Source organism: Enterobacter cloacae complex sp. Mu1197 (assembly GCF_040059225.1).
Classification (GTDB): Bacteria; Pseudomonadota; Gammaproteobacteria; order Enterobacterales; family Enterobacteriaceae; genus Enterobacter; species Enterobacter quasiroggenkampii.
Genome location: NZ_CP157375.1, coordinates 1,033,039 through 1,089,740 on the forward strand (window position 1 = coordinate 1,033,039; position 56,702 = coordinate 1,089,740).

The 56,702-nt window shown below is 55.2% G+C and carries 54 protein-coding genes, 1 other RNA gene and 1 pseudogene (2 of these 56 only partly in view); 31 read left to right on the top strand and 25 right to left on the bottom strand.

What is annotated here, in order from left to right; all coding sequences use genetic code 11:
* On the top strand, nt 1-408 hold the final stretch of the coding sequence (gene thiI, locus ABFV38_RS04820) for a tRNA uracil 4-sulfurtransferase ThiI (protein ID WP_348958659.1). The gene continues 1,041 nt to the left of window position 1, outside the view; the window shows 408 of its 1,449 coding nt (coding positions 1,042-1,449); its start codon lies off the left edge, out of view; it ends in the stop codon at nt 406-408.
* 94 nt (nt 409-502) lie between these two features.
* On the opposite strand, the gene yajL is transcribed toward thiI, so the two are convergent.
* Both yajL and panE read right to left on the bottom strand, forming a co-directional pair.
* Entirely contained in the window at nt 503-1,096 is a 594-nt protein-coding gene (gene yajL, locus ABFV38_RS04825) for a protein deglycase YajL (protein WP_348958661.1), read from the bottom strand.
* Nucleotides 1,059-1,970 (bottom strand): 2-dehydropantoate 2-reductase, encoded by a 912-nt coding sequence (gene panE, locus ABFV38_RS04830; RefSeq protein ID WP_023616113.1) that lies wholly within the window; start codon nt 1,968-1,970, stop codon nt 1,059-1,061. The genes yajL and panE overlap by 38 nt, the downstream gene beginning before the upstream one ends.
* A 121-nt stretch (nt 1,971-2,091) precedes the next feature.
* Between panE and ABFV38_RS04835 the strand changes: the two genes are divergently transcribed.
* Nucleotides 2,092-2,583 (top strand): YajQ family cyclic di-GMP-binding protein, encoded by a 492-nt coding sequence (locus tag ABFV38_RS04835; protein ID WP_023293165.1) that lies wholly within the window; start codon nt 2,092-2,094, stop codon nt 2,581-2,583.
* Between the two features lie 72 nt (nt 2,584-2,655).
* Nucleotides 2,656-4,019 (top strand): IS3 family transposase gene (locus ABFV38_RS04840; protein ID WP_348958663.1). Its coding sequence is split into 2 segments (ribosomal slippage): nt 2,656-3,133 and nt 3,133-4,019, totalling 1,365 coding nucleotides; the frame shifts between segments, so codons are not numbered across the junction.
* 48 nt (nt 4,020-4,067) lie between these two features.
* Here the strand turns inward: ABFV38_RS04840 and ABFV38_RS04845 are convergent.
* The 8 genes from ABFV38_RS04845 to ABFV38_RS04880 form a co-directional block, all read right to left on the bottom strand.
* On the bottom strand, nt 4,068-5,429 hold the full coding sequence (locus ABFV38_RS04845) for an MFS transporter (RefSeq protein WP_348958665.1): 1,362 nt from the start codon (nt 5,427-5,429) through the stop codon (nt 4,068-4,070).
* A 150-nt stretch (nt 5,430-5,579) separates the two neighbouring features.
* Nucleotides 5,580-6,467: a heme o synthase gene (cyoE, locus tag ABFV38_RS04850; protein ID WP_013095848.1), complete on the bottom strand. Its 888-nt coding sequence runs from the start codon at nt 6,465-6,467 to the stop codon at nt 5,580-5,582.
* An 11-nt stretch (nt 6,468-6,478) separates the two neighbouring features.
* On the bottom strand, nt 6,479-6,805 hold the full coding sequence (locus ABFV38_RS04855) for a cytochrome o ubiquinol oxidase subunit IV (RefSeq protein ID WP_006176899.1): 327 nt from the start codon (nt 6,803-6,805) through the stop codon (nt 6,479-6,481).
* Nucleotides 6,805-7,419 (bottom strand): cytochrome o ubiquinol oxidase subunit III, encoded by a 615-nt coding sequence (locus tag ABFV38_RS04860; protein ID WP_008503324.1) that lies wholly within the window; start codon nt 7,417-7,419, stop codon nt 6,805-6,807. Before ABFV38_RS04860 ends, ABFV38_RS04855 begins: the two co-directional genes overlap by 1 nt.
* Entirely contained in the window at nt 7,409-9,400 is a 1,992-nt protein-coding gene (gene cyoB / locus ABFV38_RS04865) for a cytochrome o ubiquinol oxidase subunit I (protein ID WP_014168864.1), read from the bottom strand. The genes ABFV38_RS04860 and cyoB overlap by 11 nt, the downstream gene beginning before the upstream one ends.
* A 16-nt stretch (nt 9,401-9,416) precedes the next feature.
* The gene (gene cyoA, locus ABFV38_RS04870) at nt 9,417-10,364 is read right to left on the bottom strand and encodes a cytochrome o ubiquinol oxidase subunit II (protein WP_008503322.1); all 948 of its coding nucleotides are present in this window, start codon (nt 10,362-10,364) and stop codon (nt 9,417-9,419) included.
* A gap of 479 nt (nt 10,365-10,843) precedes the next feature.
* Nucleotides 10,844-12,319, bottom strand: coding sequence for a muropeptide MFS transporter AmpG (ampG, locus tag ABFV38_RS04875; protein ID WP_348958667.1), 1,476 nt, complete (start codon nt 12,317-12,319; stop codon nt 10,844-10,846).
* Between the two features lie 46 nt (nt 12,320-12,365).
* On the bottom strand, nt 12,366-12,944 hold the full coding sequence (locus ABFV38_RS04880) for a lipoprotein (RefSeq protein ID WP_028017643.1): 579 nt from the start codon (nt 12,942-12,944) through the stop codon (nt 12,366-12,368).
* 305 nt (nt 12,945-13,249) lie between these two features.
* On the opposite strand from ABFV38_RS04880, the gene bolA reads away from it, so the two are divergent.
* From bolA to ABFV38_RS04935, 11 genes are all read left to right on the top strand, one after another.
* Nucleotides 13,250-13,567 (top strand): transcriptional regulator BolA, encoded by a 318-nt coding sequence (gene bolA / locus ABFV38_RS04885; protein ID WP_021241655.1) that lies wholly within the window; start codon nt 13,250-13,252, stop codon nt 13,565-13,567.
* Between the two features lie 330 nt (nt 13,568-13,897).
* Nucleotides 13,898-15,196 (top strand): trigger factor, encoded by a 1,299-nt coding sequence (gene tig / locus ABFV38_RS04890; RefSeq protein WP_008503318.1) that lies wholly within the window; start codon nt 13,898-13,900, stop codon nt 15,194-15,196.
* A 260-nt stretch (nt 15,197-15,456) separates the two neighbouring features.
* Nucleotides 15,457-16,080: an ATP-dependent Clp endopeptidase proteolytic subunit ClpP gene (clpP, locus tag ABFV38_RS04895; RefSeq protein WP_348958668.1), complete on the top strand. Its 624-nt coding sequence runs from the start codon at nt 15,457-15,459 to the stop codon at nt 16,078-16,080.
* 126 nt (nt 16,081-16,206) lie between these two features.
* Nucleotides 16,207-17,481 (top strand): ATP-dependent protease ATP-binding subunit ClpX, encoded by a 1,275-nt coding sequence (clpX, locus tag ABFV38_RS04900; RefSeq protein WP_045909778.1) that lies wholly within the window; start codon nt 16,207-16,209, stop codon nt 17,479-17,481.
* Nucleotides 17,482-17,663: 182 nt separating this feature from the next.
* The gene (lon, locus tag ABFV38_RS04905) at nt 17,664-20,018 is read left to right on the top strand and encodes an endopeptidase La (RefSeq protein ID WP_023334706.1); all 2,355 of its coding nucleotides are present in this window, start codon (nt 17,664-17,666) and stop codon (nt 20,016-20,018) included.
* Nucleotides 20,019-20,228: 210 nt separating this feature from the next.
* On the top strand, nt 20,229-20,501 hold the full coding sequence (hupB, locus tag ABFV38_RS04910) for a nucleoid-associated protein HU-beta (RefSeq protein ID WP_002444653.1): 273 nt from the start codon (nt 20,229-20,231) through the stop codon (nt 20,499-20,501).
* Nucleotides 20,502-20,713: 212 nt separating this feature from the next.
* A complete protein-coding gene (gene ppiD, locus ABFV38_RS04915) occupies nt 20,714-22,585 on the top strand; it encodes a peptidylprolyl isomerase (RefSeq protein ID WP_348958671.1) in 1,872 nt (623 codons plus the stop codon).
* Nucleotides 22,586-22,733: 148 nt separating this feature from the next.
* A complete protein-coding gene (locus ABFV38_RS04920; RefSeq protein ID WP_348958672.1) occupies nt 22,734-23,114 on the top strand; it encodes a helix-hairpin-helix domain-containing protein in 381 nt (126 codons plus the stop codon).
* Nucleotides 23,115-23,213: 99 nt separating this feature from the next.
* Nucleotides 23,214-23,612, top strand: coding sequence for a YbgC/FadM family acyl-CoA thioesterase (locus ABFV38_RS04925; RefSeq protein WP_024906822.1), 399 nt, complete (start codon nt 23,214-23,216; stop codon nt 23,610-23,612).
* Nucleotides 23,613-23,659: 47 nt separating this feature from the next.
* The gene (locus ABFV38_RS04930) at nt 23,660-24,013 is read left to right on the top strand and encodes a type II toxin-antitoxin system RelE/ParE family toxin (protein ID WP_348958674.1); all 354 of its coding nucleotides are present in this window, start codon (nt 23,660-23,662) and stop codon (nt 24,011-24,013) included.
* On the top strand, nt 24,000-24,329 hold the full coding sequence (locus ABFV38_RS04935; RefSeq protein WP_028012165.1) for an addiction module antidote protein: 330 nt from the start codon (nt 24,000-24,002) through the stop codon (nt 24,327-24,329). The genes ABFV38_RS04930 and ABFV38_RS04935 overlap by 14 nt, the downstream gene beginning before the upstream one ends.
* A 2-nt stretch (nt 24,330-24,331) precedes the next feature.
* Here ABFV38_RS04935 and queC read toward each other — a convergent pair whose 3' ends face one another.
* The gene (gene queC, locus ABFV38_RS04940) at nt 24,332-25,027 is read right to left on the bottom strand and encodes a 7-cyano-7-deazaguanine synthase QueC (RefSeq protein WP_008503311.1); all 696 of its coding nucleotides are present in this window, start codon (nt 25,025-25,027) and stop codon (nt 24,332-24,334) included.
* 66 nt (nt 25,028-25,093) lie between these two features.
* A complete protein-coding gene (locus ABFV38_RS04945) occupies nt 25,094-26,794 on the bottom strand; it encodes an SgrR family transcriptional regulator (RefSeq protein ID WP_235401587.1) in 1,701 nt (566 codons plus the stop codon).
* 101 nt (nt 26,795-26,895) lie between these two features.
* Here ABFV38_RS04945 and cof point away from each other — a divergent pair, with 101 nt between their 5' ends.
* Nucleotides 26,896-27,714, top strand: a complete 819-nt coding sequence (cof, locus tag ABFV38_RS04950) for an HMP-PP phosphatase (RefSeq protein WP_348958677.1) — start codon at nt 26,896-26,898, stop codon at nt 27,712-27,714.
* A gap of 41 nt (nt 27,715-27,755) precedes the next feature.
* Here the strand turns inward: cof and ABFV38_RS04955 are convergent, their stop codons facing one another.
* Nucleotides 27,756-28,802, bottom strand: coding sequence for a PLP-dependent cysteine synthase family protein (locus ABFV38_RS04955; RefSeq protein WP_047074524.1), 1,047 nt, complete (start codon nt 28,800-28,802; stop codon nt 27,756-27,758).
* A 115-nt stretch (nt 28,803-28,917) separates the two neighbouring features.
* Between ABFV38_RS04955 and ABFV38_RS04960 the strand changes: the two genes are divergently transcribed.
* From ABFV38_RS04960 to amtB, 5 genes are all read left to right on the top strand, one after another.
* The gene (locus ABFV38_RS04960; RefSeq protein WP_008503307.1) at nt 28,918-29,376 is read left to right on the top strand and encodes an Lrp/AsnC family transcriptional regulator; all 459 of its coding nucleotides are present in this window, start codon (nt 28,918-28,920) and stop codon (nt 29,374-29,376) included.
* Nucleotides 29,377-29,406: 30 nt separating this feature from the next.
* A complete protein-coding gene (locus tag ABFV38_RS04965; protein WP_111967297.1) occupies nt 29,407-31,179 on the top strand; it encodes a SmdA family multidrug ABC transporter permease/ATP-binding protein in 1,773 nt (590 codons plus the stop codon).
* Nucleotides 31,172-32,953, top strand: coding sequence for a SmdB family multidrug efflux ABC transporter permease/ATP-binding protein (locus ABFV38_RS04970; RefSeq protein WP_048030098.1), 1,782 nt, complete (start codon nt 31,172-31,174; stop codon nt 32,951-32,953). Before ABFV38_RS04965 ends, ABFV38_RS04970 begins: the two co-directional genes overlap by 8 nt.
* A gap of 220 nt (nt 32,954-33,173) precedes the next feature.
* On the top strand, nt 33,174-33,512 hold the full coding sequence (glnK, locus tag ABFV38_RS04975; RefSeq protein WP_008503304.1) for a P-II family nitrogen regulator: 339 nt from the start codon (nt 33,174-33,176) through the stop codon (nt 33,510-33,512).
* Nucleotides 33,513-33,547: 35 nt separating this feature from the next.
* A complete protein-coding gene (gene amtB, locus ABFV38_RS04980; RefSeq protein ID WP_045909767.1) occupies nt 33,548-34,837 on the top strand; it encodes an ammonium transporter AmtB in 1,290 nt (429 codons plus the stop codon).
* A 95-nt stretch (nt 34,838-34,932) separates the two neighbouring features.
* Here amtB and tesB read toward each other — a convergent pair whose 3' ends face one another.
* Nucleotides 34,933-35,793 (bottom strand): acyl-CoA thioesterase II, encoded by an 861-nt coding sequence (gene tesB / locus ABFV38_RS04985; RefSeq protein ID WP_023293157.1) that lies wholly within the window; start codon nt 35,791-35,793, stop codon nt 34,933-34,935.
* 203 nt (nt 35,794-35,996) lie between these two features.
* Between tesB and ABFV38_RS04990 the strand changes: the two genes are divergently transcribed.
* Nucleotides 35,997-36,524, top strand: coding sequence for a YbaY family lipoprotein (locus ABFV38_RS04990; RefSeq protein ID WP_024906833.1), 528 nt, complete (start codon nt 35,997-35,999; stop codon nt 36,522-36,524).
* 33 nt (nt 36,525-36,557) lie between these two features.
* On the opposite strand, the pseudogene ABFV38_RS04995 reads toward ABFV38_RS04990, so the two are convergent.
* Nucleotides 36,558-36,955, bottom strand: a pseudogene (locus ABFV38_RS04995) (MGMT family protein).
* Between the two features lie 84 nt (nt 36,956-37,039).
* Between ABFV38_RS04995 and ffs the strand changes: the two are divergent.
* From ffs to ABFV38_RS05010, 3 genes are all read left to right on the top strand, one after another.
* Nucleotides 37,040-37,136, top strand: an RNA gene (gene ffs / locus ABFV38_RS05000) — signal recognition particle sRNA small type.
* Nucleotides 37,137-37,398: 262 nt separating this feature from the next.
* Nucleotides 37,399-37,650, top strand: coding sequence for a hypothetical protein (locus ABFV38_RS05005; protein ID WP_023310587.1), 252 nt, complete (start codon nt 37,399-37,401; stop codon nt 37,648-37,650).
* Complete coding sequence (locus tag ABFV38_RS05010) at nt 37,647-37,862, top strand: hypothetical protein (RefSeq protein ID WP_008503298.1); 216 nt, start codon at nt 37,647-37,649, stop codon at nt 37,860-37,862. The genes ABFV38_RS05005 and ABFV38_RS05010 overlap by 4 nt, the downstream gene beginning before the upstream one ends.
* A gap of 82 nt (nt 37,863-37,944) precedes the next feature.
* Here ABFV38_RS05010 and ABFV38_RS05015 read toward each other — a convergent pair whose 3' ends face one another.
* Entirely contained in the window at nt 37,945-39,366 is a 1,422-nt protein-coding gene (locus ABFV38_RS05015) for a PLP-dependent aminotransferase family protein (protein ID WP_348958681.1), read from the bottom strand.
* A gap of 86 nt (nt 39,367-39,452) precedes the next feature.
* On the opposite strand from ABFV38_RS05015, the gene ABFV38_RS05020 reads away from it, so the two are divergent.
* The 3 genes from ABFV38_RS05020 to ABFV38_RS05030 all read left to right on the top strand — a co-directional run bounded on the left by ABFV38_RS05020 (nt 39,453) and on the right by ABFV38_RS05030 (nt 44,405).
* Entirely contained in the window at nt 39,453-40,064 is a 612-nt protein-coding gene (locus ABFV38_RS05020; protein ID WP_032656565.1) for a membrane protein, read from the top strand.
* Between the two features lie 78 nt (nt 40,065-40,142).
* Nucleotides 40,143-41,213, top strand: coding sequence for a LacI family DNA-binding transcriptional regulator (locus ABFV38_RS05025; RefSeq protein WP_348958684.1), 1,071 nt, complete (start codon nt 40,143-40,145; stop codon nt 41,211-41,213).
* Between the two features lie 102 nt (nt 41,214-41,315).
* Nucleotides 41,316-44,405, top strand: coding sequence for a beta-galactosidase (locus tag ABFV38_RS05030; RefSeq protein WP_348958686.1), 3,090 nt, complete (start codon nt 41,316-41,318; stop codon nt 44,403-44,405).
* Nucleotides 44,406-44,444: 39 nt separating this feature from the next.
* On the opposite strand, the gene ABFV38_RS05035 is transcribed toward ABFV38_RS05030, so the two are convergent.
* Nucleotides 44,445-45,266, bottom strand: coding sequence for a nickel/cobalt efflux protein RcnA (locus ABFV38_RS05035; protein WP_334755520.1), 822 nt, complete (start codon nt 45,264-45,266; stop codon nt 44,445-44,447).
* 133 nt (nt 45,267-45,399) lie between these two features.
* Between ABFV38_RS05035 and ABFV38_RS05040 the strand changes: the two genes are divergently transcribed.
* Complete coding sequence (locus ABFV38_RS05040) at nt 45,400-45,672, top strand: metal/formaldehyde-sensitive transcriptional repressor (protein WP_024906840.1); 273 nt, start codon at nt 45,400-45,402, stop codon at nt 45,670-45,672.
* On the opposite strand, the gene ABFV38_RS05045 is transcribed toward ABFV38_RS05040, so the two are convergent.
* Nucleotides 45,665-47,230, bottom strand: coding sequence for an EAL domain-containing protein (locus ABFV38_RS05045; protein ID WP_348958688.1), 1,566 nt, complete (start codon nt 47,228-47,230; stop codon nt 45,665-45,667). The genes ABFV38_RS05040 and ABFV38_RS05045 overlap by 8 nt on opposite strands.
* A 219-nt stretch (nt 47,231-47,449) precedes the next feature.
* On the opposite strand from ABFV38_RS05045, the gene ABFV38_RS05050 reads away from it, so the two are divergent.
* Both ABFV38_RS05050 and ykgO read left to right on the top strand, forming a co-directional pair.
* Entirely contained in the window at nt 47,450-47,710 is a 261-nt protein-coding gene (locus ABFV38_RS05050; RefSeq protein ID WP_006176933.1) for a type B 50S ribosomal protein L31, read from the top strand.
* 2 nt (nt 47,711-47,712) lie between these two features.
* Nucleotides 47,713-47,853, top strand: a complete 141-nt coding sequence (gene ykgO, locus ABFV38_RS05055; protein WP_003859006.1) for a type B 50S ribosomal protein L36 — start codon at nt 47,713-47,715, stop codon at nt 47,851-47,853.
* On the opposite strand, the gene ABFV38_RS05060 is transcribed toward ykgO, so the two are convergent.
* Nucleotides 47,850-48,560, bottom strand: coding sequence for a GNAT family protein (locus ABFV38_RS05060; protein ID WP_069720245.1), 711 nt, complete (start codon nt 48,558-48,560; stop codon nt 47,850-47,852). The two genes, ykgO and ABFV38_RS05060, sit on opposite strands and share 4 nt — an antisense overlap.
* Nucleotides 48,561-48,661: 101 nt before the next feature.
* On the opposite strand from ABFV38_RS05060, the gene ABFV38_RS05065 reads away from it, so the two are divergent.
* Nucleotides 48,662-50,122, top strand: a complete 1,461-nt coding sequence (locus ABFV38_RS05065) for a PLP-dependent aminotransferase family protein (protein ID WP_325819307.1) — start codon at nt 48,662-48,664, stop codon at nt 50,120-50,122.
* Here ABFV38_RS05065 and ABFV38_RS05070 read toward each other — a convergent pair.
* The 6 genes from ABFV38_RS05070 to acrA all read right to left on the bottom strand — a co-directional run.
* Complete coding sequence (locus ABFV38_RS05070; protein ID WP_045909756.1) at nt 50,094-50,561, bottom strand: YlaC family protein; 468 nt, start codon at nt 50,559-50,561, stop codon at nt 50,094-50,096. The genes ABFV38_RS05065 and ABFV38_RS05070 overlap by 29 nt on opposite strands.
* A 117-nt stretch (nt 50,562-50,678) precedes the next feature.
* Complete coding sequence (gene maa / locus ABFV38_RS05075) at nt 50,679-51,230, bottom strand: maltose O-acetyltransferase (protein ID WP_196345879.1); 552 nt, start codon at nt 51,228-51,230, stop codon at nt 50,679-50,681.
* Between the two features lie 208 nt (nt 51,231-51,438).
* The gene (locus ABFV38_RS05080) at nt 51,439-51,657 is read right to left on the bottom strand and encodes an HHA domain-containing protein (RefSeq protein ID WP_008499287.1); all 219 of its coding nucleotides are present in this window, start codon (nt 51,655-51,657) and stop codon (nt 51,439-51,441) included.
* Between the two features lie 27 nt (nt 51,658-51,684).
* Nucleotides 51,685-52,059, bottom strand: coding sequence for an Hha toxicity modulator TomB (gene tomB / locus ABFV38_RS05085; protein WP_008499288.1), 375 nt, complete (start codon nt 52,057-52,059; stop codon nt 51,685-51,687).
* A gap of 508 nt (nt 52,060-52,567) precedes the next feature.
* Complete coding sequence (gene acrB / locus ABFV38_RS05090) at nt 52,568-55,714, bottom strand: multidrug efflux RND transporter permease subunit AcrB (protein WP_348958692.1); 3,147 nt, start codon at nt 55,712-55,714, stop codon at nt 52,568-52,570.
* Between the two features lie 22 nt (nt 55,715-55,736).
* A protein-coding gene (gene acrA, locus ABFV38_RS05095) for a multidrug efflux RND transporter periplasmic adaptor subunit AcrA (RefSeq protein WP_045909753.1) crosses the window boundary here: on the bottom strand, nt 55,737-56,702 show its 3' portion. Its footprint extends 228 nt past the window's final position; 966 of the gene's 1,194 nt are visible here — the last part of the coding sequence; its start codon lies beyond the right edge, outside the window; the stop codon is at nt 55,737-55,739.

A 56,702-nucleotide genomic window follows, 5' to 3' on the forward strand; every position in this document is an offset into this window, starting at 1 on the left:
TCAAAAAGCCCGACCGTTAAAGCGGTGAAGGCGAAGATTGAAGCGGAAGAAGAGAACTTCGATTTTGCCATCCTGGACAAAGTGGTGGAGGAAGCCTCCAACATTGATATCCGTGAGATTGCCCAGCAGACCGAGCAGGACGTGGTTGAAGTGGAGACCGTGAGCGGTTTCGGCGCGAACGACGCGATTCTGGATATCCGTTCTATTGACGAGCAGGATGACAAACCGCTGCAGGTGGATGGCGTGGAGGTGGTTTCTCTGCCGTTCTATAAGCTGAGCACGAAGTTTGGCGACCTCGACCAGAGCAAAACGTACCTGCTGTGGTGTGAGCGTGGGGTGATGAGCCGCCTGCAGGCGCTGTATCTGCGCGAGCAGGGCTTTGCGAATGTGAAGGTGTATCGTCCGTAGTTTCTCGCCCGGTGGCGCTTCGCTTACCGGGCCTACGGTACCGTGCATTTGTAGGCCGGGTAAGGCGTAGCCGCCACCCGGCTTTTTTTATGCACTACTCTTCATAGTAATTATAAATCCCCGCTGGCATCACCAGCGATGACGCCACTTCGTACGCCTTCTCGCGCCCGACCAGCAGGTCGATAATCTTTAAGCCAAAATCAATCGCGGTGCCCGGGCCCTGGCTGGTCAGCAGGTTGACGCGCGGATCCCAGACGACGCGTTTGTCCACCCACTGATCTTCCGGAATGGTGTCTTTCAGCCCCGGGAAGCCGGTCATATTGCCGATGGGGAAGATGTCATGGGGAACCAGCACCGTGCCAGCGGCGGCACAAATGGCGGCGACAATGCGCCCGGATAAATGAAACTGACGCACGGTCTCAACCAGCAGCGGGCTGTCGCGAAAATACTCCGCGCCCTTCAGGCCACCGGGCAGGACGATGATGTCGTAATCCCTGTCGGCCACCTGCACGAGCGGAGCATCGGCCAGCAGCTTCACGCCGCGCGAGCAGGTAATCGCCAGGCTGCCGTCGCTGGCGACGCTGGCGGTTGTCACGTTAATACCGCCGCGCACCATCAGATCGATGGTGGTGACCGCTTCCATCTCTTCGCTACCAGGGGCGAGGCAGATCAGTGCCGACGCGCTCATATTCACTCTCCTTACGTTTAACCAGGTCATACAGACGGGCGTTTTCCGGCACCGCGATGCCGTGCGCGCGGGCGCGTTTTAGCAGATATCCGGTGATATAGTCGATCTCCGTGTGGCGTAATGCCCGAACATCCTGCAGCATCGAGGAGATGTTCTCAGCCGTACTCTCAATAACCTGCTCGACATAACAGCGCAAATCGTCTGCCGAGGTATGCAGGCCTTCCCGCTCAACGACCGCCGCGACTTCTGCACAGAGCAGTGCAACCTCCTGAGGATGATTTTTCAGCTCTCCGTTCGGACAGTTCCACAGCGCCGTCAGCGGATTGATCACGCAGTTTACGGCCAGCTTGCGCCAGAGTTGTGGACGAATATGGTTATGCCAGGCCACGTCTGGCAGCACCTTCTGCAACACATCGGCAAGATAGCTGTAGTCCCCATCCTGCGTTCTGGCAGGCCCGATGTGGGTCACGCCGCTGGCGACATGCACGATGATGTTGCCGTCGCGACGGGCAGCGTGCGTGGTTGTCGCCATCAGCAGAGGCTGCGGAACGCTTTTCAGCTCGTCAAGGGTCCCCATGCCGTTATGCAGCAGCAGGATGGGCGAAGTGGGGGGGAGCTGGGCGGCCAGTGTCTTGACCGCGTCTGAAACCTGCCACGCTTTGAGCGTCACCAGTAAAAGGTCGCTTTGCGCCAGGAAATCAGGATCGTTCGCGGTGAGGGATTCGTTAAAGATGCTTCCGTCTTCACCAATCAGGTTTACACTGCAATAGGGCTGGGGCACGCGCAGCCAGCCCTGAACCTCATGTCCGTGCTTGCACAGCGCGGTCAGCCATAGCTGACCAAGGGCTCCACATCCGAGCACTGTAATTTTCATTGTTCCTCCTCACCTGCAACTGCGCCAGGTGTTACAGCTTAATTATACAGCTAAGCTTCTGTTGAGTTATGCCTCGTAGCGGGTATTATGCAACGCAACAAAAGTGAAGGGAGAAGAAAAGATGCCATCTTTCGATATTGTTTCCGAAGTTGATATCCAGGAAGTTCGCAACGGCGTTGAGAACGCAACCCGCGAAGTAGAGTCACGTTTCGATTTTCGTGGCGTTGAGGCGTCGTTTGAGCTGAACGACGCAAATAAGACCATTAAGGTGCTGAGCGAGTCTGATTTCCAGGTAAATCAGCTGCTCGACATTCTGCGCGCCAAGCTGTTAAAGCGCGGCATCGAAGGGACGTCTCTGGATGTGCCGGACGAGTTTGTGCACAGCGGTAAAAACTGGTTTGTGGAAGCCAAGTTGAAGCAGGGCATCGAGAGCGCGGTGCAGAAGAAGATTGTGAAGCTCATCAAAGACAGCAAGCTGAAGGTGCAGGCGCAGATCCAGGGCGAAGAGATTCGCGTGACCGGTAAGTCCCGCGATGACCTCCAGTCGGTGATGGCGCTGGTGCGCGGCGGCGATCTGGGTCAGCCGTTCCAGTTTAAAAACTTCCGCGATTAATATATTAAGCCCGGTTTAATGGACTGCACCCCAAAAGTTTTGGACACCCAACTGAGTAAGGTGCAGTTTTTTATGGCAAAGCCAAAATATTCCCTCGAAACCAGATTAGCTGTAGTTAATCACTACCTTGCCGGAAAAGATGGAACACATCGTACAGCTGAACGCTTTGGTGTTGAGAGAACATCAGTGCGACGCTGGGTAAGAGCCTGGCAACTCCACGGTATTGATGGCATAACCTGGAAAAATGACCGCCATTCTCCGGCGCTCCGGATGACTGTTGTCCAGACTGTTCTCAACGAAGAACTTTCGATGCGTGAAGCTGCCGCACGGTTTAATATCTCAAATGAAACCGTTGTCCGGCACTGGGTGAATGTTTACAAAGTCGCTGGTGAGAAAGGACTTCTGAGCATAAAACCCGGCCGGAGCAAGAACATGACAACCCCCAAAAAAACACCTCCACTTACCGATGCTGCACTGGAAAAGTTATCTCCCGAAGAACTGCGGGCTGAACTCCGCTACCTGCGCGCAGAGAATGCCTATCTAAAAAAGCTGAAGGCCTTAGTTCAAAGCGAGAAAAACGGCAGAAAGCCGCAATAATCAGTGAACTAAGGCTGAACTATGCGCTCGGTGATCTTCTGCGTGCAGCGGGTATGTCCCGCAGTACGTGGTATCACAATATGAATGCGCTGAAGCGAGTGGACAGACATGCCGGGCTGAAAGACAAAATCAGAGAGATTTACCACTATCACAAAGGGCGTTATGGCTACCGCAGGATCACGCTCTCACTGAGAAAACAGGGGTTGCTGGTAAACCATAAAACAGTGCAGCGGCTGATGGCGGAGCTGTCACTCCGCTCACTGATAAGGGTGAAGAAATATCGCGCCTGGAAAGGGGACGTGGGCAAGGCTGCACCCAATATCCTGAGCCGGAACTTCGGTGCATCGAAAGCCAACGAAAAATGGGTCACGGATGTTACAGAATTCTCGGTGCAGGGTAAAAAGCTGTACCTGTCGCCAGTTCTCGATCTGTTCAACCGGGAGATTATCTCTTACAGCCTGTCGGAAAAGCCGGTAATGGAGATGGTTAATACGATGCTGCACGATGCGTTCTCAGTGCTCGGACCGGAGGATGCGCTGTTGCTGCACACGGATCAGGGCTGGCAATATCGAATGGCAGGGTATCAGGCCAAGTTAAAGGCGAAGGGGATAACACAAAGCATGTCGCGCAAGGGAAATTGCCTGGATAACGCGGTGATAGAGAACTTCTTTGGCACACTGAAATCAGAGTGTTTTTACCTGAACAGGTTCAGCAATCTGAGTGAACTAAGGAAGGCGATAGAGGACTATATCCACTACTATAACAACGAGCGAATCAGCCTGAAATTAAAAGGCCTGAGTCCGGTAGAATACCGAACCCAGGCCCTGATAGCCGCTTAACATGAACTGTCCAACTTTATGGGGTCAGTCCATTAACCGGGCTTTTTTTCACGCCTTGAGCGCCTGCTCGACCTCGAAGCGGTTGGTCACCTTGCTGTCAATTTTGACGTAAGCGCTGCGCTCTTCGGGAACAATCAGCACCTCTGTGACCCCGTCTTTAGCTTCCAGACGCTGTTTCAGCGCATCGCTAATCTCCAGATCATCCGGAATTTCTACGCGCAGGCTGCTCACGTAGCGCGGCTCTTTCATGGTACCGGCGACCAGCAGCCAGACTGTCGCCAGCAGCGCCCCCGCGAGAAACACGGTTTGTGAATCAAACAGGCCGTCCAACCAGCCGCCAAGCGAGCCGCCGATCGCCACGCCGAGGAACTGGCTGGTGGAATAAATGCCCATTGCCGTGCCTTTGTAACCGGCGGGGGACTCTTTGCTGATCAGCGACGGGAGCAGGGCTTCCATCAGGTTAAATGCCAGGAAGAACAGCTGCACGCCAGCAATCAGCTCCCAGAAGTGCGGGCCGGCACCCCAGAGCACGATCTCGGCAATCAGCAGGACCGCCACGCAGCCCACGAAGACGCGCTTCATTTTGCGCTTCACTTCGGCGTAGATGATGAACGGCACGACGGAGACAAACGAAATCAGCATCGTAACCAGATAGATTTTCCAGTGCTCAGCCGCCGGGAAACCCGCTGCGGCAAGCTGGCCGGGCAGGGCAACAAAGGTCGACATCAGCAGAATGTGCAGACACATAATGCCAAAATTCAGCTTAAGCAGGCGCGGCTCGACAATCACTTTGCTGAAGCAGCCTTTTACCATCCCCGACTCACGGTTGAGGACGTGGTTTTTGCTGTCCGGAACCACCCACAGGGTTAAGGCTATACCGATGGTCGCCAGCACGGCAATCATCCAGAACAGGGCGTGCAGACCCAACGTGTGCGTAATGATGGGGCCCAGCACCATCGCAATCGCAAACGTCACGCCAAAGCTCACGCCGATGAACGCCATCGCTTTGGTACGATTTTGCTCGCGGGTTAAGTCTGACAGCAGCGCCATCACCGCGGCGGCAATCGCACCGGAGCCCTGCAGAGCGCGGCCAAGAATAATGCCCCAGATGGAGTGGGAGAGGGCGGCAATGACGCTTCCGAGCACAAAGACCAGCAGCCCGCCGACAATCAGCGGTTTGCGGCCCACCCGGTCAGAGAGCAGACCAAACGGGATTTGGAACACCGCCTGCGCCAGACCATAAATGCCAATGGCGAGGCCAATCAGCGCCTCGCTGGCCCCCTGCAGCGCCATACCGTACGTGGTCAGAACAGGCAGGACCATAAACATGCCAAGCATCCGTAGCGAGAAGACAGTCCCTAAGCCCCAGGTCGCGCGTAGCTCGCCTGGCGTCATTTTATAATCGTTCATTACCACCTCAGTTCAAAAGCAGGCCATAGTGTAGTGCGGGGAAGGGGCGGGGTAAATAAAGGGTTATTTAACAAATATTACATGCGTTATTAATAGATTCAGTGAATAAAAAAGGGGTGCCGAAGCACCCCTTTATTCACCTGTTGTGGCTTACCAGACGTAAGTCAGCAGGTTATGTGAATCCGGCACCATGAAGTCCACGGACATCATCACGGACAGTGAAGTAATGGCCACAATCGAGAACACAAACAGCTTGCGCGCCCAGACTTTGTCATCTTCCACTTTGTAACCGCGCAGCGCCATGCCGAGCCACCAGACGCTCACCGCAGCCGCTACCGCCAGATATTTGTATCCAGCGTAACCACCCAGAGAGAGCATCAGCGTTGCCACGGCAAAGGCGATGATGTACAGCGTGATGTGGTTCTTGGCAACGGAGATGCCTTTCACGACCGGCAGAACCGGGATGTTCGCTGCCTGATAATCCTTAAAGCGGAAAATCGCGATGGCATAGGAGTGCGGCATCTGCCACAGGCTAAAGATAGCCAGCAGGATCAGCGCACCGCTGTCGAACTCATTCGTGACCGCGCAGTAGCCAATCACCGGCGGCGCAGCGCCGGAGAGAGAACCAATCAGCGTGCCGTAGACGGAGTGACGCTTCATATACAGGCTGTAGACGCCCACATACACCACGAACCCCATAACCCCCAGCCAGCAGGCCAGCGGGTTAGCACCAAACCACAGCAGCATAAAGCCAGCAATACCCAGCAAGGTGGCGTACACCAGCGAGACGGAAGGGGCGATCAGGCCTTTCACCAGCACCCGATTTTTGGTCCTTTCCATCTTCTTGTCGATATCCATGTCGATGTAGTTGTTAAATACACAACCGGACGCAACAACCAGTGACACACCGACCAGCGTGTAGATAAAGAGGGTGTAATCAATGCTGCCTTTGGAGGCCAGCAGGAACCCTCCGATCACGGAGATCAGGTTGCCAAAGATGATGCCTGGTTTCGTTACTTGCAGGTATTGCTTAAACATACTCGCCGCTCTTAGTGAACCATCATGTTGTAGTTGAGGTTCCACATAATCCAGATGGAACCGACTACCAGGATAGCGATGATAATCACGGTAAAGATAAAGGCGGTCATGTTCCAGCCTTCATCGGACTTGGTGTTCATGTGCAGGAAGCAAACCAGATGCACCAGAATCTGAATCACCGCGGTCACCAGGATTGCACCCAGGATAACCGGCTTAGACGCAGAACCGCTCATCACCATCCAGAACGGGATCACCGTCAGGATGATCGACAGGATGAAACCTGTCATGTAGGTTTTTACGCTGCCGTGGGAAGCGCCATGATCGTTAGAATGACTCATTACATCGCCCCCATCAGATAGACTACAGAGAACACACAGATCCACACCACGTCCAGGAAGTGCCAGAACAGGCTCAGGCACAGGATACGGGTACGGTTAGTACTGGTCAGGCCGCGACGGGAGATCTGGAACATCAGTACTGCCATCCAGATCAGACCGGAGGTCACGTGCAGACCGTGGGTGCCGACCAGCGCGAAGAACGCGGACAGGAAGCCACTGCGATCCGGGCCGAAGCCTTCCATGATCAGGTGATGGAATTCATAGATTTCCATCCCGATAAATCCAGCACCAAACAGCCAGGTCAACGCCAGCCAGGACACAACCTGGCTCTTGTTGTTTTTGTACATGGCGATAGCCGCCATGCCGTAGGTGATGGAGCTGAATAACAGCAGTGCGGTTTCAACCAGAACGAACGGCAGTTCAAAGATGTCCTTGCCGGTCGGGCCGCCCGCTGTGCCGTTCACCAGAACGGCATAGGTCGCGAACAGACAGCAGAACAGAATGCAGTCGCTCATCAGGTAGATCCAGAAACCGAAGACTTTGGTCGGTCCTGTATCGTGGTGCGCATGCTCATGCGCGTGGGCAGTTGAGTGCGCCAGAGTATCAGTTGCCATTTTTCAGCCCCGCTTTAGAAATCTCGTCGAAATGCTGATTTTCCAGCTTCTCAACTTCACGGACTGGTACGTAGTAGTCCACGTCCTCGTCAAAGCTCTTCACAATCCAGCTGATTACGATGCCAGCGAAGCCAACAATCGCCATCCACCAGATGTGCCAGATCATTGCGAAACCAAATACCGTCGCGAAAGCGGCAATCACGATGCCCGCACCGCTGTTTTTCGGCATGTGGATCTCTTCGTAATGAGCAGGTTGCTTGTACGCTTCACCTTTTTCTTTCATTTCCCAGAATGCGTCGCGTTCATGAACCTGCGGCACGATGGCAAAGTTATAGAAAGGCGGTGGAGAAGAGGTCGCCCACTCCAGCGTACGGCCACCCCATGGGTCACCGGTCAGGTCACGGTTCTGGTCGCGGTCGCGAATAGACACGTAGAACTGAATCAGCTGAGATGCGATACCACAGGCAATCAGCACGGCACCGCCCGCTGCAACCATCAGCATTGGGTGGAACTGCGGATCGATCTGCTGGCTCAGACGACGGGTCATACCCATGAAGCCCAGCACGTACAGCGGCATAAATGCCACGAAGAAACCGATGATCCAGAACCAGAACGCGCGTTTACCCCATTTCTCGTTCAGCGTGAAGCCGAACGCTTTTGGCCACCAGTAGGTTACGCCAGCGAAGCAGCCGAAGACCACGCCACCGATGATAACGTTATGGAAGTGCGCAATCAGGAACAGACTGTTGTGCAGAACGAAGTCAGCACCTGGTACCGCCAGCAGTACGCCGGTCATCCCACCTACGGAGAAGGTCACGATGAAGCCGATGGTCCACAGCATTGCTGAGTGGAACACGATACGGCCCTGGTACATGGTGAACAGCCAGTTGAAGATCTTCACCCCGGTTGGGATGGCGATAATCATGGTGGTAATACCGAAGAAGGCGTTTACGTTCGCGCCCGCACCCATGGTGAAGAAGTGGTGCAGCCAAACGATGAACGACAGAACGGTAATACATACGGTTGCCCACACCAGAGAGGTGTAACCAAACAGACGTTTACGCGAGAAGGTTGCTGCGATTTCGGAGAACACACCGAACACAGGCAGAACCAGGATGTACACTTCCGGGTGACCCCAGGCCCAAATCAGGTTGATGTACATCATCATGTTGCCACCCATATCATTCGTGAAGAAATGGGTGCCCAGGTAGCGGTCCAGGGTCAGCAGCGCGATGGTGACGGTCAGGATTGGGAAGGAGGCAATAATCAGGATGTTGGCGCACAGAGATGCCCAGGTAAATACCGGCATCTTGAACATGGTCATGCCAGGGGCACGCATCTTGATAATAGTCACGAAGAAGTTGATACCGGTCAGGGTTGTACCGACACCGGAGAGCTGAAGCGCCCAAATCCAGTAGTCGACGCCAACGCCCGGACTGTACTCAATTCCTGACAGCGGTGGGTAAGCCAGCCAGCCGGTCTGCGCGAATTCGCCCACACCCAGTGACAGGTTAACCAGGATAACGCCGACAACCGTGAACCAGAAGCTCAGGTTGTTCAGGAACGGGAACGCCACGTCGCGCGCGCCGATTTGCAGCGGAACGACCACGTTCATCAGACCGATAACCAGCGGCATCGCCACGAAGAAGATCATGATAACGCCGTGGGCGGTAAAGATCTGATCGTAGTGGTGCGGTGGCAGGAAGCCGGCTTCACCCGCAGAGGCGAGTGCCTGCTGGCTACGCATCATGATTGCATCCGCAAAGCCACGAATTAACATGACGATACCGACGATGCAGTACATGATACCGAGTTTTTTGTGGTCAACCGAAGTCAGCCACTCGTTCCACAGGTAGCTCCACTTACCGAAGTAAGTGATTAAGGCCAGTAAGGCCGCGCCACCAATGATAATTGCAGCCACCGTAACCACGATAATCGGTTCATGGTAGGGCACTGCATCCAGTGTCAATTTTCCGAACATTTTCTTCCTCGGCCCCTTAGTGAGCGGTTTCCGCGTGGCTCATGTCCATGCCTTCCATACCTTCGTGCGCGCTGTGCTCGCCTTCAGGCTGGGTCATGTCCATGCTCTTGCCGTGATCCATAAATTTGCCAATCACATCTTTGAACAAATCGGGTTTCACGTTAGAGAAGTACTCCACCTTGTTGTATTCGCTAGGTGCAGCCACTTTTTCGAACGCCGCCATGTCAGACATGGTGTTTGGAGACTGCTTCGCTTTTTCAACCCACTGGTCGAAAGCGGCACGGTCTGGCGTTGCAATAGCTTTGAACTTCATACCTGAGAAGCCCGGGCCGCTATAGCTGGCGGAGATACCATCATAGGTGCCTGCTTCATTCGCGATCAGGTGCAGGTTAGTCTGCATACCGGCCATCGCGTAAATCTGGCTACCCAGACGCGGGATGAAGAAGGAGTTCATTACGGAGTTGGAGGTCACTTTGAACTGAACCGGAGTGTTCGCCGGGAAGGCGATTTCATTCACGGTAGCAATACCCTGCTCTGGATAGATGAAGAACCATTTCCAGTCCATGGAGACCACTTCGATGGTAATAGGTTTTTCATCGTGAACCAGCGGCTTGCTCGGCTCAAGTGCGTGAGTGGTTTTCCAGGTCAGTACGGCAAGGAACAGGATGATCAGGATAGGTACCGTCCAGACCACAGCTTCCACTTTATTGGAGTGTGACCAGTTCGGGCTATACTTCGCATCTTTATTGCTCGCACGATACTTCCAGGCGAAACCAACAGCCATCAAAATGGCTGGAATAACCACAATCAACATCAGGCCAAAAGCCGTCAATATCAGTGAACGTTGTTCCAGTCCAATCTGTCCTTTGGGGTCTAGTAGTGCAGAATCACAGCCACTGAGTAATACAGTGCCTGCGAATAATGACAACCATCCCAAACTTTTATTGTATTTCCTGAGTCTCATTTAACGACCTCAATTCCACGGGAGTCTGGTGGCGTTTAAAGTGTGCGGGCATTTTACGGGAAGGTTACATTACTGTAAACATCATTAGGCCTGTGTCAGGAAGGTGTTACCGGGTTCTGCCGCACGTGTCACAAGTGTTGCAAATTATGTCGGTTTTTATGACCGAAGCCGCATGAGATGGGCTTTATAACGAAAGGACCCCCAAGCATACCCTAAAAGGGGCAATTGGTATAACCATTGTTAAAAATAAACAAAAAATTAACAATTAATTATCAATAAAAAGACATCTAAAAAACGAAAAATCAAACTATCACATGCTGAATCGTTTAATGAAAAATAGCGTTTTGGAACCGGAGCCAATAATTTCCAAATCCTATCCCGCACAAAACAACAAATATTTTTTTTCGTCGCTGGTGGCTATTTCACCGTTATAATTTCGGTTAGTGATTACAACGGGAAATAACCTTTCGTATTTTTCTTCAGGTCAGCTGCGTTTTACGCAACGCCATGAAATCGAGTAGACCCCCGGTCAGGATCCCAACAATGGCCAGCAGGGCACCGGCGTCCAGCAGAAGGGCCCCGAAGGGGAGTGCCAGAGACGTGCTGGCATTAATAATGAGCACCACAAGCCAGAGTGCCAGCGCAATGCAGCCCACCATTAACAGTCGTAACGCAAAACGGTAGGCGCGGTGATATTCGGTGCGCGGCATAAAGTGTTCGGTCCGCTGGGTATATTCCAGCGTCTGGCGACACACCAGCAGCAATAAAATCCCCGGCACGGCAGCCACGACCGAGAAGAGATAAAATGTTGGCCAACCGTGGGCTTCCACGAACCAGCCGGCAATTGGGCCTACATAAACGCGGCCTACGGCAGAGAGCGCAGAGAGCAGTGCGAACTGCGTAGCGGAAAATGACTTGTTGCACAGGGTCATCAGCAGGGCGACAAAGGCCGCTGTCCCCATACCGCCACAGAGATTTTCAAAAAATACCGCCGCAGCCATGCTGATTGTATGTTTGTCGGTAATCGACAGCAGCCAATAGCCTGCGTTAGAGGCGCCTTGCAGAATGCCGAAGATCAGCAGCGCGCGGAACAGCGTCAGGCGCTGCATCAGCACGCCGCCATACAGTGCCCCGACAATGGTCGCAAACAGCCCCAGCGTTTTATTCACCACGCCCACTTCACCGGCGTCAAAGCCGACACCCCTGATCAGGAAGGTGGTGGTCAGGCTCATGGCAAAAGCGTCACCCAGCTTATAAAGGACGATAAGCAGCAGGATCAGCCAGGCGTTGTTGCGGCCAAAGAAGTCACGCAGCGGTTCGGCGACGGCCTGCTCCAGCGAGCGGGGAACCGGGATAACGTCACTCGGTTCAGGCGCCAATAGCGTCGCGATAATGCAGGGGAGCAGCAGAGCAGCCATTAGCCAGTACATCCCCTGCCAGCCTAGGTAACGGTCTGCCAGCCACAGCGCCAGCCCGCCGGAGACCAGCATCCCGAGGCGATAGCCCAGCACGCTGATGGCCGCACCGGCACCGCGCTCTTCCGCTGGTAACACGTCCGTCTTCCAGGCGTCGAACACGATATCCTGAGAGGCGGAACAGAAGGCAATCACCACCGCAAGCGCGGCCATCCAGCGCAGCTGCGTGGCGGGTTCAAGAAAACCCATCGCCGCAATGGCCAGCAGCAGCAGGAGCTGCGTCATCACCAGCCAGCCGCGACGACGCCCGAGGAAAGGTGGCGTGTAGCGATCCATGACCGGAGACCACAGAAACTTGAATACATAGGCCTGACCCACAAGCGAGAAGAAGCCAATGGTTTTCAGATCGATGTTCTCGACCGTCATCCACGCCTGAAGCGTGCCGGAGGTGAGCGCGAGGGGTAAACCCGAGGCAAAGCCGAGGATCAGCAGAATCGCTGATTTCGGTTGCTGGAAAATGCGTAAGTAATGGCTGGACATGTTCTTATAAAACTGACCCGGCGATAGACCGGGTCAGCGGGCAGGATTAACGCGCGTTCTGCTTGATGAAGTCGTGAATGCTGGTGTCCTGCGCCATGTCGGAAATGGTATCCGTCAGCACGCTGTTAACCGCATCAGCAATATTTTTATTCGATGCCTGGAACGCGCCTTCTACAGAGTAGCTCGCGCGATAGTTCTTGGTCATCTTGTTACCGTTCTTCGCGGTCGCGATGATGGCGATATCCGCTTTGGTGGCGATGTTGTAGCGCACATTGCCCTGAGACACGTCAGCGTAGAGGTTGTTCACGATGATCTGCAGATCCACCGCGCCGCTTGGGCCAACCATATAGCCACGGGAGGTCATCTGTTTCTCCAGCACTTCCTGCAGCAGGAAGCGCAGGTCGCGGGAGGCGGTGAGCGTCACCTGCTGGTTATCACGGGTCACTTTTGCCAGGGCCTGATCCTGACGCTGGTCGGCGCCGTTAATGCTCACGGTGACGCCCATCAGGCTTGGGTCCTGCTGAGGCAGGGTGATTTTCGGTGAGACATCAATGGTGGTCGGCGGGGTAGCGCAGCCTGCCAGCATAAAAAGGGCTACCAATGGAAAGAAGAGTTTTTTTAACATTTTAAGGTTCTCACGAATCGTAAGCATAATAGAGAGAAAAATTGCCGCCATCATAACATCGCCAACGGTCAGGGGAAGTGGTCAACGCATGTAAATTCATCGTCTTGTCCGAAAACTGACCAGCTCACCCATTTTCTCCTTCCACGGATGACAAAAGGTATGAGCCTCACAGTGAACTTCATTCGTTTGAATGAGAAAATCAGACGAAAGCTAAATATTTGTTGTCAAGGTGTAATGGAAACGGTAAAAGCGGCTAATATTTAAAGGGATGGGTGACATCCTGGCGTTGTCGGAGGAGTAATTTCATGATGATACGTGAGCATATAGAAGATAAATTAAGGGCAGCGTTCAACCCTGTGTTCCTCGAAGTCGTCGACGAAAGCTATCGTCATAACGTACCGGCAGGTTCTGAAAGCCACTTTAAAGTGGTTCTGGTTAGCGATCGCTTCACGGGAGAACGTTTCCTGAACCGACATCGCTTGATCTACAGCACCTTGACGGAAGAGCTCTCCACGACCGTGCATGCGCTGGCACTGCATACCTACACCATTAAGGAATGGGAAGGCTTGCAGGATACGGTTTTCGCATCGCCGCCCTGTCGCGGTGCAGGCACTATCGCCTGATAAATCGGATTTGCAACGGCTGGAGCTTTTCCAGTATGTTGCTTAGAGATTTCCTCAAAACGGCCTCCGGGCCGTTTTGTTTTGTCTGAGTTTTGAGCGGATGGTGCGATTTTAAGGCTAAAAATAGCCTTAAAGTGTGAAAAAAGCCGCAGCAACATGCCCCAACCGTTCTCGACTCACCTAAGTGATGCCGCTATAATGCCGCGTCTTATTGAATGTCTTCGGGATGATTCTGGCGACAGGGAATGTGAATCTGCACTAAGAGAGCATCCCGGTATAACAGACAGATTCAGAGTTGACCGAGCACTGTGATTTTTTTGAGGTAACAAGATGCAAGTTTCAGTTGAAACCACTCAAGGCCTTGGCCGCCGTGTAACGATTACTATCGCTGCTGACAGCATCGAAACTGCTGTGAAAAGCGAGCTGGTCAACGTAGCAAAAAAAGTACGTATTGACGGCTTCCGTAAGGGCAAAGTACCAATGAATGTTGTTGCTCAGCGTTATGGCGCTTCCGTGCGTCAGGATGTGCTGGGTGAACTGATGAGCCGCAACTTTATCGATGCGATCATCAAAGAAAAAATCAATCCGGCCGGTGCGCCAAACTACGTTCCAGGCGAATACAAACTGGGCGAAGACTTCACCTACTCCGTAGAGTTCGAAGTGTACCCGGAAGTTGAGCTGAAAGGTCTGGAATCTATCGAAGTTGAAAAACCGATTGTCTCCGTGACTGACGAAGACGTTGACGGCATGCTGGACACCCTGCGTAAGCAGCAGGCGAACTGGAAAGAGAAAGAAGGCGCTGTTGACGCGGAAGACCGTGTGACCATCGACTTCACCGGTTCTGTAGACGGCGAAGAGTTCGAAGGCGGCAAAGCGTCTGACTTCGTACTGGCAATGGGTCAGGGTCGTATGATCCCAGGCTTCGAAGACGGTATCAAAGGCCACAAAGCGGGCGAAGAATTCACCATCGACGTGACCTTCCCTGAAGAGTACCACGCTGAAAACCTGAAGGGTAAAGCAGCGAAGTTCGTCATCAACCTGAAGAAAGTGGAAGAGCGCGAACTGCCAGAACTGACTGAAGAGTTCATCAAACGTTTCGGCGTGGAAGACGGTTCTGTTGCTGGCCTGCGTACCGAAGTGCGTAAAAACATGGAGCGCGAGCTGAACGGTGCTGTGCGCAACCGCGTGAAGTCTCAGGCGATCGAAGGTCTGGTGAAAGCCAACGAAATCGACGTTCCTGCTGCCCTGATCGACAGCGAAATCGACGTTCTGCGCCGTCAGGCTGCACAGCGTTTCGGTGGCAACCAGCAGCAAGCGATGGAACTGCCACGCGAGCTGTTCGAAGAGCAAGCGAAACGTCGCGTTGTGGTTGGCCTGCTGCTGGGCGAAGTGATTCGTACCCACGAGCTGAAAGCTGACGAAGAGCGTGTGAAAGGCCTGATCGAAGAGATGGCTTCTGCATACGAAGATCCATCAGAAGTGATCGAGTTCTACGGTAAGAACAAAGAGCTGATGGACAACATGCGCAACGTAGCCCTGGAAGAGCAGGCGGTTGAAGCGGTACTGGCGAAAGCGAAAGTGACCGAAAAAGCGACCTCTTTCAACGAACTGATGAACCAGCAGGCGTAATTTCGCCCCAACGGTTTAAAGTTTGAACAGAAAACCCGTTGCCTTGCGGCAGCGGGTTTTTTTTATCGCAGCCAGAGCCCAGGAAGAGTGCTAAAACGCCCTTTCGGTGTTAGCGTAACAACAAAAGGTTGTTATGCTTGAAATAGGGCACTGTGAACCCCATAAGTACGTAATCATGATGAATGAGACTGGCTGATAATCCGTCCGTAAGGTTACAATCAGTACAGCAGGTGTTTTCAATTTTGATCCAGGAGACGGAAATGTCATACAGTGGCGAACGAGATAACTTTGCACCCCATATGGCTCTGGTGCCAATGGTTATTGAACAGACCTCACGTGGTGAGCGTTCTTTTGATATCTATTCCCGTCTGCTCAAGGAACGCGTTATCTTTCTGACCGGCCAGGTGGAAGACCACATGGCTAACCTGATCGTGGCGCAGATGCTGTTTCTGGAAGCGGAAAACCCGGAAAAAGACATTTACCTGTACATTAACTCCCCGGGTGGCGTGATTACAGCAGGGATGTCCATTTATGACACCATGCAATTCATCAAACCGGATGTCAGCACGATCTGTATGGGTCAGGCAGCATCTATGGGCGCGTTCCTGTTAACCGCAGGGGCGAAGGGTAAGCGTTTCTGCTTGCCAAATTCCCGCGTGATGATTCACCAGCCGCTGGGCGGTTACCAGGGGCAGGCGACGGATATCGAAATCCACGCCCGCGAAATTCTGAAAGTAAAAGCGCGCATGAATGAACTTATGGTGCAGCATACGGGTCAACCTCTCGAGCAGATCGAGCGCGATACCGAGCGCGATCGCTTCCTCTCTGCTTCAGAGGCAGTTGAGTACGGCTTAGTCGACTCCGTGTTGACCCATCGTAATTGATGCCCGCGACGCGAGTGTGCCGCTATACTAAGGTAGGGCGGCACGCTGCTTGATGCAGCTTGCGTCTTAGAATGGCATTTGCGTCGTCATGTGCGGCACAAAGAACTTAAAAAGAGGTTTGGACTCATGACAGATAAACGCAAAGATGGTTCGGGCAAACTGCTGTACTGCTCTTTTTGCGGCAAAAGCCAGCATGAAGTGCGTAAACTGATTGCCGGGCCGTCCGTGTATATCTGCGACGAATGTGTCGATTTATGTAACGACATCATTCGCGAAGAGATTAAAGAAGTCGCACCGCACCGTGAGCGCAGCGCGCTGCCAACGCCGCATGAAATTCGTCATCACCTTGACGACTACGTCATCGGTCAGGAGCAGGCCAAGAAAGTGCTGGCGGTAGCGGTCTATAACCACTACAAACGCCTGCGTAACGGCGACACCAGCAATGGCGTAGAACTGGGTAAAAGTAACATTCTGCTGATCGGTCCAACCGGTTCCGGTAAAACTCTGCTGGCTGAAACCCTGGCGCGTCTGCTTGATGTTCCGTTCACCATGGCGGATGCCACCACCCTGACCGAGGCCGGTTACGTGGGTGAGGACGTCGAAAACATCATCCAGAAACTGCTGCAGAAGTGCGATTACGACGTACAGAAAGCCCAGCGCGGGATTGTTTACATCGATGAGATCGACAAGATCTCCCGTAAATCCGACAACCCGTCCATCACCCGTGACGTATCGGGTGAAGGCGTACAGCAGGCACTGCTGAAGCTGATCGAAGGTACGGTAGCCGCCGTTCCACCACAGGGTGGTCGTAAACATCCTCAGCAGGAGTTCCTGCAGGTTGATACCTCCAAGATCCTCTTCATCTGTGGCGGTGCGTTTGCCGGTCTGGATAAAGTCATCTCCCACCGTGTTGAAACCGGCTCCGGCATTGGTTTTGGCGCAACGGTGAAATCGACGGCTGAAAAACCGAACGAAGGCGAGCTGCTGTCTCAGGTTGAACCGGAAGATCTGATCAAATTCGGTCTGATCCCTGAGTTCATCGGTCGTCTGCCGGTTGTGGCAACGCTGAATGAGCTGAGTGAAGACGCGCTGATCCAGATCCTGAAAGAGCCAAAAAATGCGCTGACCAAGCAGTATCAGGCGCTGTTCAATCTGGAAGGCGTTGACCTGGAATTCCGCGACGAAGCGCTGGATGCCATTGCCAAAAAAGCGATGGTCCGTAAAACCGGTGCTCGTGGTTTGCGTTCTATCGTTGAAGCGGCACTGCTCGACACCATGTACGATCTGCCGTCGATGGAAGACGTTGAGAAAGTGGTGATTGACGAGTCCGTCATCAGCGGTCAAACCAAGCCGCTGCTGATTTACGGTAAACCGGAAGCCCAGCAGGCATCTGGCGAATAATTCACCAAATCATACAAGCAGTTAATCAAAAAGGGGGGATTTTATCTCCCCTTTACTTTTTCCGTATTCATAGCGTTGAATGTGTGGGAAACATCCCCATATACTGGATACATGTTAATGGTTATGTGAAGCACAGTGACATGACCAGCTTACCTGGCGGACACTAACTAAGAGAGAGCTCTATGAATCCTGAGCGTTCTGAACGCATTGAAATCCCCGTATTGCCGTTGCGCGATGTGGTGGTTTATCCGCACATGGTCATACCCTTATTTGTAGGGCGGGAAAAATCTATCCGTTGCCTCGAAGCCGCTATGGATCATGATAAAAAAATCATGCTGGTGGCGCAGAAAGAAGCATCAACGGATGAGCCGGGTGTAAACGATCTTTTCACCGTCGGGACCGTGGCCTCTATTTTGCAGATGCTGAAGCTGCCTGACGGCACCGTGAAGGTGCTGGTTGAAGGCCTGCAGCGTGCGCGTATTACCACTCTGTCAGACGACGGCGAACATTTCTCTGCCAAGGCAGAGTACCTTGATTCGCCTGAACTTGATGAGCGCGAGCAGGAAGTACTGGTTCGCACCGCGATTAGCCAGTTTGAAGGCTACATCAAGCTGAACAAGAAAATCCCACCAGAAGTGCTGACGTCGCTGAACAGCATCGACGATCCTGCACGTCTGGCGGACACCATCGCTGCCCATATGCCGCTGAAGCTGGCTGACAAACAGTCTGTGCTGGAAATGTCCGACGTTAACGAACGTCTGGAATACCTGATGGCGATGATGGAGTCCGAAATCGATCTGCTGCAGGTTGAAAAGCGTATTCGCAACCGCGTGAAAAAGCAGATGGAAAAATCTCAGCGTGAGTACTATCTGAATGAGCAAATGAAGGCCATTCAGAAAGAACTGGGCGAGATGGATGACGCGCCGGACGAAAACGAAGCGCTGAAGCGTAAGATCGACGCGGCGAAGATGCCGAAAGAGGCGAAAGAGAAAGCCGAAGCCGAGCTGCAGAAACTGAAAATGATGTCTCCAATGTCGGCTGAAGCGACCGTTGTACGCGGCTACATTGAGTGGATGGTGCAGGTTCCGTGGAACGCCCGCAGCAAGGTCAAAAAAGACCTGCGTCAGGCGCAGGAAATCCTCGATACCGACCACTACGGCCTGGAACGCGTGAAAGACCGCATTCTTGAGTACCTCGCGGTACAAAGCCGTGTAAACAAAATCAAAGGCCCAATTCTGTGCCTGGTAGGACCGCCAGGGGTGGGTAAAACCTCTCTGGGTCAGTCCATCGCTAAAGCGACCGGACGTAAGTATATCCGTATGGCGCTGGGTGGCGTGCGCGATGAAGCGGAAATCCGCGGTCACCGCCGTACCTACATCGGTTCTATGCCGGGTAAATTGATCCAGAAGATGGCGAAAGTGGGCGTTAAAAACCCGCTGTTCCTGCTGGATGAGATCGACAAGATGTCGTCGGACATGCGTGGCGATCCAGCGTCTGCCCTGCTGGAAGTACTTGATCCAGAACAGAACGTGGCGTTCAGCGATCACTATCTGGAAGTGGACTACGACCTGAGCGACGTCATGTTCGTGGCGACGTCGAACTCCATGAACATTCCGGCTCCGCTGCTGGACCGTATGGAAGTGATCCGTCTCTCCGGTTACACCGAAGACGAGAAGCTGAACATTGCTAAACAGCACCTGCTGCCGAAACAGATTGAGCGTAACGCGCTGAAAGCCAACGAGCTGACCGTCGAGGACAGCGCGATTATTGGCATCATTCGCTACTACACCCGTGAAGCGGGCGTGCGTAGCCTTGAGCGTGAAATCTCTAAACTCTGCCGTAAGGCGGTGAAACAGTTGCTGCTGGATAAGAGCCTGAAACACATTGTGATTAACGGCGATAATCTGCATGCCTATCTCGGTGTTCAGCGCTTCGACTACGGTCGCGCAGACAACGAAAACCGCGTTGGCCAGGTGACCGGTCTGGCATGGACGGAAGTGGGCGGCGATCTGCTGACCATCGAAACCGCCTGTGTACCGGGTAAAGGTAAACTGACCTACACCGGCTCGCTGGGTGAAGTGATGCAGGAGTCCATTCAGGCGGCGCTGACCGTGGTGCGCGCGCGCGCGGAGAAACTGGGGATCAACCCTGATTTCTACGAAAAACGCGACATCCACGTGCACGTACCTGAAGGGGCGACGCCGAAAGATGGTCCAAGCGCGGGTATAGCCATGTGTACCGCTCTGGTTTCTTGCCTGACAGGGAACCCGGTGCGTGCCGATGTGGCGATGACCGGTGAGATTACGCTGCGTGGCCAGGTTCTGCCGATTGGCGGCTTAAAAGAAAAACTGCTGGCGGCACACCGCGGTGGGATCAAAACCGTATTGATCCCTTACGAAAATAAACGCGATCTGGAAGAGATTCCGGACAACGTGATTGCCGACCTGCAGATTCATCCTGTTAAGCGAATTGAGGAAGTTCTTAGTCTCGCATTGCAGAATGAACCGTCAGGAATGCAGGTTGTAACCGCAAAATAGTGACCTCGCGCAAAGAGCGTCAATAAAAACAAGGCTGGTAAGTCATTTCGCACTTGCCAGCCTTTTTTTGTATAGCTAATTTAGATTGCTGATTAGGTCAGCCATCAACAACGGGTGTTGTAAGGTCATGGCAGGCCTGATATAACTGCTGCGCGGTCGCGTTGTGAAGGATTCAGGCGCGATATAAATTATAAAGAGAGGAAGAGAACAGTGAATAAATCTCAACTGATTGACAAAATTGCTGCTGGTGCTGATATTTCTAAAGCTGCAGCTGGACGTGCGTTAGATGCATTAATTGCTTCTGTTACTGAATCTCTGCAGGCTGGGGACGACGTTGCACTGGTAGGCTTCGGTACTTTTGCTGTTAAAGAGCGTGCTGCCCGTACTGGCCGCAACCCTCAGACCGGTAAAGAGATCACCATTGCTGCCGCTAAAGTGCCGGGTTTCCGTGCAGGTAAAGCGCTGAAAGACGCAGTAAACTGATTGCTTTCCCGTTTCAGGGAAGCCGGATAGTACAAGGGCGCATCGTTTGATGTGCCTTTTTTGTTTGTCCAGACCTGATTTGTGCGAGTTTATGCGAGTTGTGGGCTGACAATCGCCCCGTTTTCTTGTCACAATACGACTTTACGCGCGACGGGCAGGATTTTCCGTCAGCGTCAGGTAACCAGTCACCTACAGCGGAGTGTTGTTACACCATGATGGACAGCTTACGCACGGCTGCTAACAGTCTCGTGCTCAAGATTATTTTCGGTATCATTATCGTGTCGTTCATATTGACCGGCGTGAGCAGTTACCTTATTGGCGGTGGCGCGAACTATGCCGCAAAAGTGAATGGCCAGGAGATCAGCCGCGGTCAGTTCGAGAATGCTTTTGCCGGTGAACGTAACCGTATGCAGCAACAGCTGGGCGACCAATTCTCTGAACTGGCAGCGAACGAAGGGTACATGAAGACCCTGCGCCAACAGACTCTGAACCGTCTTATCGACGAAGCGCTGCTGGATCAGTATGCCAAAAAACTGGGCCTTGGCATCAGCGATGAGCAGGTGAAAAAAGCCATTTTCTCCACGCAAGCCTTCCAGTCTAACGGTAAATTCGACAACGCGCGTTACAACAGCATCGTCAACCAGATGGGGATGACGGCCGATCAGTACGCGCAGGCTCTGCGTAACCAGCTGACCACTCAGCAGCTCATCAATGCCGTTGTCGGCACTGATTTCATGCTCAAAGGTGAAACGGATGAACTGGCCGCGCTGGTAGCACAGCAGCGCGTTGTACGTGAAGCGACCATTGATGTGAACGCCCTTGCCGCGAAACAGCAGGTGAGCGACGCTGACGTTAACGCTTATTACGAGCAGAACAAGAATACCTTTGTTTCTCCAGAGCAGTTCCGTGTGAGCTACATCAAGCTGGATGCTGCCGCGCTGCAGGAAACCGCGTCTGACGCGGAAATCCAGTCTTACTATGACCAGCATCAGGATCAGTTCACACAGCCGCAGCGTAACCGCTACAGCGTGATTCAGACCAAAACCGAGGCGGATGCCAAAGCGGTACTGGATGAGCTGAACAAAGGCGCTGATTTCGCGACCGTCGCGAAAGCGAAATCCACCGACATTATCTCGGCGAAAAACGGCGGCGATATGGGCTGGCTGGAAGACGCGACCACGCCGGACGAGCTGAAAAATGCCGGCCTGAAAGAGAAAGGCCAACTGTCTGGCGTCATTAAATCTTCCGTAGGTTTCCTGGTCGTGCGTCTGGACGACATCACCGCGGCGAAAACCAAGCCGCTGGCTGAGGTTCGCGACGATATCGCGGCGAAAGTGAAACAGGAAAAAGCGCTGGATGCCTACTATGCGCTGCAGCAGAAGGTGAGCGATGCTGCCAGCAACGACAACGAATCTCTGGCGGGTGCCGAGCAGGCGGCTGGGGTGAAAGCGGTTGAGACGGGCTGGTTTGGCCGTGACAACCTGCCGGAAGAGCTGAACTTCAAACCGGTTTCAGATGCCATCTTCAACGGTGGTCTGGTCGGCGAGAACGGCACGCCGGGCAGTAACTCTGACATCATTACCGTCGATGGCGATCGTGCGTTTGTGCTGCGCGTCAGCGAGCACAAGCCAGAAGCGGTCAAACCGCTGGCGGAAGTGAAGGATCAGGTCGTCGCTCAGGTTAAGCACAACAAAGCGGAACAGCAGGCGAAGCTGGATGCTGAGAAGATTCTGGCCGATCTGAAAGCGGGTAAAGAGGATGCGCTGAAAGCGGCTGGCCTGAGCTTCGGTGAGGCGAAAACGCTGAGCCGTACCGGTCAGGATCCAATCAGCCAGGCCGCGTTTGGCCTGGCTCTGCCTGCGAAGGACAAGCCAAGCTTCGGTACTACCACCGATGCGCAGGGTAACGTCGTTCTGCTGGCGCTGGATGAAGTGAAAGCCGGTACCCTGCCAGACGCGCAGAAGAAGGCGATGGTCCAGGGGATTACCCAGAACAATGCTCAGATTGCCTTCGAAGCCATGATGAGCAACCTGCGTAAAGATGCCAAAATTAAGCTGGGCGACATCATCACTCAGCAGCAATAATTACGTATCTGCTCGCAGATTTTCGTAACGCACTGCAATAACTAAAGGCCGCTTTCGCGGCCTTTTCCATTTATGCACTCTGCTGTTTGTGCCGGTTTTCTCGGGCGGCTATCGTGACGGGGCTGTCAACAAACAAGGAGATAACAGCATGAAATGTGGAATCAAAGCACTGTTAATTACGCTGGCTATTGCCACCTCCGGGATGAGCGCGGGGGCGCTGGCGGTGACGCCTGCCGCCAAACCACAGACGACACAGAGCAAATCCGACGCAGCAACGCCGGCGCAAGGGCAGACTAAAGCGACCGAAGCCGGTAAAAATGCGGACGATGATGGTACGCGGGTCAGCATCAATTCAGCTTCTGCCGAGGATCTCGCCCGCGTGATGAATGGCGTCGGACTGAAAAAAGCGCAGGCTATCGTCAGCTATCGTGAAGAGTATGGTCCTTTCAAAACGGTCGACGATCTCAAACAGGTTCCGGGCATGGGGAGCGCGCTGGTTGAGCGCAACCTCTCACACCTGACGTTGTAATCACGCAATTTCTTGCACTGCGGCAAAAATTTGCCAGGATAAAGAGGTCATACCAGTTATGACCTCTCATCCTACAATAACAGTAAAGGCTATTGCGCTATGCAGACAAAAATCAAAGTACGTGGTTTTCACCTCGACGTTTACCAGCATGTGAACAATGCCCGTTACCTGGAGTTTCTTGAGGAAGCGCGCTGGGACGGGCTGGAAAACAGCGAAAGCTTTCAGTGGCTGACCGCGCACAACATCGCGTTCGTGGTCGTCAATATCAACATCAACTACCGTCGTCCGGCCGTGCTGGGCGATGTGCTCACGGTGACCAGCCAGGTGCAGCAGATTAATGGCAAAAGCGGCGTGTTAAGCCAGGTGGTGACGCTCGATCCCGAAGGGCAGGTGGTCGCTGATGCGCTGATTACTTTTGTCTGTATCGATCTGAAAACGCAGAAAGCGTTGCCGCTGGAAGGGGAATTGCGCGAAAAGCTGGAGCTGATGATCGCGTAGGAATTTGTCTTTTATAAAAGACAAAAGGGTTTTTCAGGGATAGAATAATGGACAGGGACTACGTTGTTGAACGTTACCGGACCCGTGACGGGAAAGTGCCGTTTGAGGAGTGGGTAGCCAGAATGAATCGAAGGGATCCGGATACGGTTTTCCGGATCCTTATGCGGATCAACCGTGCAATAAAACGTAATTTTGGCGATTACAGATATCTCAGGGAAGGTGTTTGGGAGATGCGAGTCTACAGTGGCCCCGGCTACAGAATCTATTTTGCAGTAGAGAATCGGCAGGTTTTATTGTTACTTATCTGTGGTGACAAAAAGAGCCAAAAAGCGGATATCAAACTGGCAATAGATTACTGGAAAGATCATCAAATAAAAGGACAATCGAATGAGCGCCACTGAACGAAAATATTCGAGTTCTGTTAGCCATCATGATGCTGTTGTGAAAATGCTACGAGAGAATCCTTCCTACGCTCAGCGTTATTTGCAAACAGCCCTGGAAGAAATCTATGAAGACCAGGGGATCCCTGCCTATCTCATTGCACTCCGCCAGGTGATCGAAGCAAGAGGTGGCATCGGAGAAATTTCTGCTAAATCAGGCCTGTCTCGTCAGCAGCTATACCGAACCTTATCAGACAATGGCAACCCAACGCTGACAACGCTGATGAAAGTCACCCGTGCTGCCGGCGTGAAACTGTTCGACAGCACGGTTAAGTAGCCCTATTTAAGCCCTGTTTTTTTCTGCATTGCGGCCATCACGCCGGCTTTATCGGCCAGATAGTGGTTCAGCCCATTCGCGCGCAGATTACAGGCAGCGCACTGGCCGCAACCGTCGCCTTTGATGCCGTTATAGCAGGTGAGGGTTTCGCTGCGAACCAGGTCCAGCTTGCCCCAGTAGTCCGCCAGCGCCCAGGTTTCGGCTTTATCCAGCCACATCAGCGGGGTTTCAAAGCGCGTCTCTTTCGCCATCCCCAGATTGACGGCGTGGTTTAACGCCTTCACGAACTCATCACGACAGTCCGGGTAGCCGGAGAAATCTGTTTCACACACGCCCGTGATCACCGCTTCGGCTTTCACCTGGTAGGCGTAGATCGCCGTCAGGGTCAGGAAGAGGATATTACGGCCCGGCACGAAGGTATTCGGAATGCCGCTGGCATCGGGTTCGTAGTCCGGGACGGGAATACTGTCCCGGGTGAGGCTACTCACGGCCAGTTCATTTAACAGCGTAACGTCCAGCACCTTGTGCGCGCGTGCCCCCAGTTTCAGGGCCAGTTCACGGGCAACGTCGATCTCAGCGCGATGACGCTGACCATAATCGAAAGTCACACAGTGAACTTCATCGTACTGATGAAGAGCCTGAACCAGGCAGGTAGTAGAATCTTGTCCTCCGCTGAACACGACGACGGCACGTTTCATAAATCATCTCGACTGTTACGGTAAAAACGTTATGTTACCGTCTGACCACGACGGCGACCAGCTTCTTCACGCTTTGGGGGCGGGCAGCCAGGCTTCGGTAAAGTCAAACCAGCCGCGGGTGTTGAGGCGTATGCCGTTGACACCCGGCGGGGCGCTGATCTGGTATTGATAATTGAACAGTGGGGTGATCACCGCCTTTTCCATGAGTCCAGAGAAAATGGCCCTGAGCCCGGCATGTCTGGCCTGCTCATCAGACTGAGTCTGTACCGCATCCAGCGTGGCCTGCAGATGGGCATATTGCGGCGCGCTCAGCAGGTGCGGCCAGAGGGCATCACAGCGTAGCCACTGCTCAAGCGTATATTCCGGCGCTTCGCCAATCAGCCTGTCACCCATCATGAGATCCGCGTCCGCCAGTTGCTGGCATCCGTCCCAGGTTTTTGCATCGTGGAAGATAACCGTTAGCTCGCAGCCCTGCTGTGCAAGGTACTGTTTTAGCTGACGCGCCATCGTGTGCAACTCAACTGGCAAATGGTAAATCAGGGTTAAGGTCTCCGGCAGGGGGACATGTGCCAGATCCGACCACTGAGGAATCGCCCATCCGGGCAGTAGCTCCTCTGTTGGGGTAATCAGCCCCTCGTTGAGCGGCAGCGTATGCAGAAGCGATGAGAGATGAATGATGTTGATGAGCCGTCGTGCCTGCATTTCACTCAGCCGCGGGCTCTGCTTCAGGGTGAGATAGCAAAAGCCAAGACTGGTACTGTTCGTCACCAGGCGCAGGCTTTCAAGTTCATCCGGCTCGCCAATGGCGATCTGCACCGGATGGCGACAGCTGGTACCCAGCCCATAGTCAAACAGCGTCGGTGTGATCCAATATTCGATAGCCTTAAGCAGCGGGTGGCTGAGATGGTACTGCTCGTGGCTTTCCAGACGGACAAGATCGGGCTCATATACGCTTAACCTGAAGGGGCCGCAGCCCGTCATGGGCTGTTCGGGATGTGCAAGCCGACTACAGTAGGTGGCCAGGCGGTGTGCCAGCCAGTAGTCCGGCTGGTGCAGCGTGAACGTCAGACACTGAGGGTGAGTGACGTCAATGCGCAGGACGCTCTGGAACAGTTTACGCAGGGCGGGTAAGGCAAAAAGCGCATTCAGGCTTTGCTGAAGCTGTTCGGTTTCGACCTTATCGCCGTTATGCCAGTGTAAGGTGGAACGAATATAAAAATGCCAGCGCAAACCGTCCGCCGACACCTCCCAGTGATGGGCAAGGTCACCAGTCGGTTCACTGCTGTTGCCGTGAAAGCGAGTCAGTCCGGAAAAGATCTGTCCTGCCAGATGCTGTTCCGCCCGACCAGGTAAAAAACCCGGATGAAGCGGATCCAGCGAGCGGTAATAGGGGATGCGCAGCGTTGGCGTATCGTTTTGCCACTGCCCGCCTAAAAAGGGATGCAGCAATGATCGCAATGCGTCGGGGGCGAGCTGGGCCAGCTCAAGCACGTTGTGCTGTTCTCCCCGCCTCAGCGCCTCCTCCATCATGGTATTGCGCAGAGATTCAGGCGCGACATGGAACGTCAGTTCACCCCGTTTACCGCGGCCAGACTGCGCTCGCCAGCTCAGCCAGCCCGCCTCCTGTGCCTGACGCAGCAGCGTTCGGACATGCCGCTCGCTGCAAAAACAGCGGGCGGCCAGCTCGCTGATGGTGACCTGTTGCGTTGCACCCTCGGAAGGCTGCCAGAGCCGGTGATACTGATTAAGTCGATTGAGCTGGCGCATGCTAAACCCGGAACAATAATTATCATCTTTTCACTATTACTTCCGTATATCTCACACGATACTGTTGCACAAGTTAACCGCATCACATTTCGGGAGTAATCATGGCTCGGCTCGCTGCATTTGATATGGACGGTACGCTGTTAATGCCGGATCACCGTTTAGGGGAGAAAACCCTGAACACGCTGAAGCGTCTGCACGAGCGTAATGTCACCCTGACGTTTGCCACTGGCCGCCATGTGCTGGAGATGCGCCACCTGCTGGGCGCGTTTTCCCTCGACGCCTTTCTGATCACCGGCAACGGGACGCGAATTCACTCCGTAGAAGGCGATGTGCTGCACCGACAGGATCTCAACCCGGAAGTGGCGGACATCGTGCTGCACAGTACCTGGGACACGCAGGCCAGTATTCACGTGTTCAACGATCGGGGCTGGTTTACCGGAAGCGACATCCCGGAATTATTGCACGCGCATGTGTATAGCGGTTTTACATATCAGCTTATCGATCTGCGTCGGATCCCCGCCCATGCGGTGACCAAGATCTGCTTCTGCGGCGATCACGACGATCTCTGTCGATTACGGATTCAACTGAATGAGGCGCTGGGCGACCGGGCGCACCTGACCTTCTCGGCGGTGGATTGTCTGGAAGTGCTGCCGGTAGGCTGTAACAAAGGTTCCGCTCTGGCGGTGCTGAGCGACCACCTGGGATTAACGCTGCAGGAGTGTATGGCGTTCGGCGACGCCATGAACGACCGCGAAATGCTGGGTAGCGTAGGTCGCGGTCTGATCATGGGGAATGCGATGGCGCAGCTGAAAGCAGAACTTCCCCATCTGCCGATTATTGGTCACTGCCGTAATGAAGCGGTGTCCCATTTTTTGACGCATTGGCTGGACAATAACAACCTCCCCTATTCCCCCGAATAGTGAGACCCTTCCAGCAAGCCAGACTTCGGTCTGGCTTTTTTTTATTTCAGCAGCTGCGCAATCTGCGCTTTCCAGGGGGCGATATCACCGATGTTAGCCTGCACCCACTCCGCATTGTAGTAGGTATCAAGGTAACGCTCGCCGCTGTCGCACAGCAGCGTGACGATGGAACCGCTGCGGCCCGCTTCGCGCATGCGTGCGGCAAGCTGCAGCGCGCCCCACATATTGGTGCCCGTCGAGGCACCCACTTTGCGGCCCAGCTGCGTCTCCAGCCAGTGAGCAGTGGCCACGCTGGCGGCATCCGGCACGCGCATCATCTCGTCCACCACGTCGGGGATGAAAGAGGGCTCGACGCGCGGACGGCCAATGCCTTCAATTTTGCTGCCTACCGGGCTGCGCAGGCCAGCATCGCGGTTTTGCCAGTAGTCGAGGAACACGGAGTTCTGCGGGTCAACCACCATCAGCTGGGTATCGTAGCCCTGACAGCGGATGTAGCGTCCGATCGTGGCTGACGTGCCGCCGGTACCGGCGCTCATGACAATGTAGGACGGAACCGGATGCGGTTCGTGGGTCATCTGGCGGAAAATACTGTCGGCAATGTTGTTATTCCCGCGCCAGTCCGTCGCGCGCTCGGCGAAGGTGAACTGGTCCATATAGTGGCCGTTCAGCTCACGGGCCAGCATTTCGGAGGCGGCGTAGATTTCGCAGGCGCTTTCCACAAAGTGGCAGCGACCGCCGTAAAATTCGATCTGCTCGATTTTGCGTTTTGCGGTGCAGGAGGGCATCACCGCGATAAACGGCAGACCCAGCAGGCGGGCGAAATAGGCTTCGGATACCGCCGTTGAACCGGAAGAGGATTCAATAATGGTGGTACCCTCTTTAATCCAGCCGTTACATAAACCGTATAAAAACAGCGAGCGCGCCAGGCGATGCTTCAGGCTGCCGGTAGGATGGGTGCTTTCATCTTTCAGATAGAGCTGAATGCCGTCAAATCCCGGCAGGGAAAGGCGAATCAGGTGCGTATCCGCCGAGCGCTGATAGTCGGCATTGATTTCGCTGATCGCATGTTTAACCCAGGTGCTATTCATCGTCGTTATCCGTTTGTCATTTTGTGCCTAGCATAGCGAAAAGCACAGAAAAAATTGTTGCTATCTGGCCTTTAAAATAGAATGAAGGGAGAAAAATTTTCTCTGTGAGGTGGGTATGCTAGATAAAATTGACCGCAAGCTCCTTTCATTGCTGCAAAGTGACTGTACCCTCTCTTTGCAGGCGCTGGCAGATGCCGTTAATCTGACCACCACCCCGTGCTGGAAGCGTCTTAAGAAGCTGGAAGATGACGGCATTCTTCTGGGGCGCGTCGCGCTGTTAGATCCTGAAAAACTGGGGCTTGGGTTGACGGCATTTGTGCTGATAAAAACCCAGCATCACAGCAGCGAGTGGTATTGTCGCTTCGTCACCCAGGTGTCTGAGATGCCCGAAGTGCTCGGTTTCTGGCGCATGGCCGGCGAGTACGATTACCTGATGCGCGTCCAGGTGGCCGACATGAAGCGCTATGATGACTTCTACAAGCGGCTGGTGAACAGCGTGCCGGGGTTATCGGACGTCACCTCAAGCTTCGCCATGGAACAGATTAAATACACCACAGCATTACCTATTGAATAACTTCGTAAAATACCTTCAGGAACAAACCGCGTGCGATTATTTGCCCAATTAAGCTGGTACTTTCGTCGGGAGTGGCAACGCTACCTCGGTGCAGTCGCCCTGCTTATTATCATTGCCATCCTGCAGCTGATCCCGCCGAAAGTGGTGGGCTACGTCGTGGATGGCGTCACCGAACAGCATTACACCACCGCACGGGTGTTGATGTGGGTTGGCACGCTGGTGCTGACGGCGGTCATTGTTTATCTGCTGCGCTACGTCTGGCGCGTGTTGCTGTTTGGTGCGTCCTATCAGCTGGCCGTTGAGCTGCGCGAAGATTTTTATCACCAGCTGAGCCGACAGCATCCCGAATTCTATCTGCGCCACCGCACCGGGGATCTTATCGCGCGCGCCACTAACGACGTTGACCGCGTGGTCTTTGCCGCCGGGGAAGGGGTGTTGACGCTGGTGGACTCGCTGGTGATGGGCTGTGCGGTGCTGATCGTCATGTCCACGCAGATCAGCTGGCAGTTGACCCTGCTGGCCCTGCTGCCGATGCCGATCATGGCGCTGGCGATCAATCGCTATGGCGAACAATTGCACGAGCGCTTCAAGCTGGCGCAGGCGGCATTTTCGTCTCTGAACGATCGCACCCAGGAGAGCATGACCAGCATCCGCATGATCAAGGCGTTTGGCCTGGAGGACCGGCAATCAGCGCTGTTTGCGGCCGATGCCGCGGACACGGGAGCGAAGAACATGCGCGTCGCGCGTATTGACGCCCGTTTTGACCCGACGATCTATATCGCAATCGGCATGGCAAACCTGCTGGCCATTGGCGGCGGCAGCTGGATGGTGGTACAGGGCACGCTCACCCTGGGGCAATTGACCAGCTTTGCCATGTATCTGGGGCTGATGATCTGGCCGATGCTGGCGCTGGCCTGGATGTTTAACATTGTTGAGCGCGGCAGTGCCGCCTATAGCCGCATTCGCGCCATGCTGGCCGAAGCGCCGGTGGTCATCGACGGTAGCGAAGCCGTACCGGAAGGGCGCGGCGTCATGCATGTCGACGTCCGCAAGTTTGTCTATCCGCATACGGAGCATCCGGTGCTGGAGAACGTCAGCTTTACGCTGCAGCCTGGCCAGATGCTGGGCATCTGTGGCCCGACAGGATCCGGTAAAAGTACCGTGCTGTCGCTGCTCCAGCGCCACTTTGACGTCACGCAGGGCGATATTCGCTTCCATGATATTCCGCTCACCAGCCTGCTGCTGGATGAGTGGCGTGGTCGCCTGGCGGTTGTCAGCCAGACGCCGTTTCTTTTTTCTGACACCGTGGCGAACAACATCGCGCTTGGTTGCCCGGCAGCAACGCAGGAAGAGATCGAGCATGTGGCACGTTTGGCCAGCGTGCATGATGACATTTTGCGCCTGCCGCAGGGCTACGACACCGAAGTCGGGGAACGCGGCGTCATGCTGTCCGGCGGGCAAAAACAGCGTATCTCCATTGCCCGCGCGCTACTGCTGAATGCGGAAATCCTGATCCTGGATGATGCGCTCTCCGCCGTGGATGGCCGTACCGAGCATCAGATCCTGCATAACCTGCGCCAGTGGGGCGACGGACGCACGATAATCATCAGTGCCCACCGTTTGTCAGCGCTTACCGAAGCCAGCGAAATTCTGGTATTGCAGCACGGCCATATTGCCCAGCGTGGGCAGCATGACGCGCTGGCAGAGCAGCCGGGCTGGTATCGCGATATGTACCGCTATCAACAGCTTGAAGCGGCGCTTGACGATGCGCCGGAGCAGGATCAGGAGGCCGCCAATGCGTAAGCTCGGAACGATGTGGCCGACGCTTAAACGTCTGCTGGCCTACGGCTCACCGTGGCGTAAACCGCTTTCCGTTGCCGTGCTTTTACTCTGGATTGCGGCAATTGCTGAGGTGAGCGGTCCGCTGCTCATCAGCTACTTCATCGATAATATGGTCGCCAAAAGCTACCTGCCGCTCGGGCTGGTGGCGGGGTTAGGCGTGGCCTACGTTGGCTTACAGCTGACGGCGGCAGGATTGCATTATGCTCAGTCGCTGCTGTTTAACCGGGCCGCCGTGGGCGTCGTTCAGCAGCTGCGTACCGATGTCATGGACGCGGCGCTTCGCCAGCCGCTCAGCGAGTTTGATATCCAGCCGGTCGGGCAGGTGATTTCGCGCGTAACCAACGATACCGAGGTGATCCGCGATCTGTACGTCACCGTAGTCGCGACGGTATTACGCAGCGCGGCGTTGATTGGCGCGATGCTGGTGGCGATGTTCAGCCTCGACTGGCGCATGGCGCTGGTGGCGATCACCATCTTCCCGGCGGTGCTGATCGTCATGGTGATTTACCAGCGTTACAGCACGCCGATTGTGCGTCGGGTTCGCGCCTATCTGGCCGACATCAACGATGGCTTCAACGAAGTGATTAACGGCATGAGCGTCATCCAGCAGTTCCGCCAGCAGGCGCGCTTTGGGGAGCGCATGGGCGAAGCCAGCCGTTCACACTATATGGCGCGTATGCAGACGCTGCGCCTGGACGGTTTCCTGCTGCGACCGCTGCTGAGCCTGTTCTCAGCGCTGGTGCTGTGTGGGCTGCTGATGCTCTTTGGCCTGAGCTCAAACGGTACGATTGAGGTGGGCGTGCTGTACGCTTTTATTAGCTATCTGGGACGCCTCAACGAGCCGCTGATCGAGCTCACTACGCAGCAATCGATGCTGCAACAGGCGGTCGTCGCCGGTGAGCGCGTCTTTGAGCTGATGGACAGGCCGCGTCAGGCCTACGGCAATGATGAGCGACCTCTGCAAAGCGGGACTATCGCCTTTGATAACGTTTCGTTTGCCTATCGTGAAGACCGTCTGGTGTTGCAGGACATCACGCTTGACGTTCCGTCGCGCGGTTTCGTCGCGCTGGTGGGTCATACCGGCAGCGGTAAAAGCACGCTCGCCAGCCTGTTGATGGGCTACTACCCGGTCACGCAAGGCGAAATCCGCCTCGACGGGCGCCCGCTCGCGTCTCTTAGCCACACGGTGTTACGCAAAGGCGTTGCGATGGTGCAGCAGGATCCGGTCGTACTGGCCGATACCTTCTTTGCCAACGTAACCCTGGGACGGGACTATTCGGAGGAGCAGGTTTGGGCAGTACTGGAAACGGTGCAGCTGGCAGAGCTGGCGCGCGGGTTCAGCGACGGGATCAACACGAAGCTGGGCGAGCAGGGCAACAATCTTTCCGTGGGGCAAAAACAGCTCCTGGCGCTGGCGCGCGTCCTGATTGAAACGCCGCAGGTGCTGATTCTTGACGAAGCCACGGCCAGCATAGACTCCGGTACCGAGCAGGCGATTCAGCAGGCGCTGGCCGCCGTACGCGACCATACGACGCTGGTGGTGATTGCCCACCGTCTTTCCACCATCGTCGACGCGGACACTATTCTGGTGCTGCATCGCGGACAGGCCGTGGAGCGCGGTACGCACCGCGAGCTGCTGGAGGCAAAAGGGCGCTACTGGCAGATGTACCAGCTGCAGCTGGCGGGCGAAGAGCTGGCCGCCAGCGTGCGTGATGAAGAGTCGCTTAGCGCCTGATGCACTAAAATGAGGCGCCGCGCTAACAGTCATTCCTGTTGGTGCAAAACTGAAACGCACCCTGCACCGGCATGGTGCGTTTTTTTTCACCGGTTCATTTATCAGGACCGTGTAACGCACATCGCACCGCGATTCCCTCCCGTTTTCATTTCTGGCACATCCCTTGCAATACCTTCCGCGTAAGCTGCGGCCATTACCGAATTCTGACTGGAGGGGATCTATGAAGCTGGTTACGGTTGTAATCAAACCATTCAAACTCGAAGACGTGCGTGAAGCATTGTCTTCAATGGGTATTCAGGGACTGACTGTCACCGAAGTGAAAGGCTTTGGTCGTCAGAAGGGTCATGCCGAGCTTTATCGCGGGGCGGAATACAGCGTTAACTTTCTGCCAAAAGTAAAAATTGATGTCGCGATTGCTGACGATCAGCTTGATGAAGTCATTGATGTCATTAGCAAAGCGGCCTACACCGGCAAAATTGGCGACGGCAAAATTTTCGTTGCCGAACTGCAGCGCGTCATTCGCATCCGTACCGGCGAATCTGACGAAGCGGCTCTGTAATTAACGCCTGGCACACAGTGATAGGGATCGAGAAAATGAAGATAGCAACACTTAAAACGGGTCTGGGTTCGCTGGCGCTGCTGCCGGGCCTGGCGATGGCTGCTGCCCCTGCGGTGGCCGACAAAGCCGATAACGCCTTTATGATGATCAGCACCGCGCTGGTGCTGTTCATGTCCATTCCGGGCATTGCGCTGTTCTACGGCGGCCTGATCCGTGGCAAAAACGTTCTCTCCATGCTGACGCAGGTTGCCGTGACGTTCGCACTGGTCTGCGTGCTGTGGGTGGTTTACGGTTACTCGCTGGCGTTCGGCACGGGCAACGCGTTCTTTGGTAACTTCGACTGGGTGATGCTGAAAAACATTGAACTGACCGCGCTGATGGGCAGCTTCTATCAGTATATTCACGTGGCGTTCCAGGGCTCCTTCGCCTGCATTACCGTCGGGCTGATTGTGGGCGCGCTCGCCGAGCGTATTCGTTTCTCTGCGGTCCTGATCTTCGTGGTGGTCTGGCTGACGCTCTCCTATGTGCCGATTGCGCACATGGTCTGGGGTGGCGGTCTGCTGGCGACGCACGGTGCGCTGGACTTCGCGGGCGGTACCGTTGTTCACATTAACGCCGCGGTCGCGGGTCTGGTGGGCGCATACCTCATTGGCAAACGCGTGGGCTTCGGTAAAGAAGCGTTCAAACCGCACAACCTGCCGATGGTCTTTACCGGTACCGCGATCCTCTACTTTGGCTGGTTTGGCTTCAACGCCGGCTCAGCCAGTGCCGCAAACGAAATTGCCGCACTGGCCTTTGTGAACACCGTGGTGGCCACGGCGGGCGCAATCCTCTCCTGGGTGTTTGGCGAGTGGGCGGTGCGCGGTAAACCTTCCCTGCTGGGTGCCTGCTCGGGGGCGATTGCGGGTCTGGTCGGTATTACGCCTGCGTGTGGTTATGTCGGCGTAGGCGGTGCGCTGCTGGTCGGTCTGGTGTCCGGTCTGGCGGGTCTGTGGGGCGTGACCGCACTGAAACGTCTGCTGCGCGTGGATGACCCTTGCGATGTATTTGGCGTTCACGGCGTGTGCGGGATTGTCGGCTGTATCATGACCGGTATCTTCGCGGCGAAATCGCTCGGTGGTGTGGGCTATGCAGAAGGCGTCACCATGGTTCATCAGGTGCTGGTGCAGCTGGAAAGTATTGCTATCACCGTGGTGTGGTCTGCGGTTGTCGCGTTCATCGGCTACAAGCTGGCGGACATGACGGTCGGTCTGCGCGTACCGGAAGAGCAGGAACGCGAAGGTCTGGATGTGAACAGCCACGGCGAGAATGCGTATAACGCATGATCTGAGTGTCTTGCCGGGTGGCGGCTTCGCCTTACCCGGCCTACAACAGCACAAAACGTAGGCCCGGTAAGCGTCGCGCCACCGGGCTTTTTACATCAACCTCTGTTACGCATCACCCCTTCCTGCACCGTTGAAGCGACCAGCACGCCGTCCTGAGTATAAAACTCCCCACGCACAAACCCGCGGGCGCTGGATGCCGACGTACTCTCCACGCTGTAGAGCAGCCACTCATTCATGTTGAAGGGACGGTGGAACCACATCGAGTGATCGATCGTTGCGACCTGCATCCCTTTTTCGAGGAAGCCGACGCCGTGCGGCTGCAGCGCCACCGGCAGGAAGTTGAAGTCAGACGCATAGCCCAGCAGATACTGATGGACGCGGAAATCTTCCGGCACGGTGCCGTTGGCACGGATCCACACCTGACGCTTTGGCTCGGCGGTGTGGCCCTTCATTGGGTTGTGGAATTCGACGGGGCGGATCTCAAGCGGCTTATCGCAGAGAAACTTCTCTTTGACCTGCGGCGGCAGCAGATGCGCCAGGGCGCGAGCGATATCCGTTTCCGATTTGAGATCGTCCGGCGAGGGGGCAGGGGGCATGACTTTCTGATGCTCATAACCCGGCTCTGGCGCCTGGAAGGAGGCGGTCATGTAAAAGATCGGCTTACCGTTCTGAATGGCCGCGACGCGGCGCGCGCTGAAGCTGTTACCGTCTCGCAGAACTTCAACGTCATACACGATGGGTTTCGCGCTATCGCCAGGGCGTAAGAAGTAGCTGTGGAATGAATGCACCAGACGGTCTGCCGGGACAGTCTCCTTTGCAGCGTACAGCGCTTGTCCAACGACTTGCCCACCGAAGACCTGGCGTAAACCTAAATCTTCGCTTTGTCCGCGAAAGAGTCCTTCCTCAATTTTTTCCAGATTCAGTAATGTCAGCAGATTGTTCAGTGCCTGACTCATAATTGTCCTCAATAAACGCCGTAGCGAAAGATAGGCAGAGTATAACGCAGAAATGAAAGTGGTCCGATGGGTAGAATAATCTGAATATCGGCACGTTTTCAGGCATAAATCGGTGATCTGTGCCACACTTAACTACGTTATGTGATTAAAACGACATCGGATGGGATCGATCCCGCTGGTGCATTGATGATAAGGAGACTTCAATGAAACTCGTGCCCATGCTAAGTGGTGTAGCGATTGCGGTGGCGTTGTCCGCCTGTGCCGGTAAGAGCGCCCAGGTGCCAGTGCCAGCAGCAGACCCGAACGGGATTAATACCCTTTCGCAGCAGTCCATTCAGCAGCCTAACGTTTCCGGTACCATCTGGATTAAACAGAGAGTTGCGCTGCCGCCGGACGCGGTATTAACGGTGACGCTGTCTGATGCTTCCCTGGCCGACGCACCGTCGAAAGTCGTGGCTCAGCGTGCCGTTCGTACTGAAGGTAAGCAGGCGCCGTTTAGCTTCGTGTTGCCGTATAACCCGTCGGACGTGCAGCCTAACGCCCGTATCCTGCTGAGCGCAGCGGTAACCATTAACGGTAAGCTGGTCTTCATTACCGATACGGTCCAGGAAGCGATCAACAACGGTGGGACAAAAATCGACCTGAACCTGGTGCCGGTGCAGCAGACCGAAGTCCCGGTGGCACCGCAGACCAATCAGCCGTCATTGCCAACCCCACCGACTCAAATGTAATTTCTGCATTTCCCCTCTCCTCCGGGAGAGGGGTCAATACACCCAGCGAAACTTCTGCAAATCGATCTGACCCGACCCTGACACCTGCACCCCCTCTGAAAGTAACGCCTGACGCTGACGCTGGAGATCCGGCCCGGTGAGTGAGATGACGCCATGACGGTTCACCACCCGATGCCAGGGCAGCGTACTGCCTTCCGGCAGCCGTTTCAGGACGCCTCCAACCTGTCGCGCCGCGCGCGGGGAACCGGCCAGGCGCGCGATATCACCATAGGTGGTGACATAGCCCTCCGGGATTGAAGCCACGATTTGCCATACGCGCTGTGGAAAGGAGTCGTGCTCGTCCATACCTTCACCTGTGGGGAGTTTCTGGAGAGCCATGGTAAACGAAGATCGTCATGATTGCTGCGCCTGTTTGCGCAAGAAACCAGCATCCGGTTCCTGGCGGCTTGCAATTGGGCCTTCGCACAGGGATAATGCGCCAGCGCGTTGGTTATCAACGCTCTCAATGGGGGCTCTGTTGGTTCTCCCGCAACGCTACTCTGTTCACCAGGTCAGGTCCGGAAGGAAGCAGCCAGGGCAGACGACGTGTGTGCCGGGATGTAGCTGGCAGGGCCCCCACCCATTTCCGCCATCATAAAATCTTCCTGCTTTCACCTCTCACTTTTGACGGCTATCCCACAATAATATTATGCCTATATCGTGTAATATATATTTCATCGCGCTGAAATATTATTGTCATAAACCTGTAATAATAGTCGGGCATTTTATCATTGGCCGTCTATTTTATGGCATAACTCAAAAAAATATATATCTGGATAACATTGTTAACTTCGTGTATTAAATAAAGTACTTATTCCGAAGGGAAGTGACAAACATGGCTACAGCGGTATTAAACGTTAAGATTGATGACGCGCTAAAAGAAAGGCTTCGCCACTATGCGGAAGTGAATAACGAGAACTTAAGCGTGACGACAGAGAAACTGCTGCTGCTGGCGTTCGAAGCAGTAGAAGAGGCGGGAGTATCGGAAGAGGATATTGATAATCAGCACACGGAAGAAGAGAGTGTTTCTCCTTTTACTCCTAAAGAAATCAAAGCTCTACGCAAACTTCTGAAGAAGAGAAAATGAAACAACAACTGTCAACTGCCAGTGACTACAAAGAGGCCTGCGATCTGCTGCGTTCAGGCTACGTGAAGCATGTACGTCTTGGCTGGAATGTCGGAAGTGATGAGTTCTTTCGTATTGCGTCTGACTGGTGTGATACTGGCGCAAAAATAAAGAAAGACGGTGAAAACTTCGTTATTTCACTGAAAGGTTTTCCTATTCCTGCTCAGCATTAATTCCGGATGGGTGAAAACTGCTGACTGTATCCGTGACAGTCAGCAGTTTTTATTTTTTATGATCGGCTTCAAACTTTTGCTATTAAATCACGCTGCGTTTAACGGCTGGCACGTTTTTATTCAGGGCGAGCCATAACGGTTTAATCCTCAGCAGCGCCTGTTCAAGCTTCGTTGGCTCGAGCGAGAAGGGCATCCGCAAATAGCGGTCAAACGCGCCCGATAAGCCAAACCGCGTACCGGTTCCCAGATTAATCCCCAGGATCTCAGCCCTCGCGGCAAGCTGTGTCGCCAGCATGCCCGGTAGCTCGATCCAGTAAGAGAGCCCGCCTTCCGCTTCATGGAATGTCCAGTCCGGGAAATGTTCACGCAGCAGTTCACCGCATCGATTGCGTCGTTCCGCCAGCATTTTGCGGCGGGCGGGTAGAAACGTCTCGCTGTTGTTGATGAGCCACAGCGCCGCCAGCTGTTCCAGCAGCGGTGAACCTAAATCGAGGGTATCTCGCGTCTGGGCAAGCGTGGCGATCGTGCGCGAGGAGGCGCGGATCCAGCCGAGACGCAGCCCGCCCCAGAAACTTTTTCCGGCGGAGCCTAAGGTGATGACGGTGGCCTGCGGGTTAAAGGAGGCCAGCGGGGGCGGAGGAGGGGCGTCAAACCAGAGATCCACCATCGTTTCATCCACCACCAGCGCCGTACGGGTTTGCGCAGCAATATCGGTAATGGCCTGACGGGTCGCGATATCCATACAGCGTCCGGTGGGGTTATGAAAATCAGGCATCAGGTACGCCAGGCGCGGCGCGGTTTGGGCAAGCGTGGCGGCGAAGCCGTCCGTATCCCAGCCCGTTTCCGGCAGCGACACCCCCACGGGCCGACACTGCGCGCCCTGAATGGCGGCAATCGCCAGCGGATAGGTGGGGTGATCGACCACAACGCGATCCCCGGGCCCGGTCATCATCCGCAGGACCAGCGCGAAGCCGCTGACGGCGCCATTGACCACCATCACTTCGTCCGCGCGGGTGGGAAGGCCCCGCGCGGTATAACGCGCAGCGATGGCCTCCCGCAGCGTTGGCAGTCCTAGCTGATCGTAGCCCGTCAGCGAGAGGTGCTGCGTAATGGCCGTGAGCGCATGGGTATACGCCTGGTGGATCTCCGGCCCGGCATTGAGAGCGGCAGTGGAGAGATCCAGCGCGGCACTCGCTGCGGAAAGCGTGGGAACGGCGCGCGTATCCGGGAGGATCACGCGTGACCCGCTGCCGTGGCGGCTCTCAAGATATCCCTCCTCGCGCAGATGGGCGAGGGCGCTGCTGATAGTGGTCCGGCTTACGTCCAGCGCCGTGGCCAGCTCGCGCTCTCCCGGTAGCCGTGTATTCAGTGCCAGACGTCCATCAAGAATTAACAGGCGCAGCGCATCGGCCAGTTGTCGCCAGAGCGGCGTGCGGGATGAGGTTTGCTGCCAGTGGCCTAAAAGGCGTACCAGCGACTGGCTTCCGAAGCGACGTGACGACATATGCAGTCCACTATTTGAAAACTGGACATTAATCATAGTGCCATTTTGGGTCAGGATGAAAGCCTGGTTCACTGGAGAAGATAAAAATGGTACGTCGTCTGCTACAACTCTATGTCGGTTTAGGACTGTATGGCCTGTCCACCGCGATGTTTATTCGTTCCGATTTGGGTGTCGATCCCTGGGATGTTTTTCACCTTGGGGTGGGGATACAGCTGGGGATGACCATCGGGACGGTGATCATTTTAACCGGTGCTGCGGTGCTGCTGCTGTGGATCCCCCTGCGCCAGATGCCGGGCCTGGGCACCATCAGCAACGTGATTTGTATCGGTCTGGCGGCGGACGCCAGCATGGCGCTTATTCCGGAACTGGATTCGTTACCTGTTCGCATCGCTTTCCTGGTGTCGGGCATCGTGATGAACGCGATTGCGACCAGCATGTACATTGGCGCCGGTTTTGGGCCTGGCCCGCGCGACGGCCTGATGACCGGCATTCATGCCCGGCTGGGGTGGTCCATTCGCAGCGTGCGTACCTCGATTGAGGTGTCCGTCCTGCTGATTGGGTGCGTGCTTGGCGGCACGTTTGGGGTGGGAACGGTCGTGTATGCCCTGACCATTGGCCCACTTATCCAGCTCTGTCTGCCCTGGTTCCGCCAGAAGCCGCGCGTTGCTGAAATCGCGCAGCCGGAGCGGGTTGTCTAATTTTGCGAAGCGCTCACATGCTTTAACGGCGTCGCTGTGCCACAATAATGGGCCATGACTCACGCGATGCCACAATGCATGAAAGCGATCACTCTCTATGATGTCGCCCTCCTTGCGGGGGTTTCTTATCAGACCGTCTCTCGCGTCATTAACGACGCGGAGCATGTCTCTGCCCGCACGCGGGAAAAGGTGCAGCAGGCGATGGCAGAGCTGCACTACGTGCCTAACCTGCGGGCACAGCAGCTGGCGGGTAAACGCACCCGCACGCTGGGACTCATCACCACCGATCTGGCCCTGCATGCGCCCTCGCAAATTGTGTCGGCGGTAAAATCACGTGCGGCCGAAAAAGGGGCGAGCGTCCTTATCTCCATGGTCGAGCAACCGCAGCAGTGTCAGGCCGCGCTTCAGGCGCTACTGGCGCAGCGGGTGGAGGCGTTGCTGGTGAATGTGCCGCTCGACGATCCTGACGCCGAAGCGCTCAGGGCGCTGGCATCACCTGTTCCGGTGCTGTTCCTTGATGTCTCGCCTTCAGCACAGGTAAACAGCCTCGTGTTTAACGCCGGGCAGGGGGCGCATCTGGGCGTTGAGCACCTGCTTTCGCTGGGGCATCAGCATATTGCCCTGCTGAGCGGGCCGGAAAGCTCGGTCTCTGCTCGGGCGCGTCTGGCAGGATGGAAAGCGGCTCTGGCCCGCGCGGGGCATGACGCCGCTACGGTGGCTTATGGAGACTGGAGCGCGGCCAGCGGTTATGAGAAAGGGCATGTGCTGCTGTCGGGTAGCGCAGTGCCGGATGCCATTCTGGTGGCGAACGATCAAATGGCGCTCGGGGTGATGCGCGCCTGTGCTGAAAAGGGGATCGCGATTCCAGGTCAGATGTCGGTGGTCGGGTTCGACGATACGGCTGACAGCGCCTGGTTTTCCCCGCCGCTGACGACCATTCGTCAGGCATTTCGCGAGGCGGGCGAGCGCAGCGTGGAGTGGCTGCTGGCCCCCACCGAAGGCGAGACGTGCTGGCAGGTTCAGCTGCCGGTGGCGCTGGTTACCCGGCATTCCAGCGCGCGCCGCGCGCCACAGCAGGCCGAACGCGAGGATCTGGCGCAGCAGCTCAGAAGTCTGGCACTTCTGGCCGAGCAGCTTGCCCGCAAATAAAACTTTGTGATCGGACTCGCTACCCTGCGATCGAACGCTTTACCGTCGCAGAGTGCCAGGGCATGTTAACCAAAATTGTGAGCGCTTCGCAAAGAGGTTGATATGTCTCATACACCTTCGCTGACCCTCAGCGACATCCTGGCCCGTCGGGACTGGGAAAACCCCGGCGTTACCCAGTGGAACCGTCTGCCCGCACACGCGCCGTTGCACAGCTGGCGTAATGAATCTTCCGCCAGGGATGACGCTGGATCCCTCAGCAGGCGCTCCCTCAACGGGATCTGGCGGTTTAGCTACTTTTCTGCTCCCGAGCGGGTTCCTCAGGCATGGGTCACGGAAGATTGCGCTGATGTCGTCGCGATGCCCGTGCCGTCGAACTGGCAGATGCAGGGGTTCGATACGCCCATCTATACCAATGTCACCTATCCGATCCCCGTTAACCCGCCTTTTGTACCGCAGGAAAACCCGACAGGTTGTTACTCGCTCACATTCGACGTGGATGACGCCTGGCTTCAGAGCGGGCAAACCCGAATTATTTTTGATGGCGTGAACTCGGCGTTCCATCTGTGGTGCAACGGGCAGTGGATAGGCTATTCCCAGGACAGTCGATTGCCCGCCGAGTTTGACCTCTCGGCGGTATTACGCCCCGGGCAAAATCGCCTGGCGGTCATGGTCTTGCGCTGGTGCGACGGCAGCTATCTGGAAGATCAGGACATGTGGCGCATGAGCGGCATTTTCCGTGATGTCTCCCTGCTGCATAAGCCGGAGACGCACATTGCGGATTATCATGTGGTCACCGATCTGAATGCGGAGCTGGACCGCGCGGTGCTGAAAGTCGAGGTCGCGTTGACAGGCGCTGACTACGCGGAGTGCGACGTGGCGATAACGCTGTGGCGCCACGGTGAACGCTGTGGCAGCACCACCCAACGGCCAGGCTCTGCCATTGTGGACGAGCGCGGCAACTGGGCCGAGCGGTTAACGGCGGCGATCCCGGTTACAGCCCCGGCGTTATGGAGTGCAGAAACCCCGGAACTCTATCGCCTGACGATCGCGCTTTTGGATGCGCAGGGCAACGTGCTGGAGACGGAGGCCTGCGATGTCGGCTTCCGCCGGATTGAAATCAGCAACGGCCTGCTGAAGCTCAACGGTAAACCGCTGCTGATCCGTGGGGTTAACCGGCACGAGCATCACCCGGAAAACGGCCAGGTGATGGACGAAGCGACGATGCGTCGCGATATCGAGATCATGAAGCAGCACAACTTCAACGCCGTGCGCTGCTCGCACTACCCGAACCATCCGCTGTGGTACCGGCTTTGCGACCGCTATGGGCTGTACGTTGTTGACGAAGCCAATATCGAAACCCACGGCATGGTGCCGATGAGCCGCCTTGCTGACGATCCGCGCTGGCTGCCCGCCATGAGCGAGCGCGTGACCCGTATGGTGCAGCGCGATCGTAATCATCCCTCAATTATCATCTGGTCGCTGGGCAATGAGTCCGGCCACGGTGCAAACCACGACGCGCTGTACCGCTGGGTGAAATCCACGGATCCGACGCGTCCTGTGCAGTATGAAGGTGGCGGCGCGAACACGGCGGCGACCGATATTGTCTGTCCGATGTATGCCCGGGTCGATCAGGATCAGCCCTTCCCGGCAGTGCCTAAATGGTCAATCAAGAAATGGATCGGCATGCCGGATGAAACACGCCCGCTGATCCTCTGCGAATACGCCCACGCGATGGGGAACAGCTTCGGCGGGTTCGCGAAATACTGGCAGGCGTTTCGCAGCCACCCTCGCCTGCAGGGGGGATTTGTCTGGGACTGGATCGATCAGGCTCTGACGAAGCAAGATGAAGAGGGCAATTCGTTCTGGGCATACGGCGGGGGCTTTGGCGATAAGCCAAACGACCGACAGTTCTGCCTGAATGGGCTGGTCTTCCCCGATCGCACGCCGCATCCGGCGCTGTACGAGGCGCAGCGCGCGCAGCAGTTCTTCACCTTTACGCGGGTCAGCACCTCTCCGCTGGTGATTGAGGTGCAAAGCGGCTACCTGTTCCGCCATACCGATAACGAAGTGCTGAGCTGGACGGTCGCCCGGGATGGGGAGGTGCTGGCTTCGGGCGAGGTGACGCTGGCGATAGCCCCTGAAGGCGCTCAGCGTCTGGAGATCGCTCTGCCAGAATTGAAAGCCGAACCGGGGGAAGTCTGGCTGAATGTTGAAGTGCGCCAGCCGCGGGCAACGCCGTGGTCACCGGCTGACCATCGCTGCGCGTGGGAGCAGTGGCTGCTTCCGTCTCCGCTGTTTGTCGCACCGCCAGCCTCTGCGGGCGAGCCGCCGGTTTTGACGCAAAACGACCGCATCCTGGCGATCGCGCATGGTCAACAGCGCTGGCAGTTCGATCGGGCATCCGGAAACCTGACCCAATGGTGGCGAAATGGCGTGGAAACGCTGATGTCACCTCTGACGGATAACGTCAGCCGTGCGCCGCTGGACAATGATATTGGCGTGAGTGAAGCGACGAGGATCGATCCGAATGCCTGGGTTGAACGCTGGAAAGCGGCGGGCATGTACAATTTCACCTCGCGCGTTCTGTACTGTGAGGCAGAGCAGCATGCGGGCGAAGTCGTGGTCAACACCCTTCACGTCGGGGACTATCATGGCAAAACGCTGTTCCTGAGCCGTAAAGTCTGGCGGGTGGATGACCACGGAAGGCTGCACGGCGATATTCAGGTCGATATGGCGTCCGATATCCCGGAACCCGCACGTATTGGCCTGAGCGTTCATCTCGCCGAAACGCCGGAAAATGTGTCCTGGCTGGGGCTGGGGCCGCATGAAAACTACCCGGACAGAACGCTGGCGGCACAGCAGGGACGCTGGACATTACCCCTGGCGGAGATGCACACGCCGTATATCTTCCCGACGGAAAATGGTTTGCGCTGTGATACGCGGGAGCTGGTGCTGGGAACGCATCAGCTACATGGCCGGTTCCATTTCTCGGTGAGCCGCTACAGCCAGCAGCAGCTGCGCGAGACAACCCATCACCATCTGCTGCGGGAAGAGCCGGGGTGCTGGCTCAACCTCGATGCGTTCCATATGGGCGTGGGCGGCGACGACTCCTGGAGCCCCAGCGTTTCACCGGAATTCATTCTGCAGACGCGCCAGCTTCGCTACACCTTTAGCTGGCAGCAAAATCCTTAACGGATCATTGAGATGCGGCCACAGGGCGTGGCCGCAGGCTTACGCCAGAATGCCGCTCAGACCGTGCAGGCTCATATAAATTCCTACCACGGTAATCAGCGCTGCGGAAATCCATGGCGCTTTACGGGAAAGCTCGTTAAACCCGGGCCAGCGTTTTGTCGCGTGCTTGAGGCTTAAGGCGGCAATCGCACCGGAAGCCACCAGGGTTAACGCCAGCCCAATACTGAAGCTGAACACCAGCGTCGCGCCGAGGGCAAAATGCTTCAGCTGCAGGCAGATCAGCAGAACGGTGATGGATGCCGGGCAGGGGATAAGCCCGCCGGTCAGGCCAAACATCACGATCTGTCCTGTGGTGACGTTTTGTCCGCTAAAGCGCCGGTTGATATCCTGCGCGTGCGCGCGCTGGTGAGCATCCTGCCACTCCTCTTCAACCAGCGGGTGTTCGTGGTGGTGATGTTCATGATGATGGTCATGATCATGGTGGTGGTGATGATCATGGTCGTGATGATGATCGTGTGGCTGGCTCTCTTTCCAGGTTCGCCACGCCATCCACAGGGCGATCGCAACGATCAATACCCCTGAGATCAGCTGGAACCAGGGTTCAGACGTATGCGCATCCCATCCCCGCCCAAACCATAAACCCGCCATAGCGATGATCCAGACCACTGCCGTATGGGAAAGCGTGGCTGCCAGGCCGAGCAGGACCGCCTGTTTCAGCGTACCGCGGATAGCCACGATAAAGGCGGCCATCATGGTCTTTGAGTGGCCCGGTTCCAGGCCATGCAGCGCGCCAAGCAGGATGGCGCTGGGAACAAACAGCCAGGCATTACCCTGCTGCAGAAGTGAAGCAAAATCGGTCATGGGGGATTCCGGCGTGGAAAATGTCTGCAAATACTACTCCCCCCCAGTAGGATAATACTACCCCCCAGTAGAAAAATACTCAGGGGGAGTAGAGCGTGTTATGCTTTAAAAGCCAAAAATAAGGGATAGAGAGATGTCACATACCGTTCGCGACAAGAAAATGTTACTGACTCGGCTGAAGAAAATTCAGGGGCAGAGCAACGCTCTGGAGAAAATGCTGAACAGCGATCACGAATGCGCCGAGGTGTTACAGCAGCTGGCGGCGATCCGCGGGGCGGTCAACGGCATGATGATGCAGGTGATCGAAGGGCATTTAACCGATCATGTGGTGAAAGAACCTGAAGAAGCGCAGCGTGAAGCCGATCTTGGCGTGGTGCTGCAGGTGATCAAATCCTATCTTAAGTAGCGTGCGTGCCGAGGTTATTCTCTGCCCAAAGGATAAATTCCATTTTCGGCAGCGCTTTGCTGTAGTACCAGCCCTGCCCGTACTGCACGCCGTGCTGGTGCAGCCAGGCGAGCTGCCCGGCGGTCTCGACGCCTTCCGCAACCATCGCCAGCTTCAGCGACTTCGCCATTTCAATAATGTGTGGCGTCACGTTTTTGTACTCCAGCGCATCCACGAACGATTTATCAATTTTTAGCGTGTCGACGTCAAGATCCTGCAGGTAGCTCAGGCTGGAATAGCCCGTACCAAAATCATCAATATAGACAGGGTGCCCCGAACGGCGGAATGCGGCGATAGCCGGCGCGCTGATTTTGGGATCGGCAAAGCCGCGCTCGGTGACCTCAAGGGCGATTTGGCCCGGATGGACCTTCCATTTGTTCAGCAAGTGACTCAGCAGCGGCGGCAGCGTGCCGGAGGTCAAATCGGCGGGCGCGAGGTTGATGGAGATATGCTGATCGGGGTGAAGGTGCAGCCAGTTGCCCATATCCTCGAACACTTTTTCGATAACGAGCTGCGTCAGTTGGGAGATAAGCCCGGTTTGCTCAGCAAGGGGAATAAAGATATCAGGCGAGAGGCTGCTTCCGTCCGGCTGCGGCCAGCGCGTCAGCGCTTCTGCGCCGACAATTTTTCCGCTACACAGCGCCACGATGGGCTGATAGTGAACCACAAAATCGCGGCTGTTAATGGCGTCAAGCAGGCGGTTGCGCGGCGACTGGATGCGACGCAGTATCCGCAGGACAAAGAGCGCGGCAAGCAGGCTTATCAGGACGCCGAAGGGCAGCCATAAAAGCAGCTGCCGGTGCCAGGTTTCCGCCAGCGGTTTGAGCGTAGCCCATGCGACAACGGTAAACCCCAGTTCAGGTACAGGCTTCATAACGTACATTGAACCGTCGTACTGTATGCTGGTCATCTCCTGACCTTTGATCATGTCACGGATATGCGGATCGAGCGTATTGCTGCTGGCGAAGATACGGTGTGTTGTGCTTCCTACCAGGGCAGCATCAATCGCTATCTCGCCGAAAGGGATGACATCCACCAGTGAGGCCGGATCGACAAGGACAAGGTAATGACCTTGCCCCAGCACGGCCATGTAGCGCTGAAACCCAAGATCGTTTTGCGTGGTCAGCCATGCGCTGTAACCGTCTTCGGTAATGCGCATCGGCGGGGGGAAAGGGGCGGCATGGCTGGTTTGCTCAAGAGAGGAGCAGAGCGGCCTGAGGTTGTCGATATAAATCACTTCCTGGACGTATCGCCACGAGAAAGCGACCCGTCGCATCTCTCTTAACTGCAACGGGCTGCACGGCACGCCCTCAAAGGCCTGCAGATGATTAAGCGCTTCTTTCGCCTGATCCACGACCTTGTCGGTGCGTATCAGCACGCGTGAGGCATAGTTTTCCAGCGCATCGACAAATTTATCTTCCGCCTGGCGATGGGCCAGCCAGATGCTCAGGCAAATGGGGACCAGCACGGAAAAGATGAGTACGCCAGTCACCAGACTGACCAGATGTCGGGTTTTCATGCTGTCGTGTCCTTCCTCGTATACCCGTTCCTGAGCACTGAGTTCCCTGCCTGAAGAGAAAGATTTTACCGCGAAATGATATAGTTATAGCACGTGGGTGGCCTGGTTTTCATTTTATCTCAGGTAAACCAGAAAATATCGTCAAAGGGGAGGGGTTGTTTTTTGAATCTGGCCTGGATATTATTTTGTTATGTTATAACAAAACATAAAGGATTGACGATGAAACCCAATATCCATCCCGCCTATCGCACCGTGGTCTTCCATGACACCAGCGCGAATGAATACTTCAAAGTGGGCTCAACCATTAAGACCGACCGCGAAATTGAACTCGACGGTGAAACGTATCCGTACATCACCATCGAGGTTTCTTCAAAATCGCACCCGTTTTATACCGGTAAGCAGAAAACGTTCTCCACGGACGGTAGCGCAGCGCGCTTCCGCAAGCGTTTTGGTGGTTTTCTCAATGCGAAGCGGGGCTAACCATGCAGGTACTTAACTCATTGCGCAGTGCAAAACAGCGTCACCCGGATTGCCAGATAGTCAAACGCAAGGGACGCTTGTACGTGATTTGCAAATCCAATCCGCGCTTTAAGGCGGTTCAGGGACGTAAAAAAAGACGCTAAACGCGCGTTTCTCGCCAGCTTTCCAGGGATCTTTTCTGTTTGCCATCGGCAGTAAAATTGTCGGTGGCAAGCCAGCTTTCAAAGGCGTTCGCCAGCGTCGGCCACTCTTTATCGAGAATCGAAAACCAGTCGGTATCCCGGTTATGGCCTTTTATCACCAGCGCCTGACGAAAACGCCCCTCAAACTGAAAACCCAGACGCAGGGCGGCCTTGCGGGAAGGTTCGTTCAGGCTATTGCACTTCCACTCATAACGCCGGTAGCCCAGGGTATCGAACACATACCGCATCAGCAGATATTGCGCCTCTGTCGACATGGGCGTGCGGCTTAAAAGAGGCGAGAAGTGAACGTGCCCCACCTCCACGACCCCGTTTTTAGGATCGATCCGCATCAGGGACAGCGTCCCGACCGGAGACCGGGTCTGGTTATCGATAACGGTAAAGTGTATGGGGTCGGATAACTCACTCACGCTCGCGACCCATTCGGCAAACTCCTCTGCGGTAGCGTCGGGTTCACGCAGTAGCCACGTCCAGCTGCGGGTATCTCCGGCCAGGGAATAGGCGGAGAACAGCGCGTTGGCATGCTCCACGCGCAGCGGTTCAAGGCGACAATACCGGCCCTGAAGCACGACCCGGGATGGGGGCTGACGAGGTTGCCAGTCGCTAAGCGCTTCGCCCACCGGCTGTCCGAACTGATTGAATGTCTTCATCTTCATTTCCGTGACGTTGAAAAGGGTTTCAGACTAGTGAATTGCTGGTTCCTTAAAAAGAACCACTGCGCTATTTTTTGATGGTGCCACGAGGAGGCGAGATGAATATACCGGGTGATGAATTTTATACCTTGCTCAACGCAGCCCTGAAAAAACGCGGGGAAGAGACGCTCCAGCGCGCGCTTTATCTTGCTTTACGGGAGGCGATTCTGTGCGGAAGACTCCTGTCCGGCAGCCAGCTTCCCGGTTCGCGAACGCTGGCCCAACAGCTCTCCCTTTCCCGCAATACCGTCAATGCGGCGCTGGACCAGCTCACGCTGGAAGGGTATTTGCAGCGTAACCGCCAGGGAACGCGGGTGGCACAGCTGGCTTACCGCTCGGCCACCCGGACATTGCCGGACCCTGACATCAGGCTCGCCCGGCGGGTTGGCCTGCTGCCTGCGCCGGTGCAGCGGGATACCCCGGTACTGGCATTTACGCCGGGGACACCCGCCATCAACTATTTCCCTCTGCCGCTGTGGCGGCGATTGTACGATCGCGTGATGCGGGAGGAGGGAAATGCCCTGCTGGGGTATGGCGACCCGGCCGGTGAACCGTCGCTGCGGGCAGCGATTGCCCGGCATCTCGCCCTGTCCCGCGGTATCGACTGCGACGCGAGCCAGATTGTGATCACGGAAGGCGCGCTTGAGGGCGTTAACCTGTGCACAATGCTGCTGAGTGAGCCGGGGGATATCGCCTGGGTAGAAAACCCCGGCTATAGCGGGGCAAAAAGCGCGTTTGTTAAAACCGGCCTGACCATGACGGGGATCCCGGTTGATGACGAGGGGATGTGCTGGGAGGGATTGAATGCCCCTTCTCCCTCGTTAATTTTTACCTCACCTTCACACCAGTTCCCCTACGGAAGCGTGCTCAGCGCCCGACGGCGTCTGGCGCTGCTGGAGCTCGCCCGGCAGCACAACGCGTGGATCATAGAAGACGATTACGACAGCGAATTCCGTTATGCCGGTGAGCCCGTGCCGGCGATGCTGGGAATGGTCAACAATGCGCCCGTGGTTTATCTCGGGACGTTCAGTAAAACGCTGTTTCCGTCGCTCCGAATAGGGTTCATGGTCTTGCCGCCTGCGCTGGCGAAGGCGGTTCGTCCGGCCATCGGCTCGCTGTTGCGCGGTGGGCATCGTGCCGAACAGCGCACGCTGGCGCTGTTTATCGAAGAAGGTCATTATGCCCGTCATCTTGCCGCCATGCGTCGACTCTATCGTAAACGATACCGCCAGCTGCGGGAGGTGCTGGGCGCAGAGCTTCATGCGCCGCACCGTATTCTGGCCGGTGAAGGCGGGATGCATCTGACGCTGGCGATAGACGATATTGATGACCAGAAATTGGTGGAGCAGGCGAGGGCGTTTCAGCTGGCACCCGCTGCGTTGAGCGGGTACTACCTGGAGGCGAAGCAGGGGCAAACCGGTCTGGTTTTAGGTTACGGCAATACCTCTGCTTCTCAGTTTGCGCCGGGGATCCGGCGTCTGCAGGCGTTAATTACGCAGCAGCAGGGCGCGAAAGGGTAAAGACGTCATAGAAAGAGAGCTGACCTTTGGTAGAGACCATTTTCTGCAGCTTCTCTTTTTGCACGGTTTCAACGGCCGGAGAGTGCAGAATGCTGTCGATCAGCTCCTCTGGCACGTAACGCGTGTTGTACCATTCGCCGTTATAGCAGACCCGGAAATCGAGGACGTCGATATCTTCGTAACGGTAGCGCGGATTCACGTCGAAAAAGAAAAAGGCGTTAAAGACCACAAACAGCACAACCAGCAGCCAGACGGAGTCCACCAGTGTTTCAGACTTCAGCATCACAATAAGCGTCGCCAGCCAGGCGGCATACATGGCGACAAACAGTCCAGGATGTTTGCGAATAAAGCTAATGCTAAAGCGCGGGCGATTGTCGCGCTTTTCGCGGAGGTTAAGATCGTCGATGGTGGCGGTGAGCAGGCGCTGTATCTCGGTCATTTTTTGCCTTTATGAGAGTTGACAATACAGGGTGTCTGCCAATTTTAGGGGAGCCATTGGGCTGAAAAAAGTAACAGTCTGGCGCTAAAAGACCATAACAGTTGGCTCCCCACTCCCTCACAGCGTTTTGATGATTTTTGCCGGATTGCCGCCCACGACAACGTTAGCCGGGACGTCTTTCGTCACCACGGCTCCGGAGGCCACCACCACATTATCACCAATGGTGACGCCAGGGTTAATAACCGCCCGACCACCGATCCAGACATTATTCCCAATGGTGACGGGTTTGCCAAACTCCACGCCGCTGTTCCGTTCCTCTGCATCCAGCGGATGGGTGGCCGTATAAATATGCACACCCGGCGCGAGCATGCAGTTATCGCCGATATGGACGGGGCAGACATCCAGCATCACGCAGTCGAAGTTCGCGTAAAAGTTTTTACCCAGAGAGATGTTATATCCATAGTCGCAGCGGAAGCTCGGTTCGATATAAGCGCCTTCGCTTTGCCCCAGCAGTTCCGCCAGGATGTTCTGGCGTTCTGTCTTTTCATCGGGCGCGGTGTGGTTATAGCGGTACACCAGGTGGCGGGCCCGCAGTCTGTCGGCCCGTAACGTCTCATCGCCGGGGCGATAGTGTTCACCGGCAATCATCTTCTGTTTTTCTACGCTCATAGGAAACCTCTCTGGAAAAGATTACCGTAGAGTAATAGGAACAGGCCAGAAGGGGAACGTTCCCGAAAAGCCGATGTGACTGGCGTCACAACAATGTTGCTGATAAACACGTTTTACACGGAGACCTGGCCTGGGCACAGGGAGCATAACGGGATAGGTAAAAACAGCTTAGAACGTGGCGTAGAACTCTACAGACACCCTTCAAACATTAACGGACAAATTTCCATACAGAAGTAGGGATTTTGTCATACAGCTTATTCATGGTCAGTTCAGCAAGACGATGGTCCGCGGCTGAATAAAATACGGCCAGTTCATTATCAGAAAGCTCGTATTTATTCTTTTCAATGACGCGTTCGAGCGTGTCAATTGACTGGCAACGTCGTAAGCGCATCAAATAATCGATTTTTGTGAGTGGTTTATCAGACATAAATTCACCTTAGTAATTGTAATAATTTTAACAGGAAAGACTAACCGGGTTAGCTCTGCTCACGTTGACGAAACAGCGGAATAGCCGGTTTCCCGATTTACGCCATTTTTGCAAATCCTGGGCGTTAATGCCGTAACTACTGAACAACATAAAGGTGTCGTCCAGGTATTCATCAATTTGCTCAATGAGCTTATTATCTTCATTGTACTTAATTTTATAATTAAGTGCGAAGGTTGCGATATGCTCTATCAGCTCATTCAACTGTAAATTGATGGCAGACGTTGGGTCGTTTACCCAGCCATGGTTACTTTCATCAAGGTTGGCAAGGCAGTCATGGTACAAGGATTCGCAGAGAAATTTCAACTGCGCGATATCATGCCTTTTTGGCGAGTACTCGTCCATAGCGCATCCCCTTCTGAGTGATTTCTTACTCACCGAACATCATAGTCGGGATGGATACAACTGACTTAGCTACATGAGTGCTGTGTTCCTGATAACTTAACTATAAGCCACTCCTTCCTGGATTTCATCGCGCTATTACGAAAAATTACAAATAAAACCCTAGACTGCGAGCATGTACGCAATGTTCCGTCCTGGACACCCTTTTTTTATCCAAATTAACGCGATTTTTTATCGCTTCCTTACGTTTCATTGGCTTAGCAAAACGGCCTGAAAAGTTCAGATTCGAACTTCTCTTTGTCAGAACTTCTTATTAGGAATATTCCTAATAGCTTAAGCGGGGAAATGAAATTAAAAAAATCCTGAATTCACCGATTAAGTTATCAGTTAATTATGATATGTCTAATTAAGATGGCAGAAAATAAATAGAACCACAATAAGCGTAATTTATGATTTTTTCTGAAAATGAAAAAGGCCGCTAATGCGGCCTTTTTATCATGTGAAACCGGTATCAGTGAGGTTCTACCGAATGCGTGTGTTCAATATCCTCATTTTTCCGGCTGAAGCGGCGGCGAACCACCACGAAGAACACCGGTACGAAGAAGATAGCGAGTACGGTTGCGGTAACCATACCACCCATAACGCCTGTACCAACCGCGTTCTGCGCACCGGAGCCAGCACCGGAGCTGATAACCAGCGGCAGTACGCCGAGGATAAACGCCAGTGATGTCATCAGGATTGGGCGCAGACGCATACGAACAGCCTCAAGCGTTGCCTCAATCAGACCTTTACCTTCTTTCTCCATCAGATCTTTGGCGAATTCAACGATAAGTATCGCGTTCTTCGCCGACAAGCCAATGGTTGTCAGCAGGCCTACCTGGAAGTACACGTCGTTGGTCAGTCCACGGAACGTTGCCGCAAGCAGCGCACCGATAACCCCAAGCGGTACCACCAGCATAACGGAGAACGGAATTGACCAGCTCTCGTACAGCGCTGCCAGACACAGGAAGACGACGATCAGTGAAATCGCGTACAGGGCAGGGGCCTGGTTTCCGGACAGGCGTTCCTGATAGGACATACCGGTCCAGTCGTAGCCGATACCCGAAGGCAGTTTGCTCGCCAGCTCTTCCATCAGGTTCATGGCTTCACCAGTGCTTCGGCCCGGAGCGGCCTGACCCAGGATCTCCATCGATGGCAGACCGTTATAGCGTTCCAGACGCGGCGAACCATATTCCCAGCGAGACGTTGAGAACGCCGAGAACGGTACCATCTGACCATTGCTGCCGCGCACGAACCAGCTGTTGATATCGTTTGGCAACATACGGTATTGCGCCTCGGACATCACGTACACTTTCTTCACGCGACCGCGGTCGATGAAGTCGTTAACGTAGCTACCGCCCCAGGCGGCGCCCAGCGTGGTATTAATGTCACTGATGGATACGCCCAGCGCCTGGGCTTTCTCCTGGTCGATGTCGATTTTGTACTGCGGCGTATCTTCCAGGCCGTTCGGACGCACGCCGACCAGCAGGTCAGGGTGCTTAGCCACTTCGCCAAAGAGCTGGTTACGCGCCTGCGTCAGTTTTTCGTGACCCAGACCGCCCTGGTCAATCAGCTGGAAGTCGAAGCCGGTCGCGGTACCCAGTTCAACAATCGCTGGCAGGTTGAAGGCGAACACCATCGCATCTTTAATCTGCGAGAAGGTGCCCATCGCACGGCCGGTAATGGCTTCAACCTTGTTCTCTTTGCCCGGACGTTCAGACCAGTCTTTCAGAGAAACGAAGGCAATACCGGTGTTCTGACCACGACCCGCAAAGCCAAAGCCGTTAACCGCAAACACGGATTCAACGTTGTCTTTCTCTTTGGTGAGGTAGTAGTCCGTCACTTCGTCCAGCACTTTCTGGGTACGCTCTTGCGACGCGCCCGCAGGAAGCTGTGCCATCGTCAGGAACACGCCCTGGTCTTCATCCGGCAGGAACGAGCTTGGCAGACGAACGAACAGGAACGCCATCCCCACGACGATGATGATATAGAGCACCAGGTAACGACCGGTGCTGCGCAGGATGTTGCCCACGCTGTCGGTGTAGTGGTGCGTGCTCTTATCAAACATGCGGTTAAACCAGCCGAAGAACCCTTTATGCTCGCCGTGACCGCCTTTCTGAATCGGCTTCAGCATGGTGGCACACAGCGCAGGGGTCAGGATCAACGCGACCAGCACCGACAGCGCCATCGCGGAAACGATGGTAATTGAGAACTGACGATAAATCGCACCGGTAGAGCCCCCGAAGAAAGCCATCGGGATAAATACCGCAGACAGTACCATCGCGATACCGACCAGCGCGCCCTGGATCTGGCCCATTGATTTACGGGTCGCTTCCTTCGGCGGCAGACCTTCTTCCGCCATCACGCGCTCGACGTTCTCGACCACGACGATGGCATCATCCACCAGCAGGCCGATGGCGAGCACCATCCCGAACATCGTCAGGGTGTTTATCGAGTAGCCAAATATCGACAGGATCGCAAAGGTCCCGAGCAGAACAACCGGCACGGCAATCGTTGGGATAAGCGTCGCGCGGAAGTTTTGCAGGAACAGATACATCACCAGGAACACCAGGATGATGGCTTCTACCAGCGTTTTAACCACTTCGTGAATCGAAATTTTGACGAACGGCGTGGTGTCATACGGGTAAACGATTTTCAGACCTGACGGGAAGAACGGTTCCATCTTCTTCAGCTCTGCGCGGATCGCCGTGGCGGTGTCCAGGGCGTTAGCCCCTGTCGCCAGTTTGATACCCAGACCGGAAGCCGGTTTACCGTTGAACTTCGCGATGATGTCGTAGTTCTCACCGCCCAGCTCGACTTTAGCCACGTCGCGCAGGCGAACCTGGGAACCGTCCTGATTCACTTTCAGCAGAATTTTGCTGAACTCATCGGCAGAGGTCAGACGGGTCTGTGCGATGATCGAGGCGTTAAGCTGCTGGCCTTTCACCGGCGGCGTACCACCTAACTGACCGGCTGCCACCTGGGCGTTCTGCGCTTTAATCGCATTGATCACGTCAACGGGGGTCAGCTGGAAGTTGTTCAGTTTGTTCGGATCCATCCAGATACGCATCGCGTACTGAGAACCGAACAGCTGAACGTCACCCACACCGGAAGTACGGCTGATGGCGTCCTTCATGTTGGCACCCACGTAGTCGGAAATATCCTCCTGCGTCATGGTGCCGTTGGTGTTGATAACGCCGACAACCATCAGGAAGCTGCTGGACGATTTCTCGACGCTCACACCCTGCTGTTGTACTTCCTGCGGCAGCAGAGGCATCGCCAGCTGCAGTTTGTTCTGCACCTGAACCTGCGCAATGTCAGCATCCGTACCTGACTGGAAGGTCAGGGTGATCTGAACTGTACCGGTAGAGTCACTGTTTGAGGACATGTACATCAGGTTATCGATACCGTTCATGTTCTGTTCGATAACCTGAGTGACGGTGTCCTGCACCGTTTTCGCATCAGCCCCCGGGTAGGTTGCGGAGATAGTCACCGCCGGTGGCGCAATCGTTGGATATTGCGCGACAGGCAGCTTCAGGATCGCAAGTCCCCCGGCCAGCATGATGATAATGGCGATCACCCACGCAAATATGGGGCGATCGATAAAGAAATTAGGCATGTCTTAACGGCTCCTGTTTAAGTTAAGACTTGGTTTGTTCTGACTGGCCAGCGGCCGAAGCTTGTTGTTTATCGTCAGATTTCACTTCCTGTGCTTTAACCTGCGCGCCAGGACGAACTTTTTGCAAACCAGAAACAATCACGCGATCGCCATCTTTCAGACCTTCCGTCACCAGCCATTTATCGCCAATCGCCTGTGTGGCGGTGATATTGCGCGTTTCGACTTTGTCATCTGCTCCAACAACCAGCGCGCTCGCATCGCCGCGTGGCGTGCGGGTCACACCCTGCTGTGGAACCAGAAGTGCGGTTGGATTCGTTCCTTCTTCCAGACGTGCGCGAACGAACATACCTGGCAGCAGATTCTTGTCAGGGTTCGGGAAAATCGCACGTAAGGTGATGGAACCGGTGGTCTGGTCGACCGTCACATCAGAGAATTCCAGGGTACCTTCCTGCGGGAACTTGATACCGTCGTTGGTAATCAGCTCCACTTTGGCTTTGCCGTTTTCCTGTTTCAGGGTGCCGTTAGCCAGCTCCTGTTTCAGGCGCAGGAAATCATTGCTGGACTGCGTGACGTCAACATAGATCGGATCGAGCTGCTGCACGGTCGCCAGCGCAGTGGTCTGACCGTTCTGCACCAGAGCCCCTTCCGTCACGGAAGATTTACCAATACGACCGCTGATAGGCGAGGTCACTTTGGTATAGGCCAGGTTAATGCGCGCGGTTTCGACGGCCGCTTTGGCTGCCACCACGGCTGCGTTAGCCTGTTGGGCATCCGCCAGGGCGGTATCGTAATCCTGCTGACTGATGTACTTGGTACCGAGCAGTTTTTGATAGCGGTTCAGCGTCAGCTGAGCAATTTTAGCCGCGGCCTGTGCTTTAGCCAGATCGCCTTTCGCGCTTTCATAAGACGCCTGATAGGTTGCGGGATCAATCTGATACAGAGACTCACCGGCCTTTACATCACCGCCTTCGGTGAAGTTACGTTTCAG

What these genes read in the sequence shown, in the direction of transcription:
- yajL (WP_348958661.1), bottom strand. Translation starts at nt 1,096, where the DNA reads ATGAGCGCGTCGGCACTGATCTGCCTCGCCCCTGGTAGCGAAGAGATG.
- panE (WP_023616113.1), bottom strand. Translation starts at nt 1,970, where the DNA reads ATGAAAATTACAGTGCTCGGATGTGGAGCCCTTGGTCAGCTATGGCTG.
- ABFV38_RS04835 (WP_023293165.1), top strand. Translation starts at nt 2,092, where the DNA reads ATGCCATCTTTCGATATTGTTTCCGAAGTTGATATCCAGGAAGTTCGC.
- ABFV38_RS04845 (WP_348958665.1), bottom strand. Translation starts at nt 5,429, where the DNA reads ATGAACGATTATAAAATGACGCCAGGCGAGCTACGCGCGACCTGGGGC.
- cyoE (WP_013095848.1), bottom strand. Translation starts at nt 6,467, where the DNA reads ATGTTTAAGCAATACCTGCAAGTAACGAAACCAGGCATCATCTTTGGC.
- ABFV38_RS04855 (WP_006176899.1), bottom strand. Translation starts at nt 6,805, where the DNA reads ATGAGTCATTCTAACGATCATGGCGCTTCCCACGGCAGCGTAAAAACC.
- ABFV38_RS04860 (WP_008503324.1), bottom strand. Translation starts at nt 7,419, where the DNA reads ATGGCAACTGATACTCTGGCGCACTCAACTGCCCACGCGCATGAGCAT.
- cyoB (WP_014168864.1), bottom strand. Translation starts at nt 9,400, where the DNA reads ATGTTCGGAAAATTGACACTGGATGCAGTGCCCTACCATGAACCGATT.
- cyoA (WP_008503322.1), bottom strand. Translation starts at nt 10,364, where the DNA reads ATGAGACTCAGGAAATACAATAAAAGTTTGGGATGGTTGTCATTATTC.
- ampG (WP_348958667.1), bottom strand. Translation starts at nt 12,319, where the DNA reads ATGTCCAGCCATTACTTACGCATTTTCCAGCAACCGAAATCAGCGATT.
- ABFV38_RS04880 (WP_028017643.1), bottom strand. Translation starts at nt 12,944, where the DNA reads ATGTTAAAAAAACTCTTCTTTCCATTGGTAGCCCTTTTTATGCTGGCA.
- bolA (WP_021241655.1), top strand. Translation starts at nt 13,250, where the DNA reads ATGATGATACGTGAGCATATAGAAGATAAATTAAGGGCAGCGTTCAAC.
- tig (WP_008503318.1), top strand. Translation starts at nt 13,898, where the DNA reads ATGCAAGTTTCAGTTGAAACCACTCAAGGCCTTGGCCGCCGTGTAACG.
- clpP (WP_348958668.1), top strand. Translation starts at nt 15,457, where the DNA reads ATGTCATACAGTGGCGAACGAGATAACTTTGCACCCCATATGGCTCTG.
- clpX (WP_045909778.1), top strand. Translation starts at nt 16,207, where the DNA reads ATGACAGATAAACGCAAAGATGGTTCGGGCAAACTGCTGTACTGCTCT.
- lon (WP_023334706.1), top strand. Translation starts at nt 17,664, where the DNA reads ATGAATCCTGAGCGTTCTGAACGCATTGAAATCCCCGTATTGCCGTTG.
- ppiD (WP_348958671.1), top strand. Translation starts at nt 20,714, where the DNA reads ATGATGGACAGCTTACGCACGGCTGCTAACAGTCTCGTGCTCAAGATT.
- ABFV38_RS04920 (WP_348958672.1), top strand. Translation starts at nt 22,734, where the DNA reads ATGAAATGTGGAATCAAAGCACTGTTAATTACGCTGGCTATTGCCACC.
- ABFV38_RS04925 (WP_024906822.1), top strand. Translation starts at nt 23,214, where the DNA reads ATGCAGACAAAAATCAAAGTACGTGGTTTTCACCTCGACGTTTACCAG.
- ABFV38_RS04930 (WP_348958674.1), top strand. Translation starts at nt 23,660, where the DNA reads ATGGACAGGGACTACGTTGTTGAACGTTACCGGACCCGTGACGGGAAA.
- ABFV38_RS04935 (WP_028012165.1), top strand. Translation starts at nt 24,000, where the DNA reads ATGAGCGCCACTGAACGAAAATATTCGAGTTCTGTTAGCCATCATGAT.
- queC (WP_008503311.1), bottom strand. Translation starts at nt 25,027, where the DNA reads ATGAAACGTGCCGTCGTCGTGTTCAGCGGAGGACAAGATTCTACTACC.
- ABFV38_RS04945 (WP_235401587.1), bottom strand. Translation starts at nt 26,794, where the DNA reads ATGCGCCAGCTCAATCGACTTAATCAGTATCACCGGCTCTGGCAGCCT.
- cof (WP_348958677.1), top strand. Translation starts at nt 26,896, where the DNA reads ATGGCTCGGCTCGCTGCATTTGATATGGACGGTACGCTGTTAATGCCG.
- ABFV38_RS04955 (WP_047074524.1), bottom strand. Translation starts at nt 28,802, where the DNA reads ATGAATAGCACCTGGGTTAAACATGCGATCAGCGAAATCAATGCCGAC.
- ABFV38_RS04960 (WP_008503307.1), top strand. Translation starts at nt 28,918, where the DNA reads ATGCTAGATAAAATTGACCGCAAGCTCCTTTCATTGCTGCAAAGTGAC.
- ABFV38_RS04970 (WP_048030098.1), top strand. Translation starts at nt 31,172, where the DNA reads ATGCGTAAGCTCGGAACGATGTGGCCGACGCTTAAACGTCTGCTGGCC.
- glnK (WP_008503304.1), top strand. Translation starts at nt 33,174, where the DNA reads ATGAAGCTGGTTACGGTTGTAATCAAACCATTCAAACTCGAAGACGTG.
- amtB (WP_045909767.1), top strand. Translation starts at nt 33,548, where the DNA reads ATGAAGATAGCAACACTTAAAACGGGTCTGGGTTCGCTGGCGCTGCTG.
- tesB (WP_023293157.1), bottom strand. Translation starts at nt 35,793, where the DNA reads ATGAGTCAGGCACTGAACAATCTGCTGACATTACTGAATCTGGAAAAA.
- ABFV38_RS04990 (WP_024906833.1), top strand. Translation starts at nt 35,997, where the DNA reads ATGAAACTCGTGCCCATGCTAAGTGGTGTAGCGATTGCGGTGGCGTTG.
- ABFV38_RS05005 (WP_023310587.1), top strand. Translation starts at nt 37,399, where the DNA reads ATGGCTACAGCGGTATTAAACGTTAAGATTGATGACGCGCTAAAAGAA.
- ABFV38_RS05010 (WP_008503298.1), top strand. Translation starts at nt 37,647, where the DNA reads ATGAAACAACAACTGTCAACTGCCAGTGACTACAAAGAGGCCTGCGAT.
- ABFV38_RS05015 (WP_348958681.1), bottom strand. Translation starts at nt 39,366, where the DNA reads ATGTCGTCACGTCGCTTCGGAAGCCAGTCGCTGGTACGCCTTTTAGGC.
- ABFV38_RS05020 (WP_032656565.1), top strand. Translation starts at nt 39,453, where the DNA reads ATGGTACGTCGTCTGCTACAACTCTATGTCGGTTTAGGACTGTATGGC.
- ABFV38_RS05025 (WP_348958684.1), top strand. Translation starts at nt 40,143, where the DNA reads ATGAAAGCGATCACTCTCTATGATGTCGCCCTCCTTGCGGGGGTTTCT.
- ABFV38_RS05030 (WP_348958686.1), top strand. Translation starts at nt 41,316, where the DNA reads ATGTCTCATACACCTTCGCTGACCCTCAGCGACATCCTGGCCCGTCGG.
- ABFV38_RS05035 (WP_334755520.1), bottom strand. Translation starts at nt 45,266, where the DNA reads ATGACCGATTTTGCTTCACTTCTGCAGCAGGGTAATGCCTGGCTGTTT.
- ABFV38_RS05040 (WP_024906840.1), top strand. Translation starts at nt 45,400, where the DNA reads ATGTCACATACCGTTCGCGACAAGAAAATGTTACTGACTCGGCTGAAG.
- ABFV38_RS05045 (WP_348958688.1), bottom strand. Translation starts at nt 47,230, where the DNA reads ATGAAAACCCGACATCTGGTCAGTCTGGTGACTGGCGTACTCATCTTT.
- ABFV38_RS05050 (WP_006176933.1), top strand. Translation starts at nt 47,450, where the DNA reads ATGAAACCCAATATCCATCCCGCCTATCGCACCGTGGTCTTCCATGAC.
- ykgO (WP_003859006.1), top strand. Translation starts at nt 47,713, where the DNA reads ATGCAGGTACTTAACTCATTGCGCAGTGCAAAACAGCGTCACCCGGAT.
- ABFV38_RS05060 (WP_069720245.1), bottom strand. Translation starts at nt 48,560, where the DNA reads ATGAAGACATTCAATCAGTTCGGACAGCCGGTGGGCGAAGCGCTTAGC.
- ABFV38_RS05065 (WP_325819307.1), top strand. Translation starts at nt 48,662, where the DNA reads ATGAATATACCGGGTGATGAATTTTATACCTTGCTCAACGCAGCCCTG.
- ABFV38_RS05070 (WP_045909756.1), bottom strand. Translation starts at nt 50,561, where the DNA reads ATGACCGAGATACAGCGCCTGCTCACCGCCACCATCGACGATCTTAAC.
- maa (WP_196345879.1), bottom strand. Translation starts at nt 51,230, where the DNA reads ATGAGCGTAGAAAAACAGAAGATGATTGCCGGTGAACACTATCGCCCC.
- ABFV38_RS05080 (WP_008499287.1), bottom strand. Translation starts at nt 51,657, where the DNA reads ATGTCTGATAAACCACTCACAAAAATCGATTATTTGATGCGCTTACGA.
- tomB (WP_008499288.1), bottom strand. Translation starts at nt 52,059, where the DNA reads ATGGACGAGTACTCGCCAAAAAGGCATGATATCGCGCAGTTGAAATTT.
- acrB (WP_348958692.1), bottom strand. Translation starts at nt 55,714, where the DNA reads ATGCCTAATTTCTTTATCGATCGCCCCATATTTGCGTGGGTGATCGCC.